Source organism: Gelidibacter japonicus (assembly GCF_010725055.1).
GTDB classification, from domain to species: Bacteria; Bacteroidota; Bacteroidia; order Flavobacteriales; family Flavobacteriaceae; genus Gelidibacter; species Gelidibacter japonicus.
On record NZ_BJKB01000021.1, the window covers coordinates 24118 to 66067 of the forward strand.

Here is a 41950-nt window from a genome sequence, read left to right on the forward strand (position 1 = left end):
CGTTCTTTCAAGATGGCAAAATAGTGGAGATAATTCTACCATTCAAGGTTTCGCAACGTACTCAAATGGAGAAGCGGTAAATGCCTTTTACAAAAATTTTATAAGTACAAATGCATTCAGCGATGCTTCATTCGTGAGGTTGAAAAATGTGTCTTTGACTTACAACATATCTGAAAACTGGACAAAAAATTTCAAATGCAGTATATTTCTTCACGGACAGAACTTATTAACTTTCACAAAATACAAAGGTTTTGATCCTGAAAACCAGTCAACCGCTAATATACCCCCATTAAAGATAATTACTTTGGGCGCGAAAATAACACTTTAAAAAAATTCAATTATGGAAACTAAAACTCATTTTTTCAAATCATACAAGTTGATTATACTACTGTATTGCTATTTTCTTACCATAATATCATGTGAGAAATATGTGGAAGTGGACTTCCCGAACTCACAGCAAACTAGCACTGAAGTATTTGAAGATAATATAACCGCAACGGCTGCTTTAACTAATATATATGCTGAATTACGAGATAATGTACTAATAACAGGGGATGCCCAAGGCTTATCAAATCTTATAGGATTATATGCAGATGAGTTGACTTATTACAGCATTAACATGTTGTTTACAGAGTTCTTTTATACTAATAGCTTAATTTCTACAAATGTGGAGATTTCCACCATTTGGAGTTCCAGTTATAATTTAATTTATCAATCTAATGCAGTCATTGAGGGAGTCACTGATTCTGAAACAATTAGTCTCGAGGACAAAAATCAGCTTATTGGGGAAGCAAAATTCGTGAGGTCTTTAATTTATTTTTATTTAGTTAATTTATTTGGGGACATACCGTACATTACAACAACTGATTACAATGAAAATATAAATGTCGAAAGGATGTCCTCACAGTTAGTATATAATAATATTATATCTGATCTTGTGGAATCTAAAGAATTATTAGGCACAAATTATATAACGTCGGAAAGAATTAGACCTAATAAATTTACTGTTTCATCTCTTTTGTCTCGAGTTTACCTCTATTCTGAAGATTGGGAGAATGCAGAAATGGAATCTTCTTTTGTTATTAATAATGGACCGTATAATTTGAATATGGACATTGATGAAGTTTTTAAGAACAACAGTTCAGAAACCATTTGGCAATTATATCCACAAACCCAAGGTGTCCGTACCAAGGAAGCGGGGACATTTATATTTACAATGGCTCCACCACCAAATGTAGCATTGAGTACAGAACTAATTTCAAGTTTTGAAAACGGGGATAATCGACTTAATTCATGGATAGGAAATGTTTCTGATGGCACAAATACATTTTATTATGCGTATAAATATAAAATTTCAGAAGCACCGTCAGATGAGTATTCAATAATTTTTCGCCTCGCAGAACAATATTTAATAAGGGCGGAAGCCAGAATTCGTTTAAATAATATTACAGGTTCCCAAGAAGATATTAACAAAATTAGAAGTCGGGCAAATCTTCCAAATACGACAGCTTCTAATGAATCTGATTTAACTGATGTTCTTGTTGCCGAACGGAGGTCAGAGCTATTCACAGAACACGGTCATCGTTTTTTTGATCTTAAAAGGTGGGATTTGGAAAATGCTGCTTTGGGGTTTAAACCTGGTTGGGATTCTACTGATGTACTTCTACCTATTCCTGAATCAGAAATTCTTTTGAATGAGAATTTAACCCAAAATCCAGGATACTAATAAATATTTTGATTTCTCACCATGTGATTTTAATCATATGGTGTGTTCACATTCCATCACATTTTACTTATGAAAAAAAATAGTTTTTTTTGGTTTCTAGTCATTTCTATGGGCATAAATCAATGGATGTTTTCGAGTATATCATCAATAAAAATACTATCTTATCAAGAGAACACAACTAATGACAGTTTACTTCTTTATAAAGAAAATGACCATCTTTTTCTTGAATTACCTTCAGACTTTTTAGGCAAAGACATGCTGTTTATGAAGCACGGAAAATATTCCACTGATTATGAAATAGTGCGATGGACAAAATTGGGCAATGATATCCTCTTGGTAAAACCTTTAATAAAATCTCAAGTTGGAAATATCATTTTAGAACGACCTAATGAAATTCCTAATACCGATTTAATTATTAAAAAATTTAATAAAATTGATTTTATAGTTGAAAATGGAATTTATAAAATAGAAGTTTCGTCACTTTTCATGAATACCCCTTCCGGATTACCTGGTAATGATATAGTAATTCAACAGGACTTATCTTTTATAAATGATACTCACAAAATAGATAATGAACTAATTATAAACACGACAATAACAACGGCTAAAGAGAATGTTCAAAAAACTTCTGATATTGTTTTCAGTTTAGCAGTTTTACCAAACCCTATGAAATCTCGCTTATTTGACCATAGGATGGGTTTGTTCATGGACACAGGTATTAATAATGATTATTCAGAATCTGGTAATTCCGCAATTCGAAGATGGCGCTTGGAGAAAAAAGACAAATCTAAAAGGTTTTCAGATCCTACCAATCCAATTGTTTTTTATTTTGATATCGATACACCTGAAAAATGGAAACCATTTATTAAGGCTGGTATTGAGGAATGGTTGCCAGCTTTTGAGGCTGCGGGATTTAGCAATGCCATACAAGTAAAGGAGCTACCTGATGGGAATAATGATATATACTTAAACTCGATAAATTATTCAATTATTCGATGGGACAATAGAGAAGGTTACAGAAATTTGCGTGATTTTGGATTAGGAACTGTAAATGAAATCGTTGATTTTAGAACAGGAGAAATCTTAAAATCAGATATTATTATATCCTCTGATTTAATTTATCAAAATATGATGGATGAATATATTGTAAGATGTGCTCCAGTAGATGATGAAGCACAAAGTTATCCAATATCAGATGAAAGAATTGGTTGGTTAATTCAGCAGACAATTGCCCATGAAGCTGGTCATGCTTTTGGCATTATGGATGCCAATTATGGAGAGTATACATATCCTTTTGATAAAATGAGATCAAAAGACTGGCTTGCAAATATGGGTTTTACTCCTAGCATAATGAATTATACGAGATACAATTATGTAGTTCAGCCTGAAGATAGTATTCCTCCATATCTTTTATTTCAAAAAGTGGGGCCAACCGACATATATAATATTAAATATGCATATTCACAATTTAACAACATTTGGACACCCAAAGATGAAATACCATATTTAGAAAAAATAATTCGCGAACAAGATGTTGAGCCATGGTACAAATTTAACCGAGGTCGCTTTCCGGTCGAAGGACCAGACAGTACAGATGAAGTTGTTGATAACAATGATCCAGTGGGTTCAGTTGAATTAGGTTTAAAAAACTTAAATAGAACTTTTAAACTGTTGCCTAAAATTACAAAATATGAAAAGGATAATAAAGCTTTGGAACGTCTTTATAATTATAGTCTAAAATTATGGCTTAATCAAATGAGGCAGATTGTATCATTGATTGGTGGTCAAACTACACAATATAAATCAAGTGAACAGAAAGGATCTCTGTATACCCCGATTCCAATTTCTATACAGCAAAAGGCATTAGAATTTATAATAAATGAGGTATTTAACAATCCCAACTTTCTATATCATCCTGAAATTACTAATCGATTTGAATATCAAGGAAATTCAATTGAAATAATTTCTAATCAACAAATAACTATACTCTATGATTTGTTATCTGATGATCGTTTGAAAAGAATGGAAGAAATGGAGTTGCAGATGGGAAAGCCTAAAATGGTGGAAACTTTTTTAGAAAAATTACAGGCAGGGATTTGGAATGAATTGAATTATGATGAAATAAAAATTGATCCATACAAAATGGAATTACAAATGGCTTATTTAGAGCTTTTCCAAAAAGTCATTGCTAAAAAAGACAAAAAATATATCATTAATTCAATTGCAGACTCATATAATCGTTTTACAGATCATTCCGTAAGTGAAGTATTCTCACAGCTTCTCAAACTGGAACTTCTTATCGCAAATTGTATAGAAAAATCTAAAGATGATAAGATTCAAGCGCATCTGAAATTATGCCTCATCAAAATAAACAGTATTAAAATCCAATAAATATTGCAATTTAGTTTTAATTGTAAATTTTGAGAAATCATCCAAATAGACAGATTTCAATTTAAATCATGAAAAATGAAAGAAATTAAAAATATTCGTAAAAAGTATCTAAAACTAACAGATATAAAAATATTAATATTTTTATATCCAGCTATACTAATTTGCCAGAATAAGGAAAAAAAAGATTTAAATCCCATTGATTATTACAAATGGGAAACATTATATACCCCCAAAATATCACCAACTGGTAATTGGGCAACTTATAAATTGGTTGACACAAAAACAAATTCCTTGGTTTTACACAATATAAAAACAAATAAGAGATTTGTTTTTCCCGAAGGGAATCGTGATACTTTCTCGCAAAACGGTAAATGGTTCACATGTATTCAGGGAAGAGATTTAATCGTTTTCAACTTATTAAGTGAAGACAAAAAAATAATAAATGGAGTCCATTCATACAAACTTTCCAATAATTCGTTGAATTTAGTGTATTTACAAGGTGAAGAAGGAAACGGTAAGGATCAAAAAGCAATTCTATTAGAACTTAACAATGATAGAGAATATTTTTTCGAAAATGTGGTAGATTATGAATTCAATGAAAAAGGAGATATGCTAGCTATCACTTCCCATGATGCCAGTGGAAATAGCATCTATTTGGCGAGATCAACAAATAAATGGTCAAGCGAAAAATTAATTGAAAAGAGTCCAAATTTATTTAAGAAACTTACATGGTCTGAAAGCAGTGATTCATTGGCGTTTTATGAAGAAATTGAGAATGGTGACAATAATATTGTGCATTGGTTTAAGAGCTTGCCCAATATTCTTAATCATTTCATTTTTAATCCTAATATTGAAAATTCTTCATATTCCAAATTTACTGTAGTAAATACGTTACGGACATTCTTATACATATCTAAAGACAATGAAAGACTTCTTTTGTCTGTTAAGGACAAAAAAACCAATTACTATAGTAATCCATTTAATTCCAAAGTTCAAGTATGGAACGCTTCAGATCGATTTAGCTATGCCCAAAATGATACAAGTTTTGACCAAGAAAACCCACCTATTTTGGGCGTTTGGAACCCTTCGAAGCAAACATTCAAAAAAATGGGGGATAAGGCAAATTCAGTTTGCTTTTTTGGGGATAATTCCAATTATATTTATTCTCACAGTTTAACATGGGATTTGAATCCGGATGCACCTATAAAACCAGAAGTATATGTTTATGATGTAATCTCTGAAAAAAGAGAACGAGTGCTTGCAATGGAGCAACGGTCGGAAATTAAATTGTCCCCTTCAGGTAATTTTCTTTGTTATTTTGACCAGAAGGATTGGTGGGTCTACAACACTATAAAAGGAACTAGAATTAATCTGACAGATGGTCTTTCTGTGAACCTTTTAAATGAAGAGCAATCAAGAGCATTTCCAATGTCTTCTTATGGTAGTCCTGGTTGGTCGGCCGATGAAACAGAGATGCTAATCTACGATAAGTACGATATATGGGCAATTACTCCAGACGGAAAGAAAAAAAGAAAACTTACGGATGGAAGAAGTAATAATGTAAGTTACCGTATTTATGATATGGTGAATGATTTTTATATTCCTTCAAATCCAGGGGATATATCTGGCCGGGGGCATCGTTCTTATAATCTTGAAAAAGGTATTGTGTTACTAGGTAATAGCCATAAAGATTTAAGTAATGGATATTTTATTCTAAAAGATAATACCCCTTTAGATACACTGATTTATACAAATAATTATATTTCCGACCTTCGAAAGGCATCATCTTCTGAAGTTTATATCTATAAAGAAGAGAATTTTGACAAGCCCCCTAGTTTGAAATCTTTGAATTTGAAAAAAAAGATTACCAATCTATTATACCAAAGCAATTCACAACATTATGAATACAAATGGGGGAAATCCGAACTAATCAATTATTATACTCAAAACGGTAATGAATTAAAGGGCGCACTTTTTTACCCTGCTAATTTTAATCCGGAAAAACGTTATCCTGTAATTGTATTTATATATGAAATTATGAGTCCGCACCTTAACAAATATGAAAATCCCTCCTTGCATAGTAGTGGGGAAATTAATATTTCAAATTTTACAACTCAAGATTACTTTGTATTTTGTCCAGACATTGTATATAAAATGGGTAACCCAGGTATTTCGGCTCTAGAATGTGTCACAAGTGGTGTAGAAAAGCTTAAAGAAAGGAAATATATTAATGACAAACGGATTGGATTATATGGCCACTCTTTTGGAGGATATCAAGCATCTTTTATTTCCACTCAAACCAATATGTTTACAACAGTAGTGACCGATGCTGGCTATCATGATTTGTTAAGCTCCTATCTTTCAATGGCATGGTTATGGAGTGTTCCACAATCCTTTAGATATGAAAATTTTTCTATGAGATTCAGGGACACTTATTTTAATAAACCTGAACTATATGAGAGGAACTCACCCATCCACAACATTACTACACTTGACACACCTATATTAAGCATTACTGGTAATCAGGATACTAATGTCAACTGGGAGCAATCTGTGGAACTATATAATGCTATGCGCATTTTGAATAAGGAAAATATTATGCTCATTTATCCAAACGAAGGACACGTTTTAATGGCTCCTGAAAACCAAGTTGATTTCAACTACAAGTTATTTGATTGGTTTGGCTATTATTTGAAGAATAGTCCAAAATCGGAATGGATGAAATCAAACAAAGAAAAAGAATTTTAAAAGTTAGATAAATTTCAAAGAAGATCAATTACGTGCATAAGTCAACGAAAAATGACGCTAGCAAATTAGAAGTTTTTCATAATCTATTATTTTGAATTAGTCCTTCAAGCCTTATGCTATTAATTGCCAAGCACGAGTATGCTGATGTGCCAAAAGCAGCTCGTGCTTTTTTAAATTCTTAAGATATATTCCCAAAATATTTTACGATGTCAACAACACTACAAAAACGCGATGCAGTGATTATTTTCATACTTATCATGGCTATCGCAATATTTTATGGACTGATAAAACTAATTAATATATGGCAGTTCTGAACCTTAACCAGATTTGGCTCAAAATTAAAATCAAGCTCGGAAAACTTAAACGGCAGTCAGATTTCATAGTAAACTGGTTAATAACGTCTAAAAAAATAAATTTCAATACCTATGTTATACATATAACCGCGTTTGTTAAATATCCATGGTTTATTCCATCACAGCAGTCTAGCGAAGAAGGGCCATTGCCCACAGTCATTATATTCTCTTCAAATCCAAATGTAATAATACAGGGGATGCCAATAGAACAAGGCAATTTAAAAGAGAAATGGTGCTCGTATTTTAATGCGCCAATATGGTATTATAAAACGGCTGTCGATTTCGTCCAAAGAATTCAACTACCAAATTCAGTGATGAAATTAAAATTGGAAGGGAAAATATTTTATACCACTTGTACCGAAAACAAATGCTTACAATCTGAAGAATTCCAATTTCAAGTGGAAATTTAATAATAAAAAAGCAATGAGATGATTGTCCATCAAATCGAATAAATATCAATCAAAATTCCTCTATCAAGAAGAATATAATTAATAGCAAGAAGTTCTTTTGCCCCTAAAAAAGAAAATCCAAACAGAAATATTAATCGAAAAAAAATCTTTTGAAACACTATCTTAACCTAATAACAGATTTAGAAAACGATCTAACAAATCTCGAAAACCAACAAAAGAACCTTTTAGTTCAGACAGAATTAGCGGTAAAATCCTGCAAACAAACCTTATCCGAATTACAAAAGTGGGTAGAAAAAAATGGCTTTGATTCCATCAACGAAGAAATGGAGTTTTTCAAGTCTGTCAAACCCAAAGTAGTAGCCAAATTGATTTACTACATTGAATACTTTAACATCCAAAGCAAACGTCCCAAAGGCGTTAAGAAAAAACTACAGTTAAAATATCTCAACACCCAAATAATAAAAATGCAAGAATACTATAATCTAAATATGGAATTCTATTATTACTATCTCAAAGATGACACGAGCCTGGACAGGCAATATTTTTTTAGGACGAAACAAAAAAGTCCGCCTAAACATCGAGACCTATCACTTCTTCACCGACCATAAATTTTCTACAAGTCACGACAACACTGTGGCCACAATCATAGCCTATGAACAACTGATATCAAAATTACAAGCAGACATTAATACCTTAACACCACAAACTATGGAAGTCACCAGTGCCACCAAGGCATTCCAAAACCACCAAAAACTAAATTGGACCGGTACCAAAACTGATTTAACAGAGCTTATCTATGCCCTACATTCAAGCGGCGCCATCAACAATGGCAACGTAGACATCAAGGATATTGCATTGTCCCTCCAGGACACTTTCAACATCGAGTTGGGCAATTACTACCACAGTTTCACCGAAATCCGCACCCGAAAAATCAATCAAACCAAATTCCTCGACAAGCTAAAAGAATCTCTGGGCAAATACATCAAATCCCTTGATGATTAACACTTTCAGATATTTCGAAATATGTTACAATTAAAATTCATGATTATAAAATTTATCGTTTTCACTATATTTAATTACTTGAACATAACCTAAAAAGCAAGTATAATCTGTAAGATGTCAGAGATTGTTAATGATAGACAAGTATTTTCCTTATTGGAAGTAACTAAAAGCATTCAAAAAACAATTGCTGATAGATACAAAAGCGCCTTTTGGGTCAAAGCAGAAATGAACAAACTGAATCATTACAGTCAGTCTGGCCATTGCTTTCCGGAATTGGTAGAAAAGGCAAATGGGAAGGTAATCGCGGAAATTAAATCTACGCTATGGCGCGATGATTACTTGAACATCAATAATAATTTCATTAAAACACTAAAAGAGCCTTTAAAAGATGGAATCAAAATTCTTTTTTTGGCAAAGGTAAATTACACGCCAACCTACGGTTTGTCACTTCAAATTCTCGATATCGACCCAAGCTATACCTTGGGAGATTTGGAAAGGGAAAAGCAAGAAACCATTAAGAAATTAAAGAATGAAAATAGTTTCGATAAAAACAAGAAACTTCGTTTACCCTTACTGCCACAGAGAATCGCCATCATTTCAGTGGAATCCAGTAAAGGTTATGCCGACTTCTTACGAGTGTTGGACACCAATTCTTGGGACTACAAATTTTTCCATTACCTATTTCCATCAATCCTTCAAGGTGAAAATGCGGTAAAATCCATGCTGGCCCAATTAAAGCGCATCGAAAAAGTAAAAAGTCATTTCGATGTTGTGGCGATTATAAGAGGTGGTGGTGGAGATGTAGGCCTTTCCTATTATAACAATTACAGTTTGGCCAAAGCAATTGCAGAATTTCCATTACCTGTAATTACCGGGATTGGACATGCCACCAATGAAACAGTCGTCGAAATGATTTCCTCCACAAATGCTATCACTCCAACAAAAATCGCAGAATTTTTATTACAGAAGTTCCACAATTTTTCAGTTCCCTTGCAAAGAGCTCAAGACAAAATAATCGATAAATCCCGTCGATTATTGCTAGAAGAAAATACAGGATTCAATTCGGAAGTAAAATTATTCAAATCAGTCACAGAAAACATCTTATTGGAAAATCGCAGCGACATTAAAGGCCTTCAAAATTTAATTGCACAGCAAATAAAGTTCATTTTCAATAATAGCAAAGAACAATTAAGTCAATTAAAGAAATCCATCATAAGGGAATCATTAAGTTATTCAGCAACCAAAAAACAAGAATTACTCCAGTTCATTCTGTTTTTGTGAAAAGACAGTTCAATATTTCTTGAAAAAGCACAGGTGGAGCTATTGAATATTGAAAAAAACATCAACAACATGAGTCCACAAAGCGTTTTAAGAAGAGGCTTTAGTATCACATCCTACAATGGAAGGGCAATTAAAAATGTTGCCAGTTTAAAAGAAGGAGAAACCCTGGAAACAAAATTATTTAAAGGCACAATAAAAAGTATTGTAAAATCAACCAATAACAAGTCAGACAATGAATGAAGAACCTAAATACACAGAAGCATTTACCGAACTCCAACAAATAGTGGAAGACATCGAACAAGGCGAAATATCAGTAGACGAGCTTTCCGAAAAAGTCAAGAGAGCAGCATTATTAATCAAAATCTGCAAAACCAAACTCACCACCACCGAAGAAGACGTCAACAAAATCCTTAAAGAACTGGAATCTTCCAATAATGACGAGGATTAATTTTAAGAAATTATTTTTATAAACACCACCACCCAATTCACACCCAACTTGGGTGTTATTTTGTTTAAAATCCAGTTCATACGATTTGATACTTTATTTCGAAATCAATCGAAATCATTAAAAATAAGTAGCAATAAAACACATTAAAAATAATGAATCCATAATCGTTCCCACTACGGGTGAATCGTGTGAATAAATTCGCACAAACACCACCAATTTTGCCTAACGAAAGTCAAATCGCTAGATTCTTCAGCTCCGATGAATTCAAATAAAAAGGAGAAAATATCCTGCAAATGCTTATGCATTTGGTGTGATTAATAGCAGCCGAGAAATCCCCGCAAGTGCGGGGTTTCTTTTCAGCAAATAAAAAAGACTAGTGAAAATGGCTTTCAAAAAAATCTAACAAAAAACAAAAAAAACCTAAAAATGGCAGCAAACATTATCACGACAGAAGACCTACATGTATTTAAATTGGAACTATTGGAAGACATCAAAACACTGATCAATCACCAGTCCGGTAAGCTTTCCAAAAAATGGCTTAAATCCCCAGAAGTCCGAAAACTATTAGACATCTCCCCAGGAACATTACAAAACCTCCGCATCAATGGCACATTACCATATACCAAAATAGGAGGCGTCATCTATTACGACCACGACGAAATTCACAAAATCCTAACCGAAAATCGAATCCATAATAAGTTCTAACACATTAATTGATGAAGATTTTTAATTCGCCATCGTTTTCGACTTCGGGACCCATAGGCATGATAAATCGTAAAAACAAAAAGCTGTTTGAGAGTTTGAGAAGCAAACTCGAGTTCTTTTTGTTTCGATTTTCATGACGGAATGGGTGAAGAAGAAAAGGCAGGCTAGCGTTTTTTGTTTCTTTTTTGGGCAATGCAAAAAAGAAAGGAATAATATGAAAAGTATAAATTATATCAAGCATTTGAATGGGGTATTTCACCACTTCTCCAAAGACCATAGGCTCAATTCAACCCACATAAGCCTTTACATGGCACTATTTCAATTATGGAACAGCAACCGCTTTGTAGACACCTTTTACGTGAGTAGAGAAGAAGTTATGGAATACGCCAAAATAGGCTCAAAATCCACCTATCACAGATGCATCAAAGAACTAAATCACTGGAATTACATCGTCTATTTTCCATCCCACAATCCATTCAAAGGGTCAAAAATAAAGATGCTCAAATTCGAGACAACCTCTGGACAAGTAGAAGTCAACTACAATACCAAAATCGAGACAAGCAATGGACAAGCAGTGGTACCTATATATAAACATATACAAACATTAGAAAACAGTAAAAACAATAATAAACGGGAAATTTTAAAAAATTCAAATGTTGAAGATTTTGAAAACGAAAACAAACAACCCCCAACAGTTCCAAATACGGACAACCTAAAAACAACCAAAAACAAAAATTATAACGAACCCCTTTAGCCATCCGCGAAGTCAAAGTAAATAGCTTGTCAGTTCGAGTCCCCTCAAAGAGGGCGTATCGAGAACCTAACGAAATTTCAAATGCACAACAATCCACACATCATCATCGAAAAAGGGGTAGAGTACCACCTCGGCACACTGCACGGCGACACCATTCAATACGACTTTCAAAAAATGCTAATCTACCTAAACCACAAAGGCAAATTACTCTTCGGTAAAAACTTCAAAATTTACGAAGAAGATGAGGTAATCCTGTTCAAGCTTTGTATATATCTCATCAAGGACCACGAATATTGCGCCAAATTTAACATCGACCCCAATAAAGGAATTCTTCTTTCAGGACCAGTAGGTTGTGGTAAAACAAGCCTAATGAAATTATTGCATCACATCGTCCCACACCAAAAACCCTACGAAGTCATTCCAGCACGCAATATCACATTTTCCTTCAACAACCAAGGCTATAAAACAATAGAAGAATACGGCAACACCAACTACTACTGCTTCGACGACCTAGGAGTTGAAACAACCGGAAGGCATTTCGGTAAAGACTGCAATGTGATGGGAGAAATCATCCTCTCCAGATACGACCTCTACCTAAAAAACAAAACCAAAACCCACGCCACCACCAACCTAAACGCCCAAGAACTCGAAGATCGTTACGGCAACCGGGTCCGTTCAAGAATGCGTCAACTCTTCAATTTAATTGCCTTTGAAGAAAAGAGTGCGGATAAACGAAAATAACTCACACCACCGACACAACACCACCTCAATACCCACAAAACTCCATCAATAAACAAAGGTATAGTTTACCCACGTTTCTTGAACGAAGGTGAAAAATTCAAAAAAACGCCCTCGTTAAGAATGTTTCCTTTTGCATATTCCGTAGTAAACACCAAATTAAACTTTGGCAAAAAATGTTAAGATTTGCCAAAACTTAACGGATATTTTATCGCAAATATCTTATTAAAAAATAATTTACGATTGTTATTTCAATCAAAAATAGTATATTTGTCTGTAATAACAAACATTTTGGTTATGAATAAGAAAAAGCAAATACTCTTTCCAAAACATCAAGATATTTTAAAACAAATGGGAGAGAATTTAAAACTGGCTCGTAAGAGAAGAAAACTGACTCAAGAACAAGTGGCCGAAAGAGCGGATATTGTTAGAAGCACACTGTATCTCATTGAAACAGGTAGTCCAAGTGTGACGATAGGCGCCTATTTCAATGTGCTACGAGTATTGGGTCTGCAAGACGATTTTCTAAAACTTGCTGCAGACGATGAATTTGGAAGAAAACTCCAAGACCTAGATTTATTATAAAATAAGCGTTAGTTCGAGTGTCACGCTTTTGCGTGAAGTATCCAGAACATCAAACTAGAATATAAAATGGCATTAGGAAAACAAGACATATACATATACGCTCATTGGAAAGGCTTGGAGAAACCTGAATTAATAGGCATCTTGTCAACATTGGCCGCCAAAGGGAAAAAGGCCTTTAGTTTTGAGTACGACAAAACCTGGTTAAAGTCCAAACAGCAAATGTTGCTAGACCCGGACATACAATTCTATGGTGGTCCGCAATACCCAAACAATAAAGAAAATTTTGGAGTGTTTCTAGACAGCATGCCCGATACTTGGGGGCGAACTTTAATGAAACGCAGAGAAGCACAGCAAGCAACAGAAAAAGGAGAAAAAACAAAAACGCTTTATGAAATTGATTACTTATTAGGCGTATATGACGAAAGTCGTATGGGAGCGTTACGGTTCAAAACAGATCCACAAGGGCCTTTTTTAGACGATGATAAACAAAATCCAACACCTCTTTGGTCTTCCATTAGAGAACTACAAGAAGCAGCAAAGAATTTTGAGAACGATGACGATAATGAGGAAACAAAAAAATGGCTGGCAATATTAATGGCTCCAGGCTCATCATTGGGAGGCGCAAGACCAAAAGCCAATATTTTGGATGATAACAATGAATTATGGATAGCCAAGTTCCCTTCCAAAAATGATACGATAGATAAAGCAGCTTGGGAATACCTCGCATATCAATTAGCAATACAAGCAGGCATCCATATGGCACCATCTAAAATTGAAAATATTTTAGGCAACTATCATACATTTTTCACCAAGCGATTTGACCGAGCGGAAGGCGGACGAATCCTCTTTGCATCAGCTATGACGATGACGGGCAACAATGAAGATACCATTCGCGATAACCCAGCAAGCTATTTAGAACTGGCAGAATTCATTCAAAATTATGGAGCGATGGTCAATGATAATTTGGAGCAACTATGGCGTAGAATAGTCTTTAACATTGCCATCTCCAATACCGACGACCATCTCCGAAACCACGGATTCATTTTAACAAGTCAAGGATGGATCCTATCTCCAGCATATGATATTAATCCATCCATAGACAAAGAGGGTTTGGCACTTAATATCGATATGGATAATAATGCATTGAATTTTGAATTAGCGAAAAATGTAGGAGAATTTTTTCGGTTAGATGGTAAGCAAATGGATAAAATCATAAAGGAGGTAGTGTCAGTAGTGACAACTTGGAAAGAGGTTGCTAAAGAAATTGGTATTCCCAACAAAGAACAACAATTAATGAGTAAAGCATTTAATGTTTAAGAATGAAAAAACTAACCAGATTATTAGACTCTGTTTTTTAGTAATAGCTTTTTCTAAAATTTCTCCCCTAGGATTATTTTTTTCATCCCTTAATAGCTATTACGTTTAATCAGCGTGTTCAATTTCCAGCCCACCTCCGGCACATGCTCATTCCTTCGTTCCGTGCCTCCACTCATTCATTCCCAAGAGCCTCCAGTTCCCCGCAGTACTAGCAGTAATGACAATTATAATTACATGTTTTAAAGTTGTCATTGCGGTCATTACTGCCAGTACTTTTAGCCTTTGCCCTCAAATCCGTACAAAATCAAATCCGTCTTCCCCACAATCTTCAGTACAAAACTTGAAAATCTAGGAGGGCAGGTAATAAGGTGTTCGTCAGTCGTTCCATTTTGTTCCATAAAACATATCTGCAAGCCACCTATCATTTTCAAGTGTCATTGCGAATGTAGTGAAGCAACCTCACATTTATGAATACTTTGTTCTTAAAACGGCTTGCATATACCATAAATAGCACCACTGCGGCGACACGTCCTCGTTGGTGCTATTTATTTGTTTTATTCCACACATTCTCTCCTTCCTCAACCGCAGCTACTCTTGTACCCAAACCCAATAAGGTTTCGCTGCGTGAGCGTTTTTATTGGGTACAACCGCTGCTTCACTTTATGCGAGCCTGCGGGTCGCTTCGGGCAAAACCCACAGTAATTCCGTTTTCAATTTAAAACTTGAGTCTTTCATTTACCTTTCGTGCTCATTTAATATTCCGAACATATAAAACTGTGGGTCTGCGGGTGTCACATTTTTTGAACCTCTCAAGTTTGCAAATAAGATAGCCCCATCATCGCGAAAGGGGGAACATCTTTTATTTGCACCATACTTTTGCTTGCATTGTATATTTTGAGTCTTCAAGGGCTATCCTATTTTGCAATGTGTCCACAAGAGCAACTCATTCAGTCAGCCAATTCCATCCAGCGCTTAATCGTTTATACATTCCGGGGTTGCCTTCCATAATTTTGAAAATAAGGTCACCTCAACATATTAATATCATCAAATTCCTTATTTACCTCAAGCAGGGCAATCCCAGAATGAAAACGATTCCCAAGCCTTCCATTGGTCTCCTTCATTCCTTGCACTTGCCCTAACTTGAATATTTCGGATATTCCATGAAAATACGTCTGGGTACATTGTTAAAATCAAAAAAATGCGCCACCCTTGCGGTAAACCGTAGGTGTGGTACGCCCTTTTGCAGAAATATGCAACGGGCTATTTACCACACCACCCTCGCTCAACTCGCAGCCGGCTCGCGCCTTTTAGATTACCTGCTGAAGAAAAACTATATTAAAAAAATAATAAAAGTCAAACTGAATCCGATTGAGTAAAAAATTAAAAACTCAAACATAGAGCAAAGGTACAGGCGTGCGGATGCGAGAGCCACAAGGGTGCGCTTCGCCTGATGAAAAAAATCTCCACCCTCACTTTTTTTACAATTTAAAATTTAAGCAGATAAAACTGTAGACTGCCACTGAACACTGTAGACTGAAAATCGGGTAGTATTTTTTCCACAGCCCTTGCACCAATCGCACCGTCCTGTGAAAAAAAGCACTATGTTCAAGTTATTATATAGCGTCCGTTTAGGTAGCCGGTGGTTACTGGCGGGCATACGTACATCGGGCAGTCCATTCCATTTAGGTGTTCATCACGTTGGCTTTAAAGAGTACACGGTGCGCATCTTTTGGTTAGAATGCTGTCTTTCAGAGCTCCCTTTTTAGGGGGCTTTTTTTTAATCGTTTCTGAAGAAAAACAATATTGATTTTGATGTCAATATTTAGGATGATGAAACGAAAAAGCCCAGGATAATTCTGGGCTTTTAAGTGCTATTAATCATCGTTTGAAAAGTTTCTTTGCCAAACACTTCAAAAGCATCGAGGCAATAAAACTGGCAATGGCTCCGACGAAGGCCATAATCACAGTAACGATGAGGTCATCGGGTCGGATATTGGGGACTACAGCAAAAACAGTACCTCCGACCATACTGATTTTGTCATTGAAAGTGAACGACATCTTTAAAGGTCTTCATCATCTTGAGAATCTACTTCAGTATCCTCACTTTTTACCACAGCTTGACTTACAGCGGTGGCCACAGTACCAGCGACGGTCAAATAAGTGGCGACGGTCACCACAATGGCCGGAAATGAAATCGGTGCAGCAATCACGGCACCACCGACAGCTGCCAAGGCAATACCAATATTTCTCAAAGTCTTAAAGAATTTCGGGGTCGGTTGTTTATAACGGTCTACAATGTTCATGGTTTACAGATTTAATGGTTAATGAAATACTTTCTTTTCGGTCCTGGGCTTGATGCACCAAGGACAATAATTTTTGCAATGCCGGTCGCGATTGAGTGCCTTTTCCAATGCCCGTTAAAACCAAGACTGGAGCAATACAGCCTTCCAGTTCCGCTAAAGCATCATTGGCAGGATGGATGAGGATTAAATTCCGTTTCTCGACACCTTTCAACAATAAATGATGCTGATGATTTGGTGAGTACCTCGGTACAACTTCATAAACACCTTCTGGAATACAGGAGATGCTTCTTTTGTTCTGTTTCCACGGCAATTCAATCGTATGGCATAAAAATGATTGAGAGCAAAAGAGAGTACCAATGGTACCCTCTTTAAAATAAGCTCTCTCAAGCACCAATTCCATGATTATGGAGTATCAATTCCAACAACTCCCAAAGCGTTGAATGCGCCATTCTTTAGCGGATACATCTGCCCATTGACCTCTTGGAAAAATTCCAACCCAACTACTTCGAAGATTGGAAGAGTAGAGTTCGCCGTGAAGTTGGCTGTCAAGGTAATAGGGGCAACGTCAGAGCTGTCCTAAATCAAAATGGCAGTGGATTCACTTCCAAAAACATGTGACTCATTATCGAAATCTAATTCGACACCTCCCACAGAAAGTCTAAAATGGGTTGTTCCAGCTGGGGCTGCAATATTGTTCAATGCCACAAATGCTCCAAAATCCACGACCGCTGTGCCAGCAACACGGTCAATGACAGGTGTGTAATCAACGAATAGCAAGGAAGAAAGTTTTCCATTGATGTTGAATTCAAAGCCACTCATAAGAAGTAAATTTCCACTTGCTGGACTTCGGTCACCACGCTCATTAATGACATCCGATTTTATAACTTCCATCATTTTTTGAGTCAAACGGCTGGTAACACGTTTGTCAGAAGCCTTTTGCATCAGGTTTCGCAATGCCACTCTGATAAGTTTTCCGCCCTTTCCAGCGCGTCCAATTTCAGACCCATTTTCACGCGTTCTCTGAAACGCAGGATCATTCGCTATCCCGATTGGCATCCACGCCGCCTTTTTCGCGTGCTAAATGGCCATCAGACGTTTTGTAAAAGGAAATACCACCAATAGTTCCTTTAAGTTTAATAATTCCGGTTTGTTTTGCCATAATTCAATAATTTTTTGATTATGAAGCAAATCAAGTTAGATTTGTTTGAGGAATTAAATTTGAAATGTCATCTAATCCGAATATGTCATTTTCTGCCAATTGTTCATATATTGATGTAGTATAGATCATAGGTAGATAAAGCATACATAAAGTATTAAAATGAAGATTGTAAGAGTTTGTATATTCCCTAAAGACATACATTGCATCACTGGAAGGAGTGAGCGCTATGGTAGGAAGCTATTACATGAGATTAGGGAACATTTTGATAAAGAACCACACCAATTTATCACGGTGGAAGAATTCGCTGAATATACCGGCATAAAGCAGGAAACAATCAATCAATATTTAGCTTCAAATTCATAAGATTTGGTGTGCTTTATATTGTTCTGAACCTCCGAAAACACTATATTTGTATATCGAAAGTTCAGAAAATCAAATCATTGCAAGTCAACTGAAAAGTTAACATATCGGTTAACACATTTTACAAGGCATCCACAACCATCGATAAATACTCACATAGGAGTATGAGGTTTGAATCCCTCCGTGCGAATGAGAAAAATCAACGTATTGGTACAATTTTAAAAGTAGAACGAGATCAAAGATTAAATTAAAGAAAAAGAAATAGGTAAAAAAAATTATCTTTCAAGTTTCATTTTTAAAACCTCCATATCCTCACTAACCTTTCGCTCTATTACTCGAGCGTAAATTTGAGTAGTGGCAAGCTTGGTGTGGCCCAAAAGTTTCGAAACTGTTTCCATCGGAACACCGTTGGATAAAGTGACCGTCGTTGCGAAAGTATGTCTTGCCATGTGAAATGTTATATTCTTCTTGATTTTACATAGATCTGCAATTTCCTTCAAATAACTATTCAACTTTTGATTGGATAAATTGGGAAGTAATTTCCCCGAATATAATGTTCTAGGGTGATTCTTATATTTATTAATGATCATCTCTGCTTTTTGAAGTAAGGGGATTTTATAGGGAACTCCAGATTTATTCCTTTTGGACATGATCCATTTATTGCCATCTATGCCTTTAACAATATGATCAGAGGTCAATTCCATGATGTCAGCGTAGGATATCCCCGTATAACAGCTAAAAACGAACAGAGCTCTGACCGTTTGAAGCCTTTCAATAGTGGTTTTCAGGTTTTCGATAGCCAATAGTTCCTTATCAGTTAGATAATCTCTGTCCGTTTTCTCCAATTTCATCTGATATCTTTGAAATGGACGGCTTTCGATCCATTCAATGTCATGGGCCATTCTGGTCATTTTCTTGAGTCTTTGGATGTGTTTCATAACGGCGTTGTTTCCTATTTTCCCCTGATAATGTTTGGGTTTGTAGGCTCTAAGAAAGCTTTCGAATCCTAATACAAAGGCATAGTTTAAATCCTGAAGATAGATGTCTGTAGACTTAAAGGCTTTTTTGACATATTCCAGAATATATTTTTGGCTCGTCCTATAGTGGCATAAAGTTTTCTCAGAAAGTTTGTTTTCCATAAGATCATTGTGGTATTTAAATAAATCTCTCATGGAATGGCAAGCCTTGTCTTCGCCTAAAAATCGTGCCTTTACCAACTGCGCCGTGACCACGCGGTGCTGAGTCTTCAATTCGCGATAGGTTTGAATTAAACTGGTTTTGGTGTCGTCGAGAAAAAGATTGATCTGTCGTGCAGTGGTGCCATGACCTTTCATCCTCTGGTATTTGGAATTCCAGCGGTCAATGTTGATCTTTTGGTTGAGGCTTACGTTCGCCTTTTTTCCGTTAATGGTGATTCGCGCATAGATGTTCGATTCATTATTTACGGCTCTGGACGTGTAAATCCAGAAAAGAATTGAAAATGTTACAGAAGTTTTCATAGTTGTCGTCTTAATTGTTAAACAAAATTGAGACGAAAGTCAAATCAACTAGATACTGTATGAGTATAAATATAAGTCACTTTTTTGACATGTTGACGAATGTTGACGATTTAAAAAGCGATGTTGACGAATTGTGAACTAATTAGATGATATAATTTGATATCAATTGAATTAGCTAAAAAACGAAAACCTTGCCAATCAGACGATTAGCAAGGTTTTGTTCTTAATTGGTATCTCTACCAGTGACCCGACTGGGGCTCGAACCCAGGACCCTAACATTAAAAGTGTTATGCTCTACCAACTGAGCTATCGAGTCATTTCTTCAATGAGGGTGCAAATATAAAAGGTTTTATTAATATTCAAACCCTTTTTTTGAAAATTTTTTTGTTTTTTTGCCAAGCCATTGGCTATGTTTTTAAGAATCAATTTATAAGCTGTTTTATGAGTATTGTTTTAATTGGATATATGGGGTCTGGAAAATCTTCAGTAGGTAAGAAACTATCAGAAATGGTCAATTTCAAATTTATTGACTTGGATGATTATATTGAAGAAAAAGAGAAGTTAAGCATAGCACAGATTTTCGAAACCAAAGGTGAAATCTATTTTAGGAAAAAAGAACATTTGTATTTGCAGGAGGTTTTGGAGCTTAGGGATACCATCCTGTCACTTGGGGGTGGAACACCGTGTTATGGCAGCAATATGGACACCATTTTGAAGGCTGAGGGCGTACATAGTGTCTATTTGAAGAGTTCAATCCCAAATCTTGTCAGAAGATTGAATCCTGAAAAAGCACAGAGACCCGTGATAGCACATCTTAAATCAGATGAAGAGTTGACCGAGTTTATTGGGAAACATCTTTTTGAACGTTCTTTTTATTACAATCAGAGCAATCAAACCGTCGTCACGGATGGTAAAAATATTGAGACGATTGCAGAAGAGATTGTCGCTAATTTATTTTAAATAAGCTTCATAGGCTTTCCCGGTTAAAATGACTTCTACATGTTCATGTAGTGAGGTGGAAAGGGAAATGCCTTTAAAATCGGCTTTTACTGGGAATTTCTTATGGTTTCTATTGACAAGTACCGCCGTTTTGAATTGTTGTAAGGGGACATCCAGAAAATGCTTCACGCCATAAATGAGTGTGCTCCCTGAGTTCAGGACATCATCAATAAGAACGATGGATTTGTTCTTATAATCTGATGCAGGGATAGAGGTGGTAATAGGGGTGAGGGGATTTTTCTTATCGATGGTCACCCTGCACAGCACCGATTTTAAATCGGAGATTTTATCCAAATTGGATTTCAGTTTCTCTGCAAGGATATACCCGTTGGAATCAATTCCTGCTAAAATAACTTCAGTGCCATCCACATTGCTCTCATAAATCTGATAGGCAATGCGTCTTATTTTATGGTTGATTTCCTGATGGCTTAGTATGGTTTGTTTTGACGTTGTCATTTTTGGTTCTTGTTTTTTCAAAGATAAATAAAGCGTTCTTTTTAATCGTCATCATTGGTCTCATAAAAATCATCAATATCCCGTCGGTCTTTTTTGGTGGGCCTGCCCACACCTTTTTTTCGATAATAATCTTTGGAAAATTTTAAGAGCTCTTGGGCTTCAAAGGCTTCTTTAGGCGTCGTATCCTTTATGTAAATGTCCACTAGTTTTGCGCCCACACGGCTTGGGGGAATATCGTTGACGATAAGTTGATAATTGATTTGATTTTTCCGTAATTCTACCTTGTCGGTAGCATAAACTTCCCGGCTGGGTTTGGCTGCCTGTCCGTTAATTTTGATGTGCCCTTTTTTGCAAGCTTCTGTGGCAAGGGTGCGTGTTTTGTAGTATCGGACACACCAAAGAAATTTATCGATTCGCATAGTTTAATTTTTAAATCTACGTTAATGTTGTTGTGCAAACATATTATATTGTCGTATCTTGCCGGCAAAAATAAGCAATATTGAATCATTCTTTGCCAGCCCATTTTGTTTGCTCAATTTAATGATTTTTAAGTGTATTGTGTTTTGCTTTTGAAAATGAATAAAATTAAATTGATGAAATTAAAAACCTACGTCCTATCAACTTTATGTTTTTTAGCCCTTCTGTCTTCTTGTAATAAAGACGATGACAATTCTATAGATCTGATTCCAGAGCGGGACCGTACTGAGCAACAAGTGGCCGATTTTGACTCCTTGCAGAAGTATCTGAATACTCACTATTATAACCGTGCAACTTTTTTAGAGCCTGGAGACCATAGTATTTCTGAGCTGATTATTAAGGAATTGCCTAAAGATGACAACGGTAATTATTTGGACATGCCGGATCCTGAGAACAATCAAATGTTAAGTGTGGCGGTGGATATTGACAATCCAAAAACAACAACATATCAAGAAGTAGAATACCAATTTTATATTTTAGAGCTTAATGAAGGTGGGGGAGAAAATCCAAATTTCTCAGATAATGTGAGGATGAACTACAATGGATTTCTTCCTAACGGAACTTCCTTCGATGGTACCGTTACACCAATAGAATTTGATCTGATGACTTTGATTCCTGGTTGGAGGGAGGTTGTTCCTGAATTTAAAACAGCTGAAGGATTTGTTGAAAACGGAGATGGTACCGTAACCTATAATAATTATGGACTTGGAGTCATGTTCTTGCCTTCTGGTTTAGGTTATTACGGAAGCCCGACATCGGTAAGTATTCCATCTTACTCCAATTTGATTTTCAAGTTTGAATTATATCAATATGAAATCAATGACCATGATGGTGATGGCATTCCTTCATATATGGAAGATTTGGATGGAGATAAGAACCTGTATAATGACGATACCGATGGTGATGGTATTCCTAACTTTTTGGATCCTGATGATGATGGCGATCGTATATTGACCAAAAATGAGATGACCAGACAAACCTACACGGTTGATACTAATAATGGTGAACAGGAACCTGCGCTTGCCGAGCATGAGTTTTTAAGAAGTCGCACTGAAACTAATGGAATCGTTACTATCAAAACCTTGAAGTATGTAGATTCTGATGGGGACGGTGTTTGGGATCATCTACAAAAAGATGTTAAAAAAGATTACAGTATTGATGATTAGGTAAAAAGTGCCCTGATACTTCGGGAGTAAATATAAAAAAGGCTATCGTTTTTATGCGATAGCCTTTTTTGTTGTTTATAGAGCAAATGATATGCCTAAGATCAATTGTTCAGGTCTTGTGTCAATCCTGCTTTCAGGGATGCCAAAAGTAGCTTGGTTCTTGCTCAAGCCTTTTTCGTAGCGCAAATCTACACCAAATCCGTTGAAATTAAGTCCGATACCAAAATTTAGCCCGACGGTAAAGTCATTTTCAATGTCGTTAATGGTGATACCCTCAAATTCAGAGTCGATAATGTATTGTAATGATGGACCTGCAAAAACACTGACAGGGCCTAAAACCTTCACGCCAAATAACATGGGTGCATCTATTTTTTTCATTTTAAAAGCATTATTACTGTATTCGCTCTTGGTTTGGGTATAGACCAATTCTGGCTTAAAATAAAATCGGTCTCCAATTTTACCGTACAAGCCCACATGGAATCCAACGTTTTTGTCAGGACTTTTGGCATTGGCTTCAATAGATTCGAAGTAATCGCCATTCCCGTTATAGTTTAAACCTGCTTTGATTCCAAATCCGTCGCCATTTTGGGCAGTCGTGGAAAAGGTAAATGCCGCAATGGCAAAACCTGCCAATACCAAATTCCTCCTCATGCCATGTTTACTTTTGAACTGTTCTTGAAATTTTTTTAAGATTTTCATAATTATCGTTTTTAAGTTTGATGTTCGATATAATCAAAAACGCTGCCAAACAGGAATTATTTTGAGTTGGCCCTTTTTTTAGTGAAGCCCAAAACTTAAAAGCGAAGCGCATTAAGTTTTGATGGCTGAACTAATTCCGCAGAAATGCGGGATCCAAGCCCCTGTCTGCCGACAGGCAGGCAAAACTTAAAAGCGAAGCGCCTTAAGTATTGATGGCTTTAATGAAAGCTATCGAGAATTAAAGAATTCTTTAGTTCGAACCTGTTTAAATTTAAATTCTCCTCCTTTCAAAGGAGGAGTGGCTTCTGCTTCCTTAGAGAAGCAGGAGTCGAGGTGGTTAAAAATTACAGAAACCAAATTCAATTCTACATCCCTGATTTTCTGATTTCATTCGCTTTATTATAGACTTTTATAGTTTTAAAAACCCTTCCGTCTTTAAGCTCTATGCTGAGCTTAAATCCACCTTCCCTTAAAAAGGGAAGGAATTACTTGATCCTGACTTGTTTAAAAAGGAAGGATCATAAAAAAAGGCTTTCTTTATAAAAAAGAAAGCCAATTCTGATATTGAAATTCTATTAAAGTGAAAAGTTGAAATATAGAACTTCTAAATTATAATTCACTTACTTTTTTCTTTTAACCACTTTTTGAGCTGCTTTAATGATGGAAGCACTATTTAAGCCGTACTTTTCCATTAATTGCGCAGGCGTACCAGATTCTCCAAAAGTATCTTGTGTAGCCACAAATTCTTGTGGTGTAGGATGGCTCAAAGCCAAAACACGAGCAACGCTCTCGCCTAATCCGCCAAGATAGTTGTGCTCTTCAGCCGTTACTACGCATCCGGTTTTTTTAACGGATTTTATAATGGCTTCATCGTCCAAAGGTTTGATCGTATGGATGTTGATGACTTCTGCAGAGATACCTTGTTCGTTTAGAGTTTTTGCAGCTTCAAGAGCTTCCCAAACCAAATGGCCGGTAGCAACGATGGTCACATCTGTGCCTTCCGTTAATTGTACTGCTTTTCCAATTTCAAACTTTTGGTCTTCTGCAGTAAAATTAGGTACTGAAGGGCGTCCAAAACGCAAATAAACTGGACCTTGGTGCTCTGCAATGGCGATCGTGGCCGCTTTGGTTTGGTTATAATCGCAGGTATTGATGACGGTCATTCCCGGCAACATTTTCATCAATCCGATATCTTCTAAAATCTGGTGGGTGGCACCATCTTCACCAAGTGTCAAACCAGCGTGCGAGGCACAAATCTTGACGTTTTTGTCCGAATAGGCCACACTCTGTCTGATTTGATCGTAAACACGACCGGTTGAAAAGTTAGCGAAGGTTCCCGTAAAAGGAATTTTTCCACCAATGGTTAAACCAGCAGCCATTCCGATCATATTGGCTTCGGCGATTCCTACTTGAAAGAAACGCTCTGGATGGTTCTTTTTAAAATCGTCCATTTTTAACGAGCCAATCAAATCGGCACAAAGCGCAACAACCTTGTCGTTGGTTTGTCCCAATTCTGTCAATCCCGCTCCAAATCCTGAACGTGTGTCTTTATTTCCTGTATTTGTGTATGTTTTCATAGTAATGCCCGCGAAAGTGGGTATCTGTTTAATTAATTCTTTGATTTTTAATAATCCTTCCTGTTTTGTCCTGAGTCCATTCTAAAAGGATTTTTATAGGTGATATTAAATTGTCATTCATTTTATTTGCTGCCAACTGTTTACTGTAAACTGTCGACTGCTGACTGTCAACTAATTAATAATCCCCCAATGTCTCCGCATTCTGTTCCAATCCGATGGCCAATTGCTCATCGTTTGGTGCTTTTCCATGCCAGGCGTGGGTGTGCATCATAAAATCAACACCATTGCCCATAACCGTTTTTAAAAGAACGCAAACAGGTTTTCCTTGTCCTGTTTTTGATTTGGCAATCGCCATTCCTTTTAAGATGGCTTCTATATTGTTACCTTGTTCGATTTCTACTACAGTCCATCCAAAGGCCTGAAATTTATCTTTAAGACTGCCCATTGGCAAAACATCATCAGTTGATCCGTCAATCTGCTGTCCGTTAAGATCTATGGTAGAAATGAGGTTGTCCACATTGTTTCCTGCGGCATACATGATCGCTTCCCAGTTTTGGCCTTCCTGAAGTTCACCATCCCCGTGCAAACTGTAGATCAAATGCGAATCGTTGTTCAGTTTTTTTGCTTGTGCAGCACCGATGGCCACAGACATGCCTTGGCCCAAAGAGCCTGAAGCTACGCGAACGCCAGGTAGACCTTCATGTGTGGTTGGGTGCCCTTGTAAGCGAGAATCAATCAATCGGAACGTGTTTAATTCCTCTACAGGAAAATAGCCTGCTCTTGCCAATACGCTGTAAAATACAGGGGAGATGTGTCCGTTTGAAAGGAAGAACAGATCTTCGCCTATCCCATCCATATCAAAAGTGTCCTTTCTATCCATGATCTCATTATAAAGCGCTACAAAAAATTCTGCGCAACCTAATGAGCCTCCTGGATGTCCAGAATTCACCTTGTGTACCATACGGAGAATATCTCTGCGTACCTGTGTTGTTAAATCTTCTAATTGTTGTGTGTTTGACATTTTCTAAAAGTTAGTTTTACGCTGCAAAAGTAGTCTTTTAAACCCCCGAAACAAAGTTCAAATTGGCGCACTTATTAACGAATGTTGCTGTTTTGCTAACAATTACATATCTGATATTTATAGGACCTTTTTTGACCGAATTCCATTTGAAAATTTATGAACAGGGTAGATTTTTGAAACTTTTATCAAGAGGCCCTTATCTTAATTGCGGCATTGTTTATCTTTGCCAGCCTAATACAATTTTTAAAATATAACAACATCTTCCTTCAGCCTGAAAATTTTCAATTTGAATTAAAAAAGATGTAGGTTTGCCACGTATGAAATTTGAATTAAAAGGAAAAGACCCTCAGAGCAAGGCGAGAGCAGGAGCGCTTACTACAGATCATGGCGTTATTGAAACGCCTATTTTTATGCCAGTGGGTACGGTAGGTTCCGTAAAGGGCGTACACCAAAGAGAACTTAAAAATGATATCAATGCAGATGTCATCTTGGGCAATACCTATCATTTGTATTTGCGTCCGCAAACAAGAATTCTCGAACAGGCTGGAGGCTTGCATAAGTTTATCAATTGGGACCGTAATATTTTGACGGATTCTGGTGGATATCAGGTCTATTCATTATCTGCAAATAGGAAAATTAAGGAGGAAGGTGTCAAGTTTAAATCGCATATTGATGGCAGTTATCACACGTTTACACCAGAAAATGTGATGGAAATCCAACGAACCATTGGTGCCGACATCATCATGGCCTTCGACGAATGTACGCCTTATCCATGCGATTATAATTATGCCAAAAGATCCATGCACATGACCCATCGCTGGTTGGACCGATGCATCAACCATTTGGAGAAGCTTCCGTTCAAATATGGCTACGAACAAAGCTTTTTCCCGATTGTCCAAGGCAGCACCTATAAAGATTTACGTATGCAATCGGCCGAATACATTGCCAATGCTGGGGCGGTCGGGAATGCTATTGGCGGATTGTCAGTAGGAGAACCGGCTGAAGAAATGTATGCCATGACAGAAGTGGTCTGTGATATCCTTCCAGAGGAAAAACCACGCTATTTAATGGGCGTTGGTACCCCAATCAATATTCTTGAAAATATTGCGTTAGGTGTGGATATGTTTGATTGCGTCATGCCAACGCGTAATGCCAGAAACGGTATGCTCTTTACTGCTCACGGATCGATCAATATCAAAAATAAAAAATGGGAAGCAGATTTTTCTCCTTTGGATGAGATGGCCATGACCTATGTGGATACAGAGTATTCCAAAGCGTATTTGCGTCATTTGTTTAGCGTCAATGAGCGTTTGGCCATGCAGATTGCCACGATTCACAACCTCGGATTTTATTTGTGGTTGGTCAGGGAAGCCAGAAAACATATCTTAGCGGGAGATTTTAGAGCCTGGAAAGATATGATGGTGAAGCAAATGGATAAACGGTTGTAAGTTCAGAGTTCCCGTCTTTGCCAAGGTTCCGGACGGACGGGCAGGGTTCAGGATTAGCAATTTAATGCTTAAAAATTGTTTTTAGGAACAAAGAATAAAGAACAAAGAACAAAGAATAAAGAATAAAGAATAAAGAATAACAATACCCAATAGATCAGACTTTGAAAATTCTTGATTGGTACATATTAAAACGATATCTCTTCACTTTTTTGATGATGCTATTGCTGTTTATCCCCATCGGAATTACAGTCAATCTTGCTGAAAAAATTGGTAAAATCTTAGAGAATAAAGTACCGTTTGGAGAAGTAGCCCTGTACTATCTCAATTTTACCATCTACTTTGCCAATTTATTGTTTCCCATATTTTTATTTCTATCCGTTATTTGGTTTACTTCCAAACTTGCCAACAACACAGAAATTGTCGCTTTTTTGAGCTCGGGAGTTTCCTTTTCGCGTTTTCTTAGGCCATATATTATTGGTGCAACCCTTGTTTCTTTATTCGCCATGATCCTGGGGTTTTATTTGGCACCTATCGCAAGTCAGGGGTTTAACGAATTTACCTATAAATATTTGAAAAGCGCTAGGCATCAAGATCCAGGTCAAAATATTTTTAGGCAGATCAATGATACTGATTTAATATTTGTGAGCAGTTTTGATAAGATCCAAAAAACGGGCTATAACTTTACCTTGGAACATATTGAGGGCAACGAATTGAAATATAAGATGTTTGCGAATTCAATTCGCTATTCAGAAGCCGATAGTACCTATAAATTATTTAATTATTATAAACGGACTATCACGGACAACGGTGATATTATTGAAGCACAACGACAACTCGATACCGTTCTTCCATTTGATTTGGAAGATTTAATGCCGGTCAATTATATTGCAGAAACAAAACCTTACTCTGAATTGGTAGAATTTATAGATAAGGAGAAGGCTCGGGGCTCTTCAAATATTGGTCGCTATGAAATTGTAAAATATAAAAAATGGAGTTTACCTGTTTCCGTTTTTATTCTGACCATAATTGCTGTGGCCGTATCTTCCATTAAGCGAAGAGGTGGGATGGGTTTTAACTTGGCTTTTGGTATCACAACTGCCATGGTTTATGTGTTTTTTGATAAGGTTTTTGGCGTATTGGCCGAACAATCTGATTTCTCACCAATAATCGCTGCATGGCTTCCAAATTTGGTTTTTGGTATTTTAGCGATCTTTCTCCTTTACAATGCAAAACGCTAAGCTCAAGAATTACCTGCATCTACATATCTTAGTTTTCATCGCTGGTTTTACTGCTATTTTGGGCGAGTTGATTACTATTGGTTCCATCCCATTGGTGTGGTATAGAATGTTGATGGCAGGATTGCTCATGTTTCTCTATATAAAGTTCAAAAAAGTCAAATTAAAGATTGATAAGTCCACGATGCTGAAATTTCTTGCAGCAGGTGTCATCGTCTCTTTACATTGGATTACTTTTTTTGAAGCGATCAAGCAATCCAATATCTCCATTGCACTCGCGATGTTTTCTACGGGTGCCTTCTTTGCTTCTTTTATTGAACCTTTCTTTTATAAAAGACGAATTGTTTGGTATGAAATTATTCTTGGGGTTATGGTCGTTATTGGCGTCTTTCTCATTACACACGGTGAGTTGAGATATATCAATGGTATCATTCTTGGGGTTGTTTCGGCCTTACTGTCCAGTTTATTTGCAGTTATTAACGGCACGTTCATACGGAAATATTCCGCGACGGTCATTTCCTTTTATGAGTTTCTTAGTGGGGTCGCATTTTTGACGCTTTTTATCCTGCTATTTAAAGGAGGATTTGACATCAAATTTTTCACGCTTTCTGCTTCAGATTGGGTGTATCTTTTTTTATTGGCCTCAGTTTGTACGGCCTATGCATTTATTGGAGTGGTTAAAGTGATGAAATTTATCAGTCCATATACAGTGGTCCTTTCTTATAATCTGGAACCTGTTTATGGGATAGCTTTGGCCTTATTGTTATTTCCTGAAACAGAAACCATGGGACCTCAGTTTTACTATGGCGCTTGTTTGGTGTTGCTATCTGTCATGTTGGATGCCGTGTTGAAGAATGTGAATTCCTATAGGGCAAGAAAACGAAAAACACACTAAATCGATTAATCTTTAAGAGTTACTTTGATTATCCGTACCTTTGTATGGCCATCTAATAAATACCTGTTTTTTTCATATTGTAGTTTTACCTGAACGGAAAAAATTACGTAGGTTTGTAGGCTAACTAATAATTAAAACTTAAATTTCTATGGAGTATTTAGAATTTGAGCTTCCCATAAAAGAACTAGAGGATCAGTTGTCAAAATGCCGAGTGATTGGTGAAGAGAGTGATGTTGACGTGACTCAAACTTGTGAACAAATTGAGAAGAAGCTCCTCGCTACTAAGAAAGATATCTATAAAAATCTAACCGCGTGGCAACGTGTTCAATTATCCCGTCATCCAAATAGGCCTTATACCTTAGATCATATCAGGGCCTTATGTGGCGATTCTTTTTTGGAGTTGCATGGAGATAGAAATGTGAAGGATGATAAAGCCATGATTGGCGGATTAGGTAAGATTGGCGATCAGTCCTATATGCTTATTGGGCAACAGAAGGGGTACAATACCAAAACCAGGCAATATCGGAATTTTGGAATGTCAAATCCTGAAGGTTACCGAAAGGCTCTACGTTTGATGAAATCTGCTGAGAAATTTAAAATTCCTGTAGTGACTTTAATTGACACCCCGGGTGCCTATCCTGGTTTGGAAGCTGAAGAACGTGGGCAAGGAGAGGCCATTGCAAGGAATATTTTGGAAATGACCCGTTTAAAAGTGCCAATCATTTGTGTAATTATTGGTGAAGGTGCCTCTGGTGGAGCTCTGGGTATTGGTGTTGGAGACCGTGTGCTGATGATGGAAAATACCTGGTATTCTGTAATTTCTCCAGAGTCCTGCTCGTCAATCCTATGGCGCAGTTGGGAATATAAGGAGCAAGCGGCAGAAGCATTAAAACTTACCGCTCCAGATATGAAAAAGATGAAATTGGTGGACGATATTATTAAAGAACCATTGGGCGGTGCACATACCAATCGAGAGGAAGCTTTTTTGGCAGTTCGGAAAGCAATCGAAAAATCTTATGATGAGCTTAAAAACTTATCACCAAAAGAATTGGTACAAAAACGCATGGATAAATATGCTAATATGGGGGTCTATAAATAACAATCCCCCAATACCTTAACCAAACTCAAAACTGAAGTTAATGGCTTCGGTTTTTTTTGGCCTTATTAACAATATTATAAAGTTATCAACAGTTATATTGTTGATGACCTGTTAAGATTGAAGTGAAACAAAATGGCTTCTTTCTTTACAAATTATTTACTTTCGTATTCATGAAACAACCAAATCAAATACAAGGCTATAAAGTGGACAAAAGCACGATTATTAGCTTAGAAAAAGGGAAAATTCCGCCACAAGCTCTTGATTTAGAAGAGGTTGTTCTCGGGGCCATGATGATTGATAAAAAAGGGGTAGATGAAGTTATCGACATTTTAAGCCCAGAAGCATTCTATAAAGATGCTCATAAACACATCTTTGAGGCCATTTTCAAATTATTTGAAAACAGTGAACCGGTCGATTTATTAACCGTTTCTAGTCAACTCAAGAAAGATGCAAAATTAGAATTGGTAGGTGGCGATTTTTATTTGATATCTTTGACCCAACGCGTGTCTTCCTCGGCACATATTGAGTTTCATGCACGGATTATTCTCCAAAAATTTATACAGCGCAGTTTGATCAAGATTTCAAATGAAATTATTGAAGATGCCTACGATGAAACTAAAGATGTTTTTGATTTGTTGGATCAAGCAGAAGCCAAGCTTTATGAAGTGACCCAAGGAAATATCAAGAAATCTACAGAAACTGCCCAAAGTTTGGTTATTCAAGCGAAAAAGAAAATTGAAGATATTTCCAATAAAGAGGGCTTGAGCGGTATTCCATCAGGTTTTGACAAGCTGGATAAACTGACCTCGGGATGGCAGGAGAGCGATTTGATCATTGTGGCAGCACGTCCAGGGATGGGTAAAACAGCTTTGACCCTTTCTATGGCACGAAATATTGCGGTCGAACATAATATTCCCGTTGCGTTTTTCTCTTTAGAGATGGCTTCGGTGCAGTTGATCACCCGTTTGATCTCTAGCGAAACAGGTCTCTCTTCAGAAAAATTGCGAACGGGAAAACTTGAGAAACACGAATGGGAACAGTTAAATGTTAAGGTAAAGGCTTTAGAGAAAGCACCTTTGTTTATTGATGATACCCCATCGCTTTCTATTTTTGATTTGCGTGCAAAAGCACGTCGTTTGGCGTCACAATATGGCATTAAAATGATTATTATCGATTATCTGCAATTGATGACAGCTGGTGGAAGCCAGAAAGGCGGAAACAGGGAACAGGAAATTTCTACTATCTCCCGTAACCTCAAGGCTCTGGCAAAGGAATTGAGTCTTCCCGTAATTGCCTTGTCACAACTATCCCGTGCGGTAGAGACCCGTGGCGGCAGTAAAAGACCATTATTATCTGATTTACGTGAATCTGGTGCAATTGAACAGGATGCGGATATTGTATCGTTTATCTATAGACCCGAATACTACAAAATTGACGAGTGGGATGATGAAGAACGTTCTCCTACGGAAGGTCAAGCGGAATTCATTGTGGCCAAACATAGAAATGGTGGCTTGGAGAATATCAGGTTGAAGTTTGTTGGACACCTTGGTAAGTTTGATAACCTAGATGATTTTGATACACCATTTGGCGAATTCCACTCTAAAATGAATGCAGCTGCCAATGACAATACCTTTAAGTCGGGTAATTTCCCTTCAGCATCAGATGCATTTGATCCACCTTCAATGGATGATGTCGACGATAATGACGTGCCATTCTAAAACCTTAACTTTTTCTTTAATTTTTTTGAGAGTTTAAGATTATCTTTGCAAGCTGATAATTAGAATTTTACCCATGGACAAAATACGAACAACAAATTTATTATTGCTGGTTATTGTTGTGCCATTGGTTTTTTATTTGCTAAAAATCCTATCGTTTATCTTTATTCCGTTGGTATTTTCCATGTTTATCGCGCTCTTGTTTTTACCCTTGATGCGTTGGTTGGGAAAAAAGGGTGTGCCAAAATATCTCAGTATTTTTATCGTGATTCTTCTTATTTTGATGGGACTGGCTATTACCGCAGAATTGATACACCTGTCCAGTAAACAGATTATGTCATCTGATAGCACTTTTTTCAAGGAAGCTGAAGGTAAGATTAGAGGTTTAAAAGACTCATTGGAAACATTTTTTGGTGTCCAATTGGGGAAAAATGGAAGTATCATGGCTCAATTGGCGGAAACTAAAAATATTGGCTCCGTTGTGGGGTCTATGGGGAGATTCATCAGTATGGCCCTCACAACTGCTTTCTTTACCGTGCTGTGGCTGGCCGAATCCATCAATGTACAGAAATTGTTACATGTTACTTTATTGAAACGAAAACATACCGCGGTCAAAACGTTCCTTAAAATTGAAAATGATTTGATCACCTTCATAAAGGTGAAGTTTCTAGTGAGTTTGGGAACCGGAATCTTCACGGGTCTCGCCTGTGTGTATTTTGACGTGAGTTTTCCAATTTTTTGGGGATTATTTGCCTTTGTGATCAATTTTGTGCAAATGATCGGATCGTTTATTGCCGTGATCAGTTTAACTATTTTTGCCTTTGTGGAATTGGATCCATCAAGCACCTTGTTCTTCTTTATTCTGGCCATCTCGTTAGTTCAGGTTATTTTCGGATCCATTTTGGAACCTATATTTATGGGAAAATCCTTTTCCATCAATATCATAGCTGTTTTGGTGATGTTGATGTTCTGGGGCTATATTTGGGGAATTGCAGGTATGATCATGTCCATCCCAATAACGGTTTTCTTGAAAATTATCCTGGAACAATTCCCAAGTACAAAAATTGTAGCAAGTTTGCTTTCGGGCAAGAATGAGGAATTTTAAAGTGGGATTTATCCAATATTTTCTTAAAGCATTTTAGGGACGCTTAATTTTTGTTTATCTTTCCATTGATAAATTCACTCCCTTTAAATGGAAGTGCGATTAATCATCAGAATCAATTTATCACATCGAACCACAATCTTCATTTATTTTGAAAAAAGCAGTCTGTATCCTTTTTCTTGTTTTTGTTAATGTGCAATCTTTTGCCTCCTACATTCTTATACCTATGGATGCTGAAGGTCAAAAAAACCATCTTAAAGCTTACGGAATGACCTATTGGACACTTGAAAAGCAATTGAAAGTAAAGTGGCTGCTCAATTATAGGGGGGGATCGTTCTTGTTGCCCGACCTTGAAGAAATTCGAAGAGAATGTCAGATTAGAGGCATTTCATTCGAAGTGATTTCAGATGTGAAGACCGAAGAAATCTTGGAGTTTATTGACAGCCCTTCGCAAAATATGGAATCAGTGGTTCTTGAAAAAGCTCCTAAAATCGCCGTCTATTCTCCCAAGGGGAATCCGCCATGGGATGACGCCGTGACTTTAGTGTTGACCTATGCCGAAATACCTTATGAAACTATTTACGATGAAGAAGTATTGAATGATGGGTTGGTACTTTACGATTGGCTGCATCTACACCATGAGGATTTTACCGGACAATATGGCAAGTTTTATAGAACCTACAAATCGGCAGCCTGGTATATTGAAGAAAAAAGACAAGCCGAAGCATTGGCGGCCAAACTAGGTTATGCGAAGGTGTCTGAACAAAAATTGGCAGTGGCCTTAAAAATTAGAGATTATGTGGTTGGTGGCGGATTTATGTTTGCCATGTGCAGTGCCACCGACAGTTTTGACATTGCCTTGGCGGCAGAAGGTGTTGATATTTGTGAGCCGATGTTCGATGGCGATCCTAGTGATCCGAATTATCAGAGCAAAATCGATTATAGTAAAACCTTTGCGTTTAAGGATTTTATTTTGGAAAGAAACCCTAATATCTATGAGTTTTCGTCCATTGATATGACATCCAAACGTCAAATCCCTATGTTGACGGATTACTTTACACTCATGGACTATTCCGCTAAATGGGACCCTATACCGACCATGTTATGTCAAAATCATACGGCTTTGGTAAAGGGTTTTATGGGACAGACGACTTCTTTTACGAGAGAAGAAATCAAATCGAACGTTCTTATTATGGGTGAAAATAAAACCAATGGCGAAGCTAAATACATCCATGGGATCAAGGGAAAGGGCTTTTTTACATTTTATGGCGGGCACGATCCTGAAGACTATACACACAAAGTAGGCGACCCAAAGACTGAGTTGGAGCTACATCCTACATCCCCAGGATACCGATTGATTTTAAATAATGTCTTGTTTCCTGCGGCTAAAAAGAAAAAACAGAAGACCTAATAATAGGATAACATTTTTGTTCAGATCGGAGTTTACATTGGGAAGCCATTATATTTCGAAAATGGATGTTATCCTGCATTCAGAGTAATGCCGCTTTAGATATGGCGCGATAATTGCATAGTTTTAAAAACTTCTTTTGGCGATATGATAATAGATTCTCGCACGGGCAGCGCCTTTTGTTGTCAAATGAGCACTTATAGAACCGTAATATTTCTTACTTTTAAAAAATAAATCGAATTATGTCTACTAAAGAAACTATTCTTAATAAAATTCAAATCCTCATTTCCAACAGTTTCAAGACACCCGAGGAAGCATTTGCATTTTTTGATAACGACAAAGATGGTAAACTTTCCAAAAAGGAAATTGCTGAACTCCTTAAGAAGGCAGAAATTAGCGGCCTGATAAGAGGTTTGGTGACCAGTAAACTTATTGAAGGTTATGATAAGGATGGCGATGGATTGGTAGATTGGAAAGAGTTTAAGGCAGCCATTGATGAAATTAAGGAATAAGTGCTAACATCTCCCATGAATGCTATATTATATTAAACAATTTTTCAAACTATTTTTCGCATCCGTTTTATATTGGTCGTTTGCATTTTGTTTTTTTATCCTCATCAGATATTTGGGTAGAGAGCAGGAGCAGGTTGAGGCTATTGAAGCCAGTAAGGTATATCCGGTTTCTGAATACCTTTTATTTGGAGTGGCTTTAGGGGTTATGGTTGCCATTGTGTATACGATAGTTGAATATATTTTCGATAAATTTCTATCAAAAGCTCTAAACCTGGGCTTGATTCTTCTTATCAAATCGCTTATTTATCTGGTATTTCTTATTTTCTCATTGAGTATTATGGCTTTTTTGGCTGAAGATTATCTCAATATCAATTTCCCAAATCACAGGGGATGGTGGATTTCCAATAAGATATTTTGGATGGTCACCGCCTATTTCATTATTTGTTCTTTGTTATTTTCGTTTTTACGATTGGCCAATGATAAGTTTGGCAAAGGGATCATCTTTAAAATGCTTATTGGTAGGTATAAAAATCCACGTGAAGTGGACCGGATATTCATGTTCCTGGATTTAAAGTCTTCCACATCACATGCTGAGGAGTTGGGGCATTTGAAATATAGCCAGCTCATACAGGATTGTTTCTTTTATCTCAATAAGATTATCAATAGATACAATGCCGAAATTTATCAATATGTAGGTGATGAAGCGGTGTTGAGTTGGACGCCTAAGCAGGGGATTAGAGACTTGAACTGTATCAATCTGTTCTTCGATTTTGAACGAAAGTTAAAACGGCATTCTAAATATTACCAAAAAAAATATGGAATTCAGCCAGAATTTAAGGCCGGATTGCATACTGGAAAAATAATAATTGCCGAAGTTGGAACCGTGAAAAAAGAATTGGCCTATCATGGGGATGTGATTAATTCTACCTCCCGCATTCAGGAGAAATGTAACGAGTATAATGAATCCTTGCTTATCTCAGATGATTTATTCCATTTGCTCAATTTGAACAATAAATACGAAGCTATTTCTTTGGGAGATGAATTGCTGGAGGGTAAAACAGAGGAACTCAAAATTTATGCCATCCATAAAAGATAATTTTAAGAGTTTAAATAAATTCAATCATGAAAATGAAGGTGTTTGAGACCAAAAGGTTAGTGGTTAAGAGTTTAAAAAGTAGAGACAAAAACAACTTTATTGAATTACTTTCTGACCCTAAAGTTATAGACCCAATACCCCAATCAAGACTTTCTGAAATTCAGATATTAGATAAATTCAATGAGAATCTGAATTTAGAATGGAGTGATTTACGCAGGGAGAGTTATACTTGTGGAATCTTTGAAAAGGATAATCCTGAGATGATTGGGCTCTGTCTGTTTTTAACTAATGATGAAAATGATAAAGAGTTAGGGTATCGTTTTAGATCAAATTATTGGGGAAAAGGATACGGAACGGAAACTGCGAGAGGAATGATAGATTATTATTTTAACAGGTTGAATGTTGAAAAGGTCGCAGCCGACGTTAATACTAAAAATATTGGTTCGGCAAAAATTTTGGAAAAATTCATGAAACCTATAAGAGAGTTCTACAATCAAGAACGTCATTGTATGGTTAGACGATACATTATTGAAAAAACCGACTGGATAGACCAGCAAGGTAGGTAAGCTTTGGTTTGTTGTATCGCTAATTGAAAATTTGTAAGATTGAAGGGTGAGCTTACTTTTACCAATAACTCTTACTTTCCCCTATAGCCTCATTTTATTAGCGTAGTATTACTAGTCATATTTAAAATGGATTGGCTTTCGCTTGGTCTAATTATAACAAGAAGAAGAACTATAAAATATGATAAACACTCTATTTTCATTGGGTCTTCATGAAACATGCATATACCATCTATGCTTGGACAGGTATCCCTTTTGAATTACTAATACAGATTCTCTGCAGTGTCAACAAAAAAATCCGATTCAATTAAGAATCGGATTTTTTATAAGCGAATTGTGTTTGTTATTTTGGCGAAACGCCTATTTTTTGATTTTTTTGGCAATGGCTTCAAAAGCATCTGGATGGTTCATCGCTATATCTGCAAGAACCTTACGGTTCAATCCGATGTTGTTAGCTTTGATTCCTCCCATGAACTTTGAATAAGACATTCCGTGTAATCTGGCTGCTGCGTTAATACGCGTAATCCATAATGAACGGAAATTTCTTTTCTTTACCCTGCGGTCTCTGTACGAATATAACATCGCTTTATCAACCGCATTTTTGGCTACTGTCCAAACGTTTTTACGTCTTCCAAAGTATCCTTTTGCTTGTTTAAGAACCTTTTTTCTTCTGGCTCTTTTTGCTACTGAATTTACTGATCTTGGCATTTCTTAATTGTTTTTTGTAGTAGGCGGTCGATAACTGACACTTTGTCTTTTTAACTTCGCAGATCAAAAATCATCAATCTACAATCGTTAATCTTGTGGCCTAACTCCAGGGTTTATAAATTGTTTTAACCGGTTAAAAAGGTATTACTTTAAACGTAACATCAATTTAACATTATTCTCATCTGCCTTGTGGACTAAAGTTGTTTTAGTCAAGGCAAGCTTACGTTTTTTAGATTTTTTGGTCAAGATATGACTCTTAAACGCGTGCTTTCTTTTAATCTTACCAGTGCCCGTTAGTTTAAAACGTTTCTTAGCACTAGATATGGTTTTCATTTTTGGCATTTTCTCCTAAATTTTAATTTACTTTTCGCTTATAATCTTCATACACCTTACTATGGTGCGTTATTTATCAATGATGTTTGGCAGCTGAGCCTGGTCCAAGCTACTTCTTTTTAGGCGCTATGAACATTGTCATACGCTTTCCTTCTAGTCGTGGCATTTGTTCAACCTTACCATATTCTTCAAGATCTTGGGCTAATTTCAATAACAATATTTGCCCTTGTTCTTTAAACACAATAGAACGACCTTTAAAAAACACAAAAGCTTTAAGTTTTGCGCCTTCCTTTAGGAACTTTTCTGCGTGTTTCTTTTTGAATTCGTAATCGTGATCATCTGTTTGAGGTCCAAAACGGATTTCTTTAACAACAACTTTGGTTGCTTTGGACTTTAATGACTTGTCGCGTTTCTTTTGTTCATAAAGAAACTTCTTGTAATCCATCACCTTACAAACGGGCGGATCAGCTTTTGGCGATATCTCAACCAAATCGACACCCTGTTCTTCGGCAATGGCCAAAGCTTGTTTAGTGGTGTATACCCCGGTTTCAACATTATCTCCAACAAGTCTTACGTTTTCGGCTCTAATATTTCTGTTAATTTTATGTTGCTCCTCTTTTTCAGTTCTTCTGAAGCTACCTCTGTTTCTACGAATTGCTATGGCTTATATGTTTTTAGTTAAACTTAATTTTTCTATTTAAAGGTTTTTAATGTCTTTTTTACTTCTTTTTCAACAACCTTTGCGAAGTCTACTGCACTAATCATGCCTAAATCTTCTCCGCCATGTTGTCGTACGGTTATCATATTTTTATTTTCTTCTTGCTCGCCAACGATAATCATGTATGGGATTTTAGCCATTTCTGCTTCACGAATCTTCTTGCCAATAGTCTCATTTCTATTATCTGCGAGGGCGCGAATTTCGTTATTTTCTAGCACATTTAAAACTTTTTCGGCGTATTTTTCATATTTTTCACTAATTGACAGCACTATTGCTTGAGTTGGCATTAGCCAAAGTGGGAAATTTCCACCGGTGTGCTCTAGCAAAATCGCTACAAAACGCTCCATACTTCCAAAAGGTGCGCGATGAATCATGACGGGTCTGTGCAACTCATTATCACTGCCTTTATAAGTAAGGTCAAATCGTTCAGGTAGGTTATAATCTACTTGAATCGTGCCTAATTGCCAGTTTCTTCCCAGAGCATCTTTCACCATAAAATCCAACTTAGGACCGTAAAAAGCAGCTTCACCTGTTTCTACCACATAGTCCAAGCCTTTGTCTATCGCTGCATTAAGGATGGCAGCTTCGGCTTTCTCCCAGTTTTCATCACTACCTATATATTTTTCAGGCGTATTTGGATCTCTTAATGATACCTGCGCCTTAAAGTTTTCAAATCCTAAAGAACCAAACACATAAAGAACCAAGTCAATAACATCCTTAAACTCTTTATCCAACTGATCTGGCGTACAAAAAATATGCGCATCATCTTGGGTAAAGCCTCTTACACGTGTCAAACCGTGCAATTCGCCACTCTGTTCATAACGGTAAACCGTTCCAAACTCAGCGTAGCGTATAGGAAGTTCTTTGTAAGAAAATGGTTTGGCATTATAGATTTCGCAATGGTGAGGGCAATTCATAGGTTTTAACAAGAATTCTTCACCTTCATTGGGAGTCAGAATGGGCTGAAAGCTATCAGCACCGTATTTTTCATAATGTCCAGAAGTAACATAAAGCTCCTTCTGCCCAATATGAGGAGTGACCACCATTTCATACCCAGCCTTTTTTTGTGCTTTCTTTAAGAAATTCTCAAGTCGCTCACGTAAAGCTGCACCTTTTGGTAACCACAATGGTAAACCTTGGCCCACCTTGGTTGAGAATGTAAACAATTCTAGCTCTTTGCCCAATTTTCTGTGATCGCGTTTTTTTGCCTCCTCAAGTAAGTGAAGATATTCGGTTAGATCCTTTTGCTTTGGAAATGAAATCCCGTAAACCCTAGTTAGTTGCTTATTATTTTCATCGCCTCTCCAATATGCACCAGCAACCGACATGATTTTGACCGCTTTGATAATCGACGTATTAGGAATATGTCCACCTCTACATAAATCGGTAAATGTTGAATGATCGCAAAAAGTGATTGTGCCATCTTCGAGGTTTTCAATCAGCTCTACTTTGTATTCATTGTTTTGAGACTTATATAATGATAAGGCATCGGCTTTTGATACTGATCGTAAATTAAAGTCGTGTTTGCCTCTGGCAATCTCCAGCATCTTATCTTCAATAGTCTTAAAGTCCTTGTCAGAAATTGTTTGATCCCCTAAATCCACATCATAGTAAAAGCCATTCTCAATAGCAGGACCAATAGAAAGTTTGACGCCAGGATATAACTCTTCAAGTGCCTGGGCCAAAACGTGAGCGGATGAATGCCAAAAAGCCTTTTTGCCTTCTTTGTCATTCCAGGTATACAATACCAATGCGCCATCTGTGGTCAATGGGGTGTGCGTCTCTACAGTAGCCCCATTGAAACTTGCAGAAATAACATTTCTGGCCAACCCTTCACTTATGCTTTTGGCAACATCCATTGGCGTTGCATTTATCTCAAACGGTTTAACAGTTCCGTCTGGTAGCGTTATATCAATCATATATCTCTTGTACTAATTTTGGATGACAAAGATAAGATGTTAAATACTTTCATACAATATATATAGAGGTATAAATATTATCGGTAATAAAACGTTGCGCAGAGTAGGGAGTTTGAAGTAATCATTGATTTGCTTCCTCCTTATATATATGAGTGTTTTGATGAATTATATAAAACAAGTCATAGTGTCCTATATAGGAGAGTTGGTTTGTTTGGTTTTTGGGCGTTTGTTCTGCCTAAGGGGCAGCCCACCGCGCTCTCGCCCCTCACTTTTTCCGGCCGCTTTGGCGTCCGCAAAAGAGTTCAGGCAAGGGCTCCATCGCTAACGCGGGGCCCGTCCACGCCACCTGGGCAATTGGGGTTGATGTTTTCCCTCGTCCTAAGGCGTTCATTTCCAGCGGGAAGAAAAATAGTTGAAAAAAAGTGCGGTTTTATTTTGTCCGTAAGGGAAAAAGGGTCGTATATTTGCACCCCGCAAACAAGGGGCCCACGGTCCCGGGGAGCGGAAAAAGTTCATTTGCATCCTTGGGAAAAGAAAGCAAAATTTTTTTTGATAAAAAGTTTTGCGGAACGGAAAAAGGTTGTATGTTTGCAGCCGCAAAAAACGGCAACGTTGGCAGCGGTAAAAGGTTCATTAAAATCGTGTTTTTAGAGGTTGATCGGAGTGTGAAAAAAAACTTTCGAAAAAACTTTCAAAAACATTGTGTGGATCTAAAAAAGGGTTGTATATTTGCACCCGCTTAGCGATTGGGTTCGCCGAGGAAAAAGAGAAACAAGTTCATTAACATATTGGATTGACAGCGTAGCGAAGTGCCGGAAACAGCATTTCGCAACAAAAAAGAGAACAGACCATTTTGAGTACCAAAAATTGAATTTCCTTTGGTCGTTGAAAAGTACTGAGTGCCTCGGCACTCTAAAAGAACAACGATGAAGAGTTTGATCCTGGCTCAGGATGAACGCTAGCGGCAGGCCTAACACATGCAAGTCGAACGGGATTTATCAGCTTGCTGATAATGAGAGTGGCGC

37 protein-coding genes, 1 tRNA gene, 1 rRNA gene and 3 pseudogenes are annotated in these 41950 nt (G+C 36.9%); 27 read left to right on the top strand and 15 right to left on the bottom strand.

Going from position 1 to position 41950, the window contains the following annotated elements; all coding sequences use genetic code 11:
* The 14 genes and pseudogenes from G6N06_RS19940 to G6N06_RS17285 form a co-directional block, all read left to right on the top strand.
* Positions 1-328, top strand: a pseudogene (locus G6N06_RS19940) (SusC/RagA family TonB-linked outer membrane protein); the annotation flags it as partial.
* A gap of 12 nt (positions 329-340) precedes the next feature.
* Complete coding sequence (locus G6N06_RS17220) at positions 341-1726, top strand: RagB/SusD family nutrient uptake outer membrane protein (RefSeq protein ID WP_163517956.1); 1386 nt, start codon at positions 341-343, stop codon at positions 1724-1726.
* 69 nt (positions 1727-1795) lie between these two features.
* On the top strand, positions 1796-4117 hold the full coding sequence (locus G6N06_RS17225) for a zinc-dependent metalloprotease (RefSeq protein ID WP_163517957.1): 2322 nt from the start codon (positions 1796-1798) through the stop codon (positions 4115-4117).
* Positions 4118-4192: 75 nt separating this feature from the next.
* On the top strand, positions 4193-6865 hold the full coding sequence (locus tag G6N06_RS17230) for a S9 family peptidase (protein ID WP_163517958.1): 2673 nt from the start codon (positions 4193-4195) through the stop codon (positions 6863-6865).
* Positions 6866-7415: 550 nt separating this feature from the next.
* Positions 7416-7628, top strand: a complete 213-nt coding sequence (locus G6N06_RS17235; RefSeq protein ID WP_163517959.1) for a hypothetical protein — start codon at positions 7416-7418, stop codon at positions 7626-7628.
* Between the two features lie 149 nt (positions 7629-7777).
* Positions 7778-8236 (top strand): RteC domain-containing protein, encoded by a 459-nt coding sequence (locus G6N06_RS20040; RefSeq protein ID WP_163517960.1) that lies wholly within the window; start codon positions 7778-7780, stop codon positions 8234-8236.
* A complete protein-coding gene (locus G6N06_RS17245) occupies positions 8145-8630 on the top strand; it encodes an RteC domain-containing protein (protein WP_163517961.1) in 486 nt (161 codons plus the stop codon). The genes G6N06_RS20040 and G6N06_RS17245 overlap by 92 nt, the downstream gene beginning before the upstream one ends.
* Before the next feature lie 114 nt (positions 8631-8744).
* Positions 8745-10151: pseudogene (gene xseA, locus G6N06_RS17250) on the top strand (exodeoxyribonuclease VII large subunit).
* Complete coding sequence (xseB, locus tag G6N06_RS17260) at positions 10144-10359, top strand: exodeoxyribonuclease VII small subunit (protein ID WP_163517964.1); 216 nt, start codon at positions 10144-10146, stop codon at positions 10357-10359. Before xseA ends, xseB begins: the two are co-directional and overlap by 8 nt.
* Positions 10360-10785: 426 nt before the next feature.
* A complete protein-coding gene (locus G6N06_RS17265) occupies positions 10786-11064 on the top strand; it encodes a helix-turn-helix domain-containing protein (RefSeq protein ID WP_163517965.1) in 279 nt (92 codons plus the stop codon).
* A 214-nt stretch (positions 11065-11278) separates the two neighbouring features.
* Positions 11279-11818: a hypothetical protein gene (locus G6N06_RS17270; protein ID WP_163517966.1), complete on the top strand. Its 540-nt coding sequence runs from the start codon at positions 11279-11281 to the stop codon at positions 11816-11818.
* Between the two features lie 81 nt (positions 11819-11899).
* Complete coding sequence (locus tag G6N06_RS17275) at positions 11900-12559, top strand: P-loop NTPase family protein (RefSeq protein WP_163517967.1); 660 nt, start codon at positions 11900-11902, stop codon at positions 12557-12559.
* A 294-nt stretch (positions 12560-12853) separates the two neighbouring features.
* Positions 12854-13141 carry a helix-turn-helix domain-containing protein gene (locus G6N06_RS17280; RefSeq protein WP_163517968.1) on the top strand — a complete coding sequence of 96 codons (288 nt, stop codon included), beginning with the start codon at positions 12854-12856 and terminating at the stop codon, positions 13139-13141.
* A 66-nt stretch (positions 13142-13207) separates the two neighbouring features.
* Positions 13208-14458, top strand: a complete 1251-nt coding sequence (locus tag G6N06_RS17285) for a type II toxin-antitoxin system HipA family toxin (RefSeq protein ID WP_163517969.1) — start codon at positions 13208-13210, stop codon at positions 14456-14458.
* A 1878-nt stretch (positions 14459-16336) separates the two neighbouring features.
* Here the strand turns inward: G6N06_RS17285 and G6N06_RS17290 are convergent.
* The 6 genes and pseudogenes from G6N06_RS17290 to G6N06_RS17315 form a co-directional block, all read right to left on the bottom strand.
* A complete protein-coding gene (locus tag G6N06_RS17290; RefSeq protein ID WP_163517970.1) occupies positions 16337-16516 on the bottom strand; it encodes a hypothetical protein in 180 nt (59 codons plus the stop codon).
* A 2-nt stretch (positions 16517-16518) separates the two neighbouring features.
* Positions 16519-16761 (bottom strand): hypothetical protein, encoded by a 243-nt coding sequence (locus G6N06_RS17295; RefSeq protein ID WP_163517971.1) that lies wholly within the window; start codon positions 16759-16761, stop codon positions 16519-16521.
* Positions 16739-17161, bottom strand: coding sequence for a DUF5675 family protein (locus G6N06_RS17300; RefSeq protein WP_163517972.1), 423 nt, complete (start codon positions 17159-17161; stop codon positions 16739-16741). Before G6N06_RS17300 ends, G6N06_RS17295 begins: the two co-directional genes overlap by 23 nt.
* A 2-nt stretch (positions 17162-17163) precedes the next feature.
* A pseudogene (locus tag G6N06_RS17305) lies at positions 17164-17920 on the bottom strand (hypothetical protein).
* Positions 17921-18555: 635 nt separating this feature from the next.
* Positions 18556-19779, bottom strand: coding sequence for a site-specific integrase (locus G6N06_RS17310; protein WP_163517973.1), 1224 nt, complete (start codon positions 19777-19779; stop codon positions 18556-18558).
* A gap of 243 nt (positions 19780-20022) precedes the next feature.
* Positions 20023-20095, bottom strand: a tRNA-Lys gene (locus G6N06_RS17315).
* Between the two features lie 125 nt (positions 20096-20220).
* On the opposite strand from G6N06_RS17315, the gene G6N06_RS17320 reads away from it, so the two are divergent.
* A complete protein-coding gene (locus G6N06_RS17320; protein ID WP_163517974.1) occupies positions 20221-20739 on the top strand; it encodes a shikimate kinase in 519 nt (172 codons plus the stop codon).
* Here G6N06_RS17320 and G6N06_RS17325 read toward each other — a convergent pair.
* Both G6N06_RS17325 and G6N06_RS17330 read right to left on the bottom strand, forming a co-directional pair.
* Positions 20731-21234, bottom strand: coding sequence for a phosphoribosyltransferase family protein (locus G6N06_RS17325; RefSeq protein WP_163517975.1), 504 nt, complete (start codon positions 21232-21234; stop codon positions 20731-20733). The genes G6N06_RS17320 and G6N06_RS17325 overlap by 9 nt on opposite strands.
* A 41-nt stretch (positions 21235-21275) precedes the next feature.
* Positions 21276-21653 (bottom strand): RNA-binding S4 domain-containing protein, encoded by a 378-nt coding sequence (locus G6N06_RS17330; RefSeq protein ID WP_163517976.1) that lies wholly within the window; start codon positions 21651-21653, stop codon positions 21276-21278.
* A 174-nt stretch (positions 21654-21827) separates the two neighbouring features.
* Between G6N06_RS17330 and G6N06_RS17335 the strand changes: the two genes are divergently transcribed.
* On the top strand, positions 21828-22877 hold the full coding sequence (locus G6N06_RS17335; protein WP_163517977.1) for an FKBP-type peptidyl-prolyl cis-trans isomerase: 1050 nt from the start codon (positions 21828-21830) through the stop codon (positions 22875-22877).
* Positions 22878-22952: 75 nt separating this feature from the next.
* Here G6N06_RS17335 and G6N06_RS17340 read toward each other — a convergent pair whose 3' ends face one another.
* From G6N06_RS17340 to G6N06_RS17350, 3 genes are all read right to left on the bottom strand, one after another.
* Positions 22953-23528, bottom strand: coding sequence for an outer membrane beta-barrel protein (locus G6N06_RS17340; RefSeq protein WP_163517992.1), 576 nt, complete (start codon positions 23526-23528; stop codon positions 22953-22955).
* A gap of 668 nt (positions 23529-24196) precedes the next feature.
* Positions 24197-25153: a transketolase family protein gene (locus G6N06_RS17345; protein ID WP_163517978.1), complete on the bottom strand. Its 957-nt coding sequence runs from the start codon at positions 25151-25153 to the stop codon at positions 24197-24199.
* A gap of 175 nt (positions 25154-25328) precedes the next feature.
* A complete protein-coding gene (locus G6N06_RS17350) occupies positions 25329-26174 on the bottom strand; it encodes a transketolase (RefSeq protein WP_163517979.1) in 846 nt (281 codons plus the stop codon).
* Positions 26175-26491: 317 nt separating this feature from the next.
* Between G6N06_RS17350 and tgt the strand changes: the two genes are divergently transcribed.
* The 10 genes from tgt to G6N06_RS17400 all read left to right on the top strand — a co-directional run bounded on the left by tgt (position 26492) and on the right by G6N06_RS17400 (position 37250).
* Complete coding sequence (tgt, locus tag G6N06_RS17355) at positions 26492-27622, top strand: tRNA guanosine(34) transglycosylase Tgt (RefSeq protein WP_163517980.1); 1131 nt, start codon at positions 26492-26494, stop codon at positions 27620-27622.
* A 161-nt stretch (positions 27623-27783) separates the two neighbouring features.
* Positions 27784-28860 carry an LptF/LptG family permease gene (locus G6N06_RS17360; RefSeq protein ID WP_163517981.1) on the top strand — a complete coding sequence of 359 codons (1077 nt, stop codon included), beginning with the start codon at positions 27784-27786 and terminating at the stop codon, positions 28858-28860.
* The gene (locus tag G6N06_RS17365) at positions 28847-29752 is read left to right on the top strand and encodes a DMT family transporter (protein WP_163517982.1); all 906 of its coding nucleotides are present in this window, start codon (positions 28847-28849) and stop codon (positions 29750-29752) included. The genes G6N06_RS17360 and G6N06_RS17365 overlap by 14 nt, the downstream gene beginning before the upstream one ends.
* 148 nt (positions 29753-29900) lie before the next feature.
* Entirely contained in the window at positions 29901-30851 is a 951-nt protein-coding gene (locus tag G6N06_RS17370; protein ID WP_163517983.1) for an acetyl-CoA carboxylase carboxyltransferase subunit alpha, read from the top strand.
* A gap of 170 nt (positions 30852-31021) precedes the next feature.
* Positions 31022-32569 carry a replicative DNA helicase gene (dnaB, locus tag G6N06_RS17375; RefSeq protein WP_163517984.1) on the top strand — a complete coding sequence of 516 codons (1548 nt, stop codon included), beginning with the start codon at positions 31022-31024 and terminating at the stop codon, positions 32567-32569.
* Between the two features lie 73 nt (positions 32570-32642).
* Positions 32643-33671: an AI-2E family transporter gene (locus G6N06_RS17380; RefSeq protein ID WP_163517985.1), complete on the top strand. Its 1029-nt coding sequence runs from the start codon at positions 32643-32645 to the stop codon at positions 33669-33671.
* Positions 33672-33894: 223 nt separating this feature from the next.
* Positions 33895-35079, top strand: coding sequence for an asparagine synthetase B (locus G6N06_RS17385; protein ID WP_163517993.1), 1185 nt, complete (start codon positions 33895-33897; stop codon positions 35077-35079).
* 239 nt (positions 35080-35318) lie between these two features.
* Positions 35319-35588, top strand: a complete 270-nt coding sequence (locus G6N06_RS17390) for an EF-hand domain-containing protein (protein ID WP_163517986.1) — start codon at positions 35319-35321, stop codon at positions 35586-35588.
* A 19-nt stretch (positions 35589-35607) separates the two neighbouring features.
* Positions 35608-36684, top strand: coding sequence for an adenylate/guanylate cyclase domain-containing protein (locus G6N06_RS17395; RefSeq protein WP_163517987.1), 1077 nt, complete (start codon positions 35608-35610; stop codon positions 36682-36684).
* Positions 36685-36710: 26 nt separating this feature from the next.
* Positions 36711-37250: a GNAT family N-acetyltransferase gene (locus G6N06_RS17400; RefSeq protein WP_163517988.1), complete on the top strand. Its 540-nt coding sequence runs from the start codon at positions 36711-36713 to the stop codon at positions 37248-37250.
* Between the two features lie 357 nt (positions 37251-37607).
* On the opposite strand, the gene rplT is transcribed toward G6N06_RS17400, so the two are convergent.
* The 4 genes from rplT to thrS form a co-directional block, all read right to left on the bottom strand.
* A complete protein-coding gene (gene rplT / locus G6N06_RS17405) occupies positions 37608-37955 on the bottom strand; it encodes a 50S ribosomal protein L20 (protein WP_163517989.1) in 348 nt (115 codons plus the stop codon).
* Between the two features lie 144 nt (positions 37956-38099).
* The gene (rpmI, locus tag G6N06_RS17410) at positions 38100-38297 is read right to left on the bottom strand and encodes a 50S ribosomal protein L35 (RefSeq protein ID WP_163517990.1); all 198 of its coding nucleotides are present in this window, start codon (positions 38295-38297) and stop codon (positions 38100-38102) included.
* Between the two features lie 100 nt (positions 38298-38397).
* Complete coding sequence (gene infC / locus G6N06_RS17415) at positions 38398-38949, bottom strand: translation initiation factor IF-3 (RefSeq protein ID WP_205334789.1); 552 nt, start codon at positions 38947-38949, stop codon at positions 38398-38400.
* Positions 38950-38981: 32 nt separating this feature from the next.
* Positions 38982-40925, bottom strand: coding sequence for a threonine--tRNA ligase (gene thrS, locus G6N06_RS17420; protein WP_163517991.1), 1944 nt, complete (start codon positions 40923-40925; stop codon positions 38982-38984).
* A gap of 923 nt (positions 40926-41848) precedes the next feature.
* Here thrS and G6N06_RS17425 point away from each other — a divergent pair.
* Positions 41849-41950: ribosomal RNA gene (locus tag G6N06_RS17425) — 16S ribosomal RNA — on the top strand; the annotation flags it as partial.

Coding starts and splice junctions, on each gene's coding strand:
- G6N06_RS17220 (WP_163517956.1), top strand. CDS start 341: ATGGAAACTAAAACTCATTTTTTCAAATCATACAAGTTGATTATACTA.
- G6N06_RS17225 (WP_163517957.1), top strand. CDS start 1,796: ATGAAAAAAAATAGTTTTTTTTGGTTTCTAGTCATTTCTATGGGCATA.
- G6N06_RS17230 (WP_163517958.1), top strand. CDS start 4,193: ATGAAAGAAATTAAAAATATTCGTAAAAAGTATCTAAAACTAACAGAT.
- G6N06_RS17235 (WP_163517959.1), top strand. CDS start 7,416: ATGCCAATAGAACAAGGCAATTTAAAAGAGAAATGGTGCTCGTATTTT.
- G6N06_RS17245 (WP_163517961.1), top strand. CDS start 8,145: ATGACACGAGCCTGGACAGGCAATATTTTTTTAGGACGAAACAAAAAA.
- xseB (WP_163517964.1), top strand. CDS start 10,144: ATGAATGAAGAACCTAAATACACAGAAGCATTTACCGAACTCCAACAA.
- G6N06_RS17265 (WP_163517965.1), top strand. CDS start 10,786: ATGGCAGCAAACATTATCACGACAGAAGACCTACATGTATTTAAATTG.
- G6N06_RS17270 (WP_163517966.1), top strand. CDS start 11,279: ATGAAAAGTATAAATTATATCAAGCATTTGAATGGGGTATTTCACCAC.
- G6N06_RS17275 (WP_163517967.1), top strand. CDS start 11,900: ATGCACAACAATCCACACATCATCATCGAAAAAGGGGTAGAGTACCAC.
- G6N06_RS17280 (WP_163517968.1), top strand. CDS start 12,854: ATGAATAAGAAAAAGCAAATACTCTTTCCAAAACATCAAGATATTTTA.
- G6N06_RS17285 (WP_163517969.1), top strand. CDS start 13,208: ATGGCATTAGGAAAACAAGACATATACATATACGCTCATTGGAAAGGC.
- G6N06_RS17290 (WP_163517970.1), bottom strand. CDS start 16,516: ATGTCGTTCACTTTCAATGACAAAATCAGTATGGTCGGAGGTACTGTT.
- G6N06_RS17295 (WP_163517971.1), bottom strand. CDS start 16,761: ATGAACATTGTAGACCGTTATAAACAACCGACCCCGAAATTCTTTAAG.
- G6N06_RS17300 (WP_163517972.1), bottom strand. CDS start 17,161: ATGGAATTGGTGCTTGAGAGAGCTTATTTTAAAGAGGGTACCATTGGT.
- G6N06_RS17310 (WP_163517973.1), bottom strand. CDS start 19,779: ATGAAAACTTCTGTAACATTTTCAATTCTTTTCTGGATTTACACGTCC.
- G6N06_RS17320 (WP_163517974.1), top strand. CDS start 20,221: ATGAGTATTGTTTTAATTGGATATATGGGGTCTGGAAAATCTTCAGTA.
- G6N06_RS17325 (WP_163517975.1), bottom strand. CDS start 21,234: ATGACAACGTCAAAACAAACCATACTAAGCCATCAGGAAATCAACCAT.
- G6N06_RS17330 (WP_163517976.1), bottom strand. CDS start 21,653: ATGCGAATCGATAAATTTCTTTGGTGTGTCCGATACTACAAAACACGC.
- G6N06_RS17335 (WP_163517977.1), top strand. CDS start 21,828: ATGAAATTAAAAACCTACGTCCTATCAACTTTATGTTTTTTAGCCCTT.
- G6N06_RS17340 (WP_163517992.1), bottom strand. CDS start 23,528: ATGAGGAGGAATTTGGTATTGGCAGGTTTTGCCATTGCGGCATTTACC.
- G6N06_RS17345 (WP_163517978.1), bottom strand. CDS start 25,153: ATGAAAACATACACAAATACAGGAAATAAAGACACACGTTCAGGATTT.
- G6N06_RS17350 (WP_163517979.1), bottom strand. CDS start 26,174: ATGTCAAACACACAACAATTAGAAGATTTAACAACACAGGTACGCAGA.
- tgt (WP_163517980.1), top strand. CDS start 26,492: ATGAAATTTGAATTAAAAGGAAAAGACCCTCAGAGCAAGGCGAGAGCA.
- G6N06_RS17365 (WP_163517982.1), top strand. CDS start 28,847: ATGCAAAACGCTAAGCTCAAGAATTACCTGCATCTACATATCTTAGTT.
- G6N06_RS17370 (WP_163517983.1), top strand. CDS start 29,901: ATGGAGTATTTAGAATTTGAGCTTCCCATAAAAGAACTAGAGGATCAG.
- dnaB (WP_163517984.1), top strand. CDS start 31,022: ATGAAACAACCAAATCAAATACAAGGCTATAAAGTGGACAAAAGCACG.
- G6N06_RS17380 (WP_163517985.1), top strand. CDS start 32,643: ATGGACAAAATACGAACAACAAATTTATTATTGCTGGTTATTGTTGTG.
- G6N06_RS17385 (WP_163517993.1), top strand. CDS start 33,895: ATGGATGCTGAAGGTCAAAAAAACCATCTTAAAGCTTACGGAATGACC.
- G6N06_RS17390 (WP_163517986.1), top strand. CDS start 35,319: ATGTCTACTAAAGAAACTATTCTTAATAAAATTCAAATCCTCATTTCC.
- G6N06_RS17395 (WP_163517987.1), top strand. CDS start 35,608: ATGCTATATTATATTAAACAATTTTTCAAACTATTTTTCGCATCCGTT.
- G6N06_RS17400 (WP_163517988.1), top strand. CDS start 36,711: ATGAAAATGAAGGTGTTTGAGACCAAAAGGTTAGTGGTTAAGAGTTTA.
- rplT (WP_163517989.1), bottom strand. CDS start 37,955: ATGCCAAGATCAGTAAATTCAGTAGCAAAAAGAGCCAGAAGAAAAAAG.
- rpmI (WP_163517990.1), bottom strand. CDS start 38,297: ATGCCAAAAATGAAAACCATATCTAGTGCTAAGAAACGTTTTAAACTA.
- thrS (WP_163517991.1), bottom strand. CDS start 40,925: ATGATTGATATAACGCTACCAGACGGAACTGTTAAACCGTTTGAGATA.